Consider the following 56,566-nt stretch of genomic DNA (forward strand, 5'->3'; position numbering starts at 1 on the left):
GACGGCGGTGACGTCCGTTTGGCCGAGGATCTCGTGGAACTCGTGCTGGACGTTCGGGAGAGTGAACGTGAGGCTGGCAACTACGAGCGCGCCGACGACCTTCGAGACGAACTCGCCGCGCTGGGCGTCGAGGTCCAGGACAGTGACGACGGGCCGACGTATCGACTGCCCTGAAAAGTCTGCACTGGCGTCTTTCGTCGCCGATCAGGATCCCAACCGCGCGAGTCTTTCGACACCTCAACGACGATTGGCAAGTCCCTCTCCCTGGTGTGGATCGCCACAGCGTCGAGCAGTCAAATACACCATCGTCCGCAGTACACTTTTCAAAAGTCTCCGAGTAGCCCCCACACATGGACAAGTACATCGGCCTCGACTGGGCCGGAAAGGGGTGGTTCGGCGTCGTCCTGTACGACACTGACTGGGAGACCGACTTCTTCCCGACGATCTGGAGCGTCTGGAAGCGCCATAGCGACGCGACGCGGATCTTCATCGACATCCCGATCGGCCTCCCGTCGAGCGGGCGTCGAGCCTGCGACGTCGAAGCCAAGGGAACCCTCGGCCAGCGGGGCTCCAGCGTCTTCTATACACCTGTCCGGCAGGCGGTCTATCAGCAAAATCTCGCCGCCGCCAAGGAGACCAACGAGGCGGCCGGCTACAGTATCCAGAACCAGGCGTGGGCGATCGTCCCGCGCATTCGGGAGGTCGACGAGTTCATCGACATGAACCCGGGTGCCAGGGATCGCCTCGTCGAGACCCACCCCGAACTCTGTTTCTACGCACTCAACGGTCACAGTACGGTCCCACCGAAGACAACGACCGAGGGAATCGATCGGCGACGGGCACTCCTCGCCGAGGAGTACCCCGCGGCGACGACAATCTACGAGGACAGTTGCGAGCGCTACCTCGAACCCGACTACGCGCCGCTGGCCGGCGGCGAGGACGACGTGCTGGACGCGATGGTCGCAGCACTCGCGGCCCGCCGCCCCGACGACGAGTTGTCCCGACTCCCCACCGATTCGGAACCCCCGCGTGACGCCCGCGGCCTCCCGATGCAGATCGTGTATCCGGGCGACGTGAATCAAACGCGGTTACCTTCGATCGCCGAAAACCACAGCGAGTGATCGTGAACCCGGTCAAGCGAGGGCGGCCGTCCCCACTCACCTGACGATCGTCACTGGAACGGTTACTTTGTCGATGACGCTCTTAGCGACGCTTCCGACGACCTGTTGGCGTTCCTCGGAGAGACCCCGGTGCCCGACGTAGATCGTGTCGGCCTCGGTCTCCCGGGCGCGGTCGGCGATCTCGGCGGCCGGTCGGCCGGTCAGCAGTTCCGTCTGAATGGCGAGGCCGTCCGCCGAATCCTCGACAGTTCGGGCTGCCAGTTGCCGAGCGTCTTCGAGGAGCTGGTTGGCGTGTTCGGTAGCTTTGCTCCCGCCCGGAAGGATGATCTCGCCGTTTTTCAACTCTGGATCGGGCTGAAGGACGTGCAAGATCTCCAGGGTCGCGTCGAATGCGAGTGCGTGTTGGGATGCGAACCGGACAGCTTCGTTGGACTCTTCGGAGCCATCCGTGCCGACGAGATATCGCATATCCGGACGTTGGCTGCCGCTGAAAAAAGTCTATTCCCGCGAATCGGCTGTTTTCGTTGCCGGCACGATGGTAGCGTTCGGCCACATGTGCGTCGCCGTAACGCTATTACCGTCACTCTTGGATACTTTTAACCCGCTCTGCTGAGAGGGTGCTCATGGAATATGAACTTCGAGTACACGCACCGACCGTCCTACACGCATCTCATCGTTGAACTGGAGCACGGAGAGTCGATCATGGCCGAACCCGGGGCCATGGTCGGCCACTCCCCGACGATATCCGTCGAGACAGAATCGAGCGGTGACGGAATTCTGGGCTCGGCAAAGGCGATGCTCGGCGGGGAGTCGGCGTTCGTGAACAACTTCGTCGCCGAGGACGGCCCCGGGCAGATCACCTTCGCACCGCCCTCGCCCGGTGACGTGATGGAACATCAACTCGAGGGGGAGACGCTCTACACTATCGATGGCGCGTTCCTCGCGGCGGAGGGGACCGTCGAGATCGATTCCGAACTCGGCGGCCTCAAATCCATGCTGGGCGAGGCATCGCTCACTCCACTCGCGCTGAAGGGGACCGGGTCGGCGTTCATCGACGCGTACGGCGGTCTCGAGCGGCTCGACCTCAGCCCTGGTGAGTCCTACGTCCTTGACAACGAACATCTCGTCGCCTGGGACGATACGATCGACTTCGAAACGCGGCGCGTCGGTGGCCTCAAGTCGACGCTGCTGAGCGGTGAAGGCGTCGTCTTCGAGTTCAGCGGCCCGGGGACGGCCTGGTACCAGACGCGGGACATGGATGCGCTGGTGTCGATACTCGCCCCGCGGATGCCGAGTGACAGCTGACGGGACCGCTCACACTATGCGTCCTGATCGGGTGCCTCTCCCTGCCACCAGCCCACTGTCGACCGATCGGAGTGGCGCTGGCAGCGTGTAACTGTCTCTCCACGGGGTATCGAATCCTGCCATCCACACGGGCGAACGCTTTTCTATCAGCCTGCCGAGACAGCGGGTATGCGTCTGCTAACTGTCGGGATCGTCTTTTCCGTACTCGGACTCGGCGCGTATCTCGCGGGCCTGTTCGTGGCCTATCCTGGCCGGTCATTCTCGCTGACTGGGGTGATGACCGGCCTGACGTTGCTGGCGATCGATCGCTCAACGGAGGGGGGAGTGTGATCGAGGCGCTTGCCTACGACGGCACCGGCGTCGAGTCCGAGTCGGACATCGACGCGGCGCGGTCGGCTGCTGGCACCACTTGGGTCCACGTCAGCGACGCGACGACCGCTGAGATCGACACTGTCGCCGACGCGTTCGATCTCCACGCGCTGGCAGTCGAAGACGTCACGAACAACGTCCGCGCGAAGGCGGAGGAATTCAGTGCGTACACGTTCGCCTTAGTGAAGACCGCCCGGCTGACTCGCGGCGAGACCACCTTCGAGGAGGAGATCGACGACGAACCGGTCGGTGTCTTCATCGGCGAGGACTGGCTGGTGACCGTCGCAACCGGGAGCGCCGACGTTATCGGGCGGGTACAGACGGCTGTTCGCCAGGGTGACGAGCGATTGCTCGAACGTGGACCGGACTTCACCGCCTATCGGGTCTTGGACGTCATCGTCGACGAGTACTTCGAGATCCTCGAACACCTCGAGACACAGATCGAAGCGATCGAGGACGAGGTCGTCGAATCCCCGGACGCCGACCTGCTCGAATCGATCAATAGCGTCCGGCGTGAACTGCTCTCCTTCAGGAAAGTCGTCTGGCCGGTTCGCGAAACGCTGGCCGTCCTCGCTCGTGGCGATGTCCAGGCGATACAGGGGGACACCGAGAAGTACTACCGCGACGTCTACGATCACCTGATCCAGTTGGTCGATCTCATCGAAACCTACCGCGATCTGGTCGTCGGCACGCGGGACATCTATCTCAACGCACTCAGCCAGTCCACCAACGAGGTGATGAAGGTGTTGACCGTCGTCGCGACGATCTTTATCCCGCTGACGTTCGTCGTCGGCGTCTATGGGATGAACTTCGCCGACAGTCCCTACAACATGCCCGAGCTGTCCTGGCAGTTCGGCTATCCAGCCGTCCTGCTCGGGATGGCCATCGTCGCGGGCCTGATGGTCATGTACTTCCGGCGACAGTCCTATCTCTGAGTTGTCCCGGTGTGGGTACGTCACGCTCAGACGCCCAGTATTAACGGGCCGAGCAACACGCCCATCAGCGAGACGCGCCGTGCGCCAAGGCGTGCCGGAATCAGTCCGATTGCGGTACTCACAACGAAGACAGCGACCCCGATTGGTCCGGCAAAGAGCCCCGAGAGGCCGACCAACACCCCGAGGACGGCAATCGAGAGGCGGGCGTGATTCAATCCCTGGACGGTCCGGAGATACCAGTCCCCGACAACGAGTACGAGTACGAAGCCGATCGCTGCCGCGATCAACACCGCAGCCAGCAGGAGCGGCCAGGCAAGCGGGGAACCGGATCGATCGAGTGCGACCAGGACGCCGGTGCGGGGATTTCCAAACGCGATCAGCGCACAGAGGGCAAACAATGTGTTCGAGGTGTTCACGCCGCTGGTGGTGACGACGAACCCGCGAGTGCCCTGGTTCGTTGGCGTACTCACCAGCGCAAGCGTCGCCGCGACGGCACTGGAGACGCCGGGGAGATAGCCCACAATTGCGCCTGAGACGGTCCCGAGGAAGGCGAGCCCGCCCACCGAGCGTTGTGTCGTCCGGACCGTCGGGTCGTCTTGCGGTGGGATCCCCGACCCGCGCATGGCGTCGAGTAACACCGGCGCGCCGAACAGCCCGGCGAACAGTGGGGCGAGCATACTGCCGACTGGTAAGACACCCGCCGCGGGGACGTCAAGCGTCAGGACGCCGAGAAGTGCGCTGACGGTGAACGAGAGCAGCGCGGCCCGTCTGGCGTGGGTCGTCGGTTCTGTGGCGATCACTGCCGCGGCAATCACCGTCAGGACGACCGGCAGATTCGCAGCGAGTGTGGGATAGATCCGTAACATAGCGAGCGTCACCGGAACCGCGAGCGGCAGTGCAAAGACGACCGCGAGCCCGCTGCCGAGTGCCGACAGCCGGAGCGCTTCGCGCCCACGACCGGCGAGTACCAGTCGGTGGCTCGGGAGCGCGCTTGCGGCCATCGCCGGGTCGGGGACGCCAAGGGCCAGTGCGGGCACGAAATCGAGGAACGTGTGGGTCACGCCCGCAGCGAGCATCGCCGCCCCGACCAGGCGCGGTGGAGCGGGAATGCTTGGGGCGACCGCTGCGAGCAACAGTGCGAAGTTGTTGGCGTGCAAGCCGGGCGTCAGCCCGCTGATCGTCCCGAGACAGATTCCACCGGCGATTGCGCCAACGGCGAGGAGTGTCGCTTCGGGGGCGAACGCGACTCTGACGCCGAGATCGAACACGAAGGCATTGGTTTCGTTGTCAGTCATAAAGTCGCGGCTCGAGCGGCGGGGACCGACCAAATGAAAAACTTCATTAACATAGTGGAAAAGAACATATACACATGGACCGGGACAAATGGGTGATGATCGGATTGTTCCTAACTGGAGTATCCCTCATTGGGGTTGGAGACACAATCATCGTCGACGTGGGCACCTGGATAAATCCAGGAACAGCCCTGTCGATCGCAGGTGGTGCCGTACTGGGGCTAGCTGGGATAATCGCGTTCCGGTGGCAGACAGGATCAGTCTCACGGCGGCGTGCGGGAGCGCTCGTCGGGAGTTTTCTCGTCGTCGGGGTCGGGAGTGTCGTCAGCTCGAGACTGATTGGCGGAGAAATCAACGAAGGATTCCCCCTCGTCTTCGTCATCGTGTTCATATACTGGCTCGATACCCTACAGTCAGAGACGCCAGGTCGGACTGAACGCATGGGCCTCCTGGGTCGGACTGACGAACGTATGCGCTTGTTGGCGTACAAGGCGGCCTACGGAGTGCTTGTCGCACTCATCGTCGTGGCAGGGCTGTGGCTCTGGCTGCGGGAGGTCGGTATCGTCGTCGTGTCGGCTGAGACAATGATCGCCGTCGTCGGCGCGATCGCGCTATTCGGCTGGCTCGGCGCGTATCGCTACCTACAGACGCACAATTGATGGGTGTGAAAGAATGCTCGATACCAAAAGAGTCGGTGTGATCGCCCTGTTCACACTGGCGATTGCACTCTTTGGCGGCGGCTACGCGATGGTGCTCGAATCTGGCGTCGAATATCTCCCGGGCGTCGGCCTGACGATCGCTGGGAGTTTCGTCCTCGGGTTGTCGTGGGTCGTCGAGTTCCGCCGCCGGAGTGGCCAGGTTTCGCGTCGTCGGACGCTGGCGCTCGTCGCTAGCTTCCTCGGCGTGGGTCTCGGGTCGGTCGCAATCACGCCGTTCGTCGGATCGGGTGACGTCGCCAATCTAGCGTTTCTGGTGGTTTTCATCCCCGCTATCGTCTACTGGATCCACAAACGGGAAACCGGGACGAAAGTGACCCGGACCGACGAACGGATGCGATTGCTGACGTACAAGTCGGCCTTCTGGATGCTTGCCATCATCGTCCTGGTGAGTGGGGGGCTCCTGTGGGCCGAACTACTTCTCTCCTACACGGTCTCCGCGAAAACGATACTGACGCTGAACATCGGGATCGGCCTGTTCGGCTGGTATGGCACGTATCTCTACGTCCAATCGCACAACTGAATGACAGAAGCATGGAAAACGATATCGAACTTCGACGGGTCAAGCACGATCTCACCCAGGAGGACCTGGCGGAAGCCCTCGACGTGACTCGCCAGACCATCGGCGCCATCGAACAGGGACGCTACGACCCTCGGCTCGAACTCGCTTTCGACCTCGCGGACTTTTTCGACACGACTGTTGATGAGTTGTTCTGGCGGGAAGACGATGGCGAAAATTGAGTGCCCGGACGCTGCGGTCGACAGGCGAAAGCGACTCGTTAAGTGAATCCACGGTCAATCTAACCGCAATGACCGAAACCGATCTCGAAGACCTGCGTCGCGGTACCGATCTGGTCAAGCGTGGCTTCGCAAAGATGCAGAAAGGTGGCGTCATCATGGATGTCGTCAACCCCGAACAGGCCCGCATCGCCGAGGATGCGGGCGCAGTTGCCGTGATGGCCCTGGAAGCAGTCCCGGCGGACATCCGCAAACGCGGCGGCGTCGCGCGGATGGCCGACCCCGCCGACGTCGAGGAGATCATCGACGAAGTCTCGATTCCGGTGATGGGCAAGTCCCGCATCGGCCACACCAAGGAGGCCCAGATCCTCGAAGCGATCGGCGTCGACATGATCGACGAGAGCGAAGTCCTGACGCCGGCCGACGACGCCTACCACATCGACAAACGGGAGTTCACCAGTCCGTTCGTCTGTGGCGCTCGCAATCTCGGGGAAGCACTGCGCCGGATCGACGAGGGCGCGGCGATGATCCGAACGAAAGGCGAGGCCGGCACTGGCGACGTCAATCAGGCCGTCCACCACCAGCGCACCATCAAGAGCGCGATCCGGAAATTGGACGGGATGAGCCACGAGGAACGGGAAGCCTGGGCGCGAGAGCACGAAGCGCCGGCCGAACTCGTTCACGAGACCGCCGAGATGGGGCGCTTGCCGGTCGTCAACTTCGCCGCCGGCGGGATCGCAACTCCTGCCGACGCGGCGCTGATGATGCACCACGAATGTGACGGCATCTTCGTCGGCTCGGGCATCTTCGGTGCCGAGGATCCCCAGGCCATGGGCGAGGCGATCGTCGAGGCTGTCAACAACTGGGACGATCCCGAGACACTGGCAGCTATCGCGTCGAACATCGGCTCGGGAATGAAAGGCGACGCGAACGCGGACCTGCCCGAAGACGAGCAGATGCAAGGTCGCGGCGTCTGAAGGTCGATAGCTGTTTTTTTGGCTGATTCAGTGAGAAAGGTAGTCCGTTTGTCGCGCGTTACTGTCGCGGATTCCTGGGCGCTTGCTGTTGGGGCGCTGGGGCGCGATTACGGGTTTCGAGCCACCACGCTAGCGCGCCGCCAGCGCCGCCGACGACGACCGGGTAGACGATCGTGCCCACGAGCATCAGGTTGGCGTACTCGCCGATGCCGGCGACCGCATTCTGATTGAACGCCTGGGCGAACACGTAGAATATCTGGCCGAGTTCGAGTTCGTCGATTACGAAGCCGCTGGTTGCGACGACAGTGAGACTGGTGAACAGCCCGAACAGCGTCAGGTACGCGATCGCTGGCGTCGTCCCTTTCGCGAAGGCGTCAGTCAGTGAGCGAACGTAGTTGCTCCGGCGGACGCGAACGAAGCCAACGAGTCCGACGATCAGGGCCGTCACGAGGTACGGGATCGCCGCCGTACTCACGCCTTCGCCGATCGAGAGGCCATGAACTTGGGCAAACACCACGAACGAGGCCAGCAACCGGTCCAGGGTCGAGACCTCGACGAGCTCGGAGACGTCCATGTACACGTAACTCGTCGCGAACAGCCCGATCAGGACGCCGAAGAAGGCGAGTGTGCCGTACGACGTGCCGGCTTTGCGCTCACTCGGCCCGAAGTACCACGAGACGAAGCCGCCAAGACCACCGAACAGGAGCGGGTAGATGAGGCCAGCGAGGACGATCGCAGTCATCATAGAGAATTCTGAACTGCTCGTTGTCGGTACCAGAACCGCGGCGATCAGCATGACCGGCAGATAACCCAACGTGACGGTCGCTCCCGTGAGAACGCCGTCTGTCAGCGATGCGTTCTCATAGAGGTTCGAGTCGGTGATGAGTTTCGCCGTCTGATACAGCAATAGCGGCGCGAGCAGGTAGAGGAACCCGAACGCTGCTTCGCCGGCTTGGAACGTATCAAACGTCGCGTACAGGTACGGAACGATATGGTCTGGCGTCGCGAAGTGCAGATCCATCGTGGTCACCGCACCGATTTCGAGGAGATTGTCGACCAGCCCCTCAGGCATCAGTACCGCGATGCCGATTCCGAGGGCGAACATGACTGCTCCGACGACCGCCCCGGCAATCCCTCCTGACAGCAACGGAAGCACCGTCCGTAACCGGTCGAGATCGAAGCCACCGCCGTAGCCGCCGCCTGGACCACCCGCTGGTGCTGGCTGTCCGGGGCCACCGCCCTGGCCCCCTGGCCGCCCCTGGACCGGTTGGGCTGGAGACTGTCGCTGTCCACCCTGGGGTGGTTGCCCACCCTGTCCCTGGGGAGGCTGGCTGCCTTGTCGGGGCTGGCCGTCCTGCGGTGGCTGTCCGCTCTGTTGTGGGTAACCCTGTCCCTGTTGGGGGCCGCTACCCTGCGGTGGCTGTGTGTCTGTCGGTTGGCCTTGTGTGGGCTGTGTACCTGTTCCCTGCGGTGATGGCCCGCTCTGTCCCGGTTGCCCGGGCTGTTGACGTGGCCCACTTCTAGACGGCTGGCCGTCTGGACCTTTCGACTCTCCCCGATCGGTGGTTCCCGGTGACTGCTGCATTCCCCCAGCCGGGTCTGAGGGCTGCTGGCTCTCTGACTCGTCGTCAGTCTCTGGCCCCGTGTCTGTTCCCGGCGACTTGTTCTGTCCAGTTGGGGGCTGGTTTTCAGGCCTCCCCTGCTGGTCGGGTTCGTTCGGAGTTGTTCGCTCGCTCGGTTCGTTCTCAGCCTCGGATCCGACTGTCAACGTCGCCCCACACGATGGACAAATCCCGGCCGATTCGGGGACTTCGTCCCCGCACTCGTGGCAATACATGTTTCTGACATGACCCACCGGGTTTATAAAGGTGCGTGTTGGATGAGCGGGTTGCTGGGACGGTAAGCGAGTGTGTGGCCAGCGGTGGCCTGATTCGTCAGGTGTTGCGGACTCATGATGGGTCTTCTGATCCGTATCACCCGCGACTCGGTCGGCCCGTCCGCCAGTCTGGGTGGTTATCCGCGAGGGTAATCGTCAAGTCTGTTCGTCTCGGGATTTAGCATATGGAATCCGTTGCGTCCGTTGTGACGCAGGCCCGTGATTTTCTATCTGCGTTGACGAGTACCGAAGCTAAGCTGGCGTGGTCGGCGATTGTTCTGCTCGTCGCGATCCTGCTGGCGGTCGTCGTCGTGCCGCGTGTGCTTGGCCGCGTCTGGTCGCTGTTCACTGACCGATTCGTCCGCGGCAAGGTTGCGGAGGGTGCGGACGTTCTGAGTCAGTACGTTCCGACAACGGCCACCTACCTCCTGGTACGTGGGCTGCAATCTGCCATCCTGTTTGGTGCTACGGTAGCTCTGTTGGTCGTCTGGGGTGGTATGGCCGAAGCCTGGCAGTTGCTCGTGTTGATCAAAGAGTCGATCCCGATGCTGACGCAGTTGCTGCTGACGGTTGGGTTGGCCATCGCGGCATACATCGCCATCGATCAACTCCAACAGGCCGTCGGGAGAATCAGCGAGCAAGCCGATTGGATGACTGATCACCAACAGGAGATCGTCGTCAGGATGGGCCAGCTCACGATTCTCGTGGTCGCTGGCCTGCTGGGACTGACGATCTGGAACATCAACCTCCAGGGATTGCTCGTCGGCGCGGGGTTCCTCGGAATTGTCGTCGGCTTTGCCGCTCGCCAGACGCTGGGATCGATCATCGCCGGATTCGTGTTGATGTTTTCCCGACCGTTTACGATCGGCGATTGGGTCCAGATCGGCGACGAGGAAGGCGTCGTCACGGACATCACGATCGTCAACACGCGCCTCGAGAACTTCGACGGCGAGGTCGTCGTCATCCCGAACGACCGCGTCAGCGACAGAGCAATTGTCAACCGGAGCGAGCGCGGTCTCCTCCGATTGCGCATCGACGTCGGGATCGACTACGAGTCCAGTCCCGAACGCGCAAAGGAAGTCGCCCTGGAGACGATCAAATCGATCGGCGTGATCGCCGATGCACCGCCGCCACAGATCGTGCCAAAGGCGTTTGGCGACTCGGCGATCGTCATGGAGATGCGGTTTTGGATCGATCATCCGACGCCGCCACGAAAGTGGAACGCGGTCGAGAACGTTGTGATGTCGGTCAAATCGGCCTTCGAACGCGAAGACATCAAGATCCCGTTCCCGCAGCGTGAACTCACTGGGCGAGCCGAAACCGGCGGATTCACTGTTCGCGACGCCGAGGCTGGATCGCTGGAGAGCAGTAGCCGATCCACTCACGACTCATAGCGGTACCGACCGAGCTTGGTGGACTGGGCGCGATCACTCGTATAGCTGGGTGCCAGCACCGATCCGTGTCTGGTAGGTCCGAGCGTCGACACCCCATTCGTCGAACGCATCGAGCATGGCCGTCGCGACGGCCCGCTGGTCGCGGTCTCGACAGACTGCGAGGACGCCCGGGCCGGCACCGCTAATCGTCACGCCAGTCGCGCCCGCTGACAGCGCTCGCTCCCGGACGGCGTCGTAGCCGTCGATCAGCTTCGCTCGGGCCGGCGTGACGATACTGTCTTCCATGCCTCGGCCGACGAGATCCGGGTCGTCCTGGGACATTCCCGCGGTGAGCGTTGCCGCGTTCCCGACCGTCTCGACCAATTGGTCGACGGACGTCTCCGTTGGGACGACGCGCCGTGCGTCACGAGTCGAGACGACAATTTCCGGGAGACAGGCGACCAGGGAGATATTTGCGTCGATCTGTGTGACGCCGTCCGGTGTCGCAATGGTGAAGCCGCCCAGAATTGCCGGCGCGACGTTGTCGTCGTGGGCGTCCCCGGAGACGACTGCCTCGCCTTCGGCAGCGATCGGGACCAGTTCTTTGCGGGACTTTCCGCGATCGTAGAGTTCGTTGAGCGCGACCGCCGCCGCGGCCGCACTGGCAGCCGAGGAACCGAGGCCAGAGGCCGGGCGAATCCCTTTGTCAATCTCGATCCGAGCCGGCGCGTCCAGCGCGTCGACGACGGCACCGACGGTATTTTTCTCGGGGTCTTCCGGGATGTACTGGCTCCCGGCACCTGTCACTTCGATCGTCGTCTCGGCGTCGCGTTCGACGCGGACGACATCAGCCGGCGCGGCGAGCGCGATCCCGAAGACATCGAACCCACTCCCAAGGTTCGCGCTCGTGGCTGGTGCCCGCGCCGTCAACATGTCTCGCTGTTGCCGGACTGCTGGCAAAAAGGTAGCGAACTGTCGAGGCTCCTTCGGGTGGCGAAACGTGTCGGCCACCTAATCGAACGCACAACTGATAAGCCCCCGTCCCCGCAATCGCCAACCTGGCCCTCATGGAGTTAGATTTCGCTCGCCTCGTGCTCGTGGCCGGTGACCTTGCTGCCGGGGTCGTGACTGGGTGGCTCGCCGTCTACGCCTGGCGTCACCGTGAGGTCCCCGAAGCGATTCCGTTCGGTGGACTCGCGGCTGTCGTCTGCGTCTGGGCAGTTGCGGACGCCCTGGCGCTGCTCACCACGAGCTCGACGGCCGCAACCGTGCTGACCGTCCTCTCGACCGTGGCTTATTCACACGTCGCCCCGCTCTGGGTGCTGTTTGCGCTGGCGTATACCGGATACGACAACTGGGATCGACCGCACATGCTCGTTACACTCTGGCTTGCACCGCTTGCCTACTCGCTCACTCTGCTCACTGCACCCCTCCACTCGCTGGCCGACGTGGCAGTGACGTTTCAGACTGTCAACAGCATCACGGCACCCGTCAATCCACGGGGAGCACCGTTTTGGCTGTTTACTGCTGTCGCCTATCTGTTGCTCGTTTTCGGGTACTACCGCCTCGTCGAGTTCTCTGTCCGCTCGCGACGCGTGTATCGCCGGCAGACGGCGACGATCGTCGGTGCGAGTCTCTTCCCGCTGATCGCTAATGCGGTCGACGTACTCGGTTTTGGACCTCATCCCGGATTGGATATGACGCCGCTCGCGTTCGCACTAACCGGTGCTTTCGTCGGCTGGGCGCTGTTCGAGTACGACTTCCTGACCGTGGCCCCGCTTGCCAGCGATGTTCTCGTCGAAGAACTACCGGATCCGGTCCTCGTGCTCGATACCGATGATCGAATCATCGATCACAACCAGGCGGCTGTCGCCGCGCTCGGTGTCGAAACACTATCGGGCCAAGCGCTGGACGACGTCGCTCCGGAATTGCTCGACCGACTCGGCACGGATCGGCCCGTCTCGGACCTCGGGCCTGCACGCAGCGACGGTTCATATGCCGTCTTTCGGCCACAGACACAGGCCATTACTGACCGGGCCGGACACCGTCGTGGACGGCTGCTCTTGCTTCGGGACGTGACCGTCCAGCAACGTCGGCTCGACCGCGTCGAGGCCTTGCAGGCGACGACCGAGCAGTTCATCCAGGCTCGCATCGACGATCAGGTGGCTGAAATCGCGGTTTCGTTCGTCGAAGGCGTCCTCGATCAGGAGGTCGCGGCGGTTTTGCTGGCTGAAGACGATTGCCTTCGCCCGGCAGCGCTGTCGACGGAAGTTGCGTCGATTGTCGACGGGCGTCCGCCGGACGTGACGCCCGAAGACGGGGCGTTGTGGGACGCCTACAAGAGCACACGGCCGGGCGTCATCGAAACCGACGGCGCGAGTTGGGGCCCGATCGGCGACTGTGTTGACGGGTCGGGGCCATTACTCGTCATCCCGCTTGACGACGACGGCCTGCTGATCGTCGGTTCGGCGTCAGCCGATGAATACTCGGCCGAGGATCGACAGTTCGCAAACATTCTGGCGGGCGCGACGGCGACGGCGATCGAACGAGTCTCCCGAGAAGAGGAACTCCGGGAGAATCGGCGGATCGTCCGCCAGCGAACCGAACAGCTCGAGTTTCTCAACGGTGTCCTTCGACACAATATCCGCAACGGCATGCAGGTCATCGACAGCAACGCCGATCTGCTGGCCCGATTCGTCGACAGCGACAGTGACGGCCAGCGCCATCTCACTCGGATCCAAGAGCGGTCGGGTGAACTGGCGACGCTGACTGAAACGATCCGCTCGATCACCGATACACTGACCGACGAAACAGACGAGCGTCTCTGGTCAGTCCCGCTCGAACGGACGCTCACGACAGGCCTCGAAGACGTCACAGGCGAGCACGATGTTTCCATCAAGACTGACATCGCGGATGGATCGACGGTCCTGGCGAATGACCTCCTCGCGGACGTCTTCGAGAGTGTTGTCCGCAATGCCATCGAGCACAACGACACCAAGACGACTCACATCGAGATTACGGTCCAGAATGTCGGCGAGTGGGTCCAGGTCTATATCGCTGATAACGGCCCCGGTGTCTCCGATCACCTCAAGGAATCGCTGTTTGAGCGCAACTTCGGCATCAGCGATACCGCCCATGGGTTCGGGCTGTACTTCGTCGCCGTCATGATGGATCTATACGGTGGGGATATCTGGTTCGAAGACAACGATCCGCGGGGCGCAATTGCTGTCCTCGAATTTCAGCGAGGCGACGCGGAACGCGATTTCTGATCGTCTGAGTGTCCCTCTGGGGATCAGATTCGGTCTCACACGGGACGGGCCGACAGGGAAAGGCCTATTCACCAACCAGCACAAGCCGATCCATGATCGGCGTCGTCGGGGGCGGGATCGCCGGACTGGCGGCCGCCCACCGCCTCCAGAAGCAGGATCGAGAGGTTCGCGTTTTCGAGGCGAACACGGACCTCGGTGGTCTCGCAGCGACCTACGAGACCGCCGGCGATCCAATCGAGAAGTTCTATCACCACCTCTCGAAATCCGAGGAGACGATCGTCGAGTGGATCGACGAACTGGGCCTGGAGTCGGATCTGGAATGGCGCTACGGCAGCGACGCCTACTACGTCGACAGCGTCGTCCACCCGATGGACAAGCCCTGGGAGATTCTGGCCTATCCGCACCTCTCGCTGTATGACAAGTTCCGGCTGGGTATGCTCGTGCTGGATGTCGACATCCGTGGCGGCATCCCCAGCTTCGACACCTACGAACGACTGGAGGATTTCGAGGATGTGCCCGTCAAGGAGTTCATCCTCGATCACACCTCGCGGGGCTGTTTCGAGCGATTCTTCAAACCGCTTCTGGAGGCGAAGTTCGGCGACCGCTGGGAGGACGTCAGTGCGGCCTGGCTGCTCGGTCGCGTGAAGTTCCGCGGCGAACGGGACATTCTCAAGGGGGAACTCCTGGGCTACCTCGACGGTGGATTCGGTCGGGTGATCGACGCACTGATCGACTCCGTCGGCCGTGAAAATATCGTGACTGGCGCCCGCGTGACTGATGTGGCGATCGACGGCGCTGGAGTGGAGTCGCTCACTGTCGAGACAGCGGCGGGGGTCCAGACCCACGATGTCGAGGCGGTCGTCGTCGCCACGATGCCGGACGTGCTGGAGCAGTTGACGGGATACACCTGCGAGATCGACTTCCAGGGCACGGTCTGTTCGGTACTCAGTATAGAAGAGTCACTGACGGACACTTACTGGCTCAATATCGCCGACGAGGCTCCTTTCGGTGCACTGATCGAGCACACCAACTACGTCCCGCCCGAGCGGTATGGTGGTGAACACCTGCTGTACGCCGTTAAGTACGTCCAGGACATGGACGACGACCTCTGGCAACAGGACGACGACGGCGTCGAGGAAACCTGGCTTTCCGGGATCGAGGACCTCTTCCCCGAATTCGACCGCGAGTCAGTCAACTGGATCGAGACGGCACGCAACCCGAAGACGGCTCCAATCTACGAGCGAGGCTATCTCGACATGGTGGTGCCCTACGATCTTGGCGACGACGTGGCCGAGGGCGTCTACTACGCGGGGATGGCCTCACAAGCCCAGTATCCGGAACGCTCGCTTAACGGCGCGATCGTCGCCGGCCAGACGTGTGCCGAACGAGTCCAGGAAACACAGTAATTCTCTCCCCATCGAGTGGTGAGCCGACTCCTTGTCACCGCACTCGTCTGGATACTGGATCATCGTGTTCGACTATACACGACAACCAAACCAAGCACCACGAGATAGAGACCGAGTGCGTTACGAACGGGGATCCATCCTGGCGACTGCGCTGTAATTCCGAGCCACATTTCCGCGATTCCGTACCCCAAAAGTGTCACGACAGCAGTTGTCCAACTGATTGGCTTGGCGTTCGGACGCCAGCGTGTGAGTGCCAGCGCTGCTCCGACTGAGACAAGGCTGCTTGTACCGATCGTCTGTGTCATCGACACACCAGGTGTGTGACCGAATGCGATGGCTACCGGGAACAGCACCATGTTGATCGCGACAGACGCAGACACAATGCGTTTCCCACGTTGCCAGCTTTCTTTGAACGATTTGACCGGATGGGGGCTTGACCGATCCGCTGGCTGGCTGGTGGCGGTCACGCCAGAACTGACAACACAGCATAACAAAACGGTTTCGCATTGCAAATATGCCCAATGGGCTCGTCTTCACCCTGGATATTGGCGGTTCCACAGCGGAAACACCACGCCAGGGATTTGCCATCGGCCCTGTCGAGGTCCTCGCTACCGCCGATCACGACTCCGCGCTTGGCGGTCTCGACACAACGTCGTCAGACATATCGATAGCGTGAGAGTGTCCTGGGTGCTCATGCTCTTCGGTATCGAAAGCGGGGCCGATAATCAATAGGTCTCGGCCGCGACATCGAGGCGTTCGAAATTCACGCCTCGTGTGTAGTTGCCAGTTCTTCGCCGAGAACCGCGACGAACGATGGAGTTACAGACGTTTCGTCACGAAACTGATCCGGTCTGACGGGCCGATCGGCGACGCCAGTTGCCCCGCCGTTGCGGTCAATCAGGTACCAATCTCGCTCTCGACGGCATCCGGGTCGACGCCAGGGGCGTCTTCGACATCGACTTCCTCGGGCTCCTCACCGCCGCCGACCACGACTTCGCCGTCGTCGGTCTCGACGTAGACATCGTCGGCGAAGCCTCCGATTGCGTGGGGGTGGTCGGGGTCGTCGAGTTTTTCCGGCGTCGAGGGCGCGTCGGGAAGCCCACTCTCAGGCAGGAACTCGCCCAGTGGATCGTCGATCGTGATCCCGTGAGTCTCGAAGAACTCGGCGTAGCGGTCGTAGTGAGCCTCGACCTCATTGACGGGGAACTCCATCATCTCGGTCCAGCCGTGGTTGTAGAAGTCAAAGTTGGCCTGGGCGTGGGTTATTTCGCGCGCCTCTGCCTCAGGGTAGCCGTCCTCTAGCGCGACGACGTAGGTGTCCATCGTCGCATCGAACAGCGCTTCGAGGCGATCGCGGCGCTCCTCGCGGCGCTCTTCGTCGGCCCAATCTAAGAAGAAGTCGGTGTGAATGTCGACGAGGCGGTCGGCCACCATGTCGCCGACGACCGGTGCTGTCAGGCTTTGCTTTGCCGCCCAGTGTTTGACGCCTTGTTTGATTTTCATATACCTGGCTTTTGGCTAGCCAGACACATCAACGTCCGGGAGTCGATAGCCTGGGATGACACGAATGACGGGCACGATGTCTTTCCATGGAACGATCGACCCGAGATGTCGATCTGGAGCGGGTCCGAACGGACGAGCGGAAACCAGCTAATGCTGCCGATTGTGACGATAGCAATCCACATTAGGCCCCGGTTCCAATATCGAGAGCATGACCACGGCCCACGTAATCCTCGGCGATGGTATCGCGGGCAGTTCCGCCGCGGAGACGATCCGCGAGGCGGATCCCGACGCCGACGTGACCGTCATCACCGAGGAAGGCGAACCCCTCTACAATCGGATCCTGATCAAGGAGTTCGCCAAGGGGAAACTCCCCGAAGATCCCATTGCAATTCACGAAGAAGAGTGGTACGACGACCGTGATATTGAGCTCCACCTCAACACGCAGGTCACGGGTGTCGACACCGACGCCCAGACTGTCGAGGCCAGCGACGGGGAGACCTTCGAATACGACAAGCTCCTCGTGGCGACCGGTGGCACGCCGATCGAACTCCCGATCGAGAACAGCGACGCCGACGGGATTCATCACTTTTGGACCTTCGAAGACGCGCGTCGCATTCGCCAGCACGCCAGCGAGGCCGAGACCGGTGTGGTCGTTGGGGCCGGACTGCTCGGGATCGACCTCGCGGCGATCTGTGGCGCTCAGGGCGTCGACGCCGACTATCTCATGCGGGGCAACCGCTGGTGGCGCTACGCGCTCACGCTCGATGGGGCTGAACTGATTCACGAAGCACTTCGAGATCTGGGCGTGACGCCGGTGTTCGAGAGCGGCATCGAGCGCTTCGAGGTCGACGACGACGGCCACGTCTCCGGGGCAGTCGACTCCAACGGCGAGTTCCACGAGGCCGAGTTCGCGGCCGTCGCGGTCGGGCTTGACTACAACACGGAGTTCCTCCAGGAGTCGCCCGTCGAACTGGACGGCGGGGTCGTCGTCGATGAGCATATGCGAACCAGCGTCGAAAACGTCTATGCGGCCGGCGATCTCACCCGGTACTTCGATGTCATTCTCGACGAGCGCGCCCAGAACGGTTCGTGGGGCAGCGCCAAAGAGCAGGGAGCCGTCGCCGGTGAGAACATGGTCGCTGACGAACCTGCAGAGACGTTCCGGTACGTGCCGACGTACTCGATCACACACTTTGACTTCCCATTTCTTTCCTTTGGGCACCCGACGCTCGGCGACGAGTCCGCCGAATGCACCTACAGCGACGACGAGTGGCGACGACTCACCTTCAAAGACGGGTGTCTGATCGGTGGTGTCCTGATCGGGGATCTCTCGCAGCAGAGTGCCTTCAAACGCATTATCCGCCAGGAACGGCCCGTCGGCGATCAAAGAGACCTTCTGCTTGAACCCGAGGTCGATCTAGACGCCCTGGCCGCCCCCGCGGTCGAACTGTAGGCCAGCTAATCCTCGTCAGTTGTCGTCTCTCGTCACACGTATCGACACCGTTTTGCGCCCCAGTCCGCTGGTAGACGTATGCAGAGCGATTCGGGTGGCGAGATGACTCTCGCCTTCGATCTGGACGCGCTACAGCGACTCGCCCACCCCGACGCTGTTTTCAACGACGCTCGGACGTGGAGCGAGTACGTCGGCATCGTCTCGACGGAGCCAACCTACGTCGTCACCAACTTCGCCCGCAAACACCGGGTTCGCCAGGACTTTTTCTCCGGGCCGCGCGGGCGCAAAGATAGTCTCACCTCGGTCAAAGACCAGTTCGAAACCCCGCGGTACGTCTACGTCGGGTCCGACGAGGACGCCAAGGCACTGGCTACCGAGCAGGGCTGGGAGTACCTCGACGTCGAAGCCGCGGCCGAGGCCGCCGAGTGGGAACTCGGCGACCCCGAACCGCCGGCCCAGGCAGAGAACGAAGAGACGCGAGACGACTGGCCCTAGACGAGTTGCGTGTGACAGGTCCGCAAGCAGCGACAGTTCTCGGGTGGCCTTGCACCCTTCGAGTTGTTTAACCCCGCCGGCGAGCAACGTCCAGCCGATGAGTTCCCCGCGCGTTCCCGGCTCTGGCAACCGTCTCGAACTCCCCTGTGGCGAGTCCGTCGGCCTCTCTGCCCTGGACATGGGAATGCGGGAGTTCGAGTGTGACTGTGGCGACACCCACGCCGTCGTCATGGACGTGCATCCGCCCGGTCGCTTCCTCCCGGAATTTCTCGTCGACGTGCTCAGAGAGACAGTCGAAACGACAGACGAGGCTGAACAGCTGGGAACTATCCACCTCATGGGGATCGTTTTCGAGGAGTTTCCCGACGCCGTCGTGGCCGAAGACGTCGAGGACGACGGTGACATCGGCTGTGGACTCGTCTGGATCACTGACTTTGACTCCCGGCGCCTCCACGAAATCGTCGTCGAACTCGTCGTCGAACTGATGGAACACGCCGTCAGCCACGCCGACGACGAGTCGGCGATCGACGCCTTCGAAACCGAGATGGCTGAGTTCGACGTGGGCGAGTTCGTCGAAGTGTATCGCCAACAGCGGGACTTCGATGGCGAACGGGATTCCCCAGTCTAACCCACTGTGTGACAGTATTGGGCCCGCCCTCGCTTGTGTGACAACCAATTGCGTCTCAGTCTGGCAGTTCGCCGGCACAGCCGTCAGACGCCAGTCTGACGGTGTTTAATGTGGGTTGGGGCCGTGTGTCATACCATGTTGCGCCACGGCGACTTCGAGACCATTTGCGCCGTGATCCGCGAGGCCGATCGCGACGGGCCGCTGACCGCGCGGGAGATCCTCGACCTGCTCGAGGCACACGGCGAATCCTTCGATAGTGCTCACCAGGTGGCGACCGTCCTCGGCCGACACGCCGACACGGGCGAGATCGAAGTCATTCAGGACCGGCCGTACCGCTATCGATTCGACGAGCGGGGTCGGTAAGGCGGTCCCTCTGTTGCTGTCCGGTCGATCGCCGATCGCAACACGTTTTTAGGCCTCATTCGTGGCCGTAGCCGTGCAGCGTCTCCGTGATCGAGTCCGGCTTGCGAACCCTCGTCGAGCCCTTGCCCTCGTCGCCGCGCTCGCGCTCGTCGTCAGGCTGGCCGGGCTTGGTGTTCGTATCGCCCACTGGGATGAGGGACGGGTCGGCTACTGGATTCTCCGGACCGCCGCGAGCGGTCACTGGGAGTACCGCCCGATCATTCACGGCCCGTTCGTCCAGCACGTCACGCGGTGGGTGATCGGTGTCGCCGGCGCATCGGACTTACTCATGCGGCTCCCGGTAGCCGTGCTCGGCAGTCTCCTTCCGCTCTCGGCGTTGCTCTTTCGGACCCGACTGCGGGACGCCGAAACGATCGCCCTCGGCGTCGTTCTGGCCCTCAACCCACTGTTGTTGTACTACTCACGGTTCATGCGCAGCGATCTCCCGCTAGCGCTGTTCGCGTTCGTGACCCTCGGTGCGATCGTGGCCGCGATCGACACCGACCGACGGCGCTACCTCCACCTGGCAGCGGTCGCGTTCGCGCTGGCGCTGACGACCAAAGAGAACGCGATTCTCTACCCCGTCTCCTGGCTGGGTGCGCTGGCGATGCTCAGTGTCGGTACTGCCATTGCTGCTCGCCGGGATGGCGGAAATCCGCTCGATGCCGTCCAAAACCGAACCGTCGCCGTGAAGGACCGTCTCTGGGCGTGGCGCCGGACGCTACCCCTCCTCCCATTGGAAATACTCGCTATCCTCGTGTTCTTTTATGCACCTCGGTCCCCCGATCCGGGCGCTGGACTCTGGAGCGCACTCGTCGATCCGTCGCTTCTCCCGGGCGTCATCTGGAAAGCCACTATTGGGTCGGCGGCCGCTTTCGTCGACCTTTGGCTCGCCCCGGATATGCACGCTCACCCATACGTGCCGTACCTGGCCCACTTCGGGGCCGTCCTTGCTGTGGCGGCCGCGGCGACGGTTCTGTTGGCACTGCTTGCGATCCGCTGGCGATCCAGACCGCTCGTGGGCTTCTGTGGCTGGTGGGCGCTGTCGGCGTTCGTCGGCTACCCCTACGTTGCGGACATCAAAGCGCCATGGCTCGCCGTTCACGTTGTGATAGCGCTGGCAATTCCAGCGGCAATTGGACTCGTGGCCGTCTCCGACCGACTCCAGGCTGCGCGTCTGGACGGCCGAGCTGTCGCCACTGTTGGACTTGCAGCACTGTTGGTCAGTTCGGGTGCGTTCGTCGTCGGCTCCAGTGCTACCCTCACCTATCAGCAACCGCCACATGGACTCAACGTCGTCGCCCAAGGTGGACAGCCGGGTGGTGATCTCCGGCCGATCGTCGATGACCTCCAGACGATCGCGGCAACCAACGAGGGGGCTGACGTGCTATACTACAGTGATCTCGCCGTCGACAACGAGTCACACAACGACCAGCCGCCGGCCGCGAGCAACTGGTACGACCGATTGCCGTTACCGTGGTACACCGAAGCGACCGATGCGACCGTGACCAGCGCGGCCGACGTCGATTCCATGCCGGCCGACCCACCGCCGATCGTGATCGCAAACAGCTCCCATCGGGATGTCCTCGAACCCCGACTCCCGGGATACAGCGTCCGTGAAGAAGCCGTCTTGCTGCGTCCAGGCCCCGTGACGATCGGTGCGTTCGGTTTCGAGTACAACCTCGGCGGGAAAACGTTCGTGTTCTTCGTCGATCGGGACGCACTGGCGGCTGGCAGGTAAGCTCTAAATACGATTTTCGAAATTCACTTGCGAGTATCGTAACCTTTCGCCGGGTTTATTACGACGAACGAACTCCAGATGCACAATGACGGACGACGAAGATCGTACGATCCTGCTGATCGGTAGTGGCCCGATCCAGATCGGACAGGCGGCCGAGTTCGACTATTCGGGGGCACAGGCTTGTCGTGCACTCCAAGAAGAGGGTGCGCGCGTGGTACTGGTCAATTCGAACCCCGCAACCATCATGACCGATCCGGAGATGGCCGACGAGGTCTACCTCGAACCCATCAACACGGAAGCCATCGCCGAGATCATCCGCAAGGAGGAGCCGGATGGGGTAATCGCCGGGCTTGGGGGCCAGACCGGACTGAACGTCACCGCAGAACTCGCCGAGGAGGGTGTCCTCGAAGAACACGACGTGGACGTGATGGGCACGCCACTCGACACGATCTACGCAACGGAGGACCGTGATCAGTTCCGGAAGCGGATGCAAAAAATCGGTGAACCAGTCCCGACCTCGACGACTATCAAGAGCATGGACGAGGTCGAGGAGGCCGTCGACGAGGTGGGTGGCCTCCCGGTCATCATGCGGACGACCTACACGCTCGGCGGGGCCGGATCGGGCGTCATCGACGACATGGACGAGTTGAAAGAGGCCACCCGGAAGGGGCTGCGCCTCTCCCGTGACGACCGCGTGATGATCACCGAGTCCATCGACGGCTGGATCGAACTGGAATATGAGGTGATGCGCGACGCCGATGACTCCTGTATCATCATCTGCAACATGGAGAACTTAGACCCGATGGGGATCCACACCGGGGAGTCGATGGTCGTCACGCCCTCCCAGGTCATTCCGGACGATGGCCACCAGGAGATGCGCGACACGGCGCTGAAGGTAATCCGCGAACTGGAGATCCACGGCGGCTGTAACATCCAGTTCGCCTGGCGTGACGACGGGTCGCCCGGCGGGGAATACCGGGTCGTCGAGGTCAACCCCCGCGTCTCCCGCTCGTCGGCACTGGCGAGCAAGGCGACTGGGTACCCGATCGCCCGCGTGACCGCGAAGGTCGCGATGGGCAAGCGCCTCCACGAGATCGAAAACGAGATCACCGGCGAGACCACCGCCGCCTTCGAGCCAGCGATCGACTATGTCGTCACGAAGATTCCGCGCTGGCCGATTGACAAGTTCACTGACGTCGACTTCGAACTCGGTCCGGCGATGAAGTCCACGGGAGAGGCAATGTCGATCGGGCGAACGTTTCAGGAGTCACTGTTGAAGGCGCTGCGCTCAACAGAGTACGACCCCGCGGTCAACTGGGCCGAGATCGACGACGAGGAACTCGAATCGGAATACCTCGTGCGCCCCTCGCCCGATCGCCCGTATGCGATGTTCGAAGCCTTCGAGCGCGGGTACAGTGTCGAGGCAGTCTCGGAACTCACCGAGATTCGCGAGTGGTACGTACAGCGGTACAAGCGGATCGCCGACGCTGCCGAGGCCGCCCACAACGGCGATCTCGAACTCGCGGCCCAGGAGGGCTTTACGAACCACGAAGTCGCCACGCTGGCCAGCGGCGGGGCCTTCGAGGATACGCACGCCTCCTGGTTGCCTGACCGTTTGCTCGATAAGCGCGGGGTCGTCGAGGCGGACAGCGAGGTCACGCCCCAGACCGACGGCGGGACCGGCACCGTCTCAGTCGAGGACGTCGAGGGGAACGCGCCACCCCGCTCGTTCAAGCAGGTCGACACCTGTGCCGGCGAGTTCGAGGCTTCGACGCCATACTACTATTCGGCCCGCGAGCCCATCTCGGGGCTGGAACGCAACGAAGTGCAGGTCGATCCGGACGTCGAGAGCGTCGTCGTGGTCGGTGGCGGGCCGATCCGGATCGGCCAGGGCGTCGAGTTCGACTACTGTTCGGTCCACGCCGTCCGCGCCTTAGAGGAGATGGGCATCGACGCCCACGTCGTCAACAACAATCCCGAGACGGTCTCGACGGACTACGACACCTCTGACGGACTGTTCTTCGAGCCAATCACCGCAGAGGAAGTCGCCGACGTCATCGAAGAGACCGGGGCTGACGGCGTGATGGTCCAGTTCGGTGGCCAGACCTCTGTCGATATCGGGCATCCTTTGGAGACGGAACTCGACCGCCGCGGGCTGGACTGTGAGATTTTGGGCACCTCGGTCGACGCGATGGACCTCGCGGAGGACCGGGACCGCTTCAACCGGCTGATGGACGAACTGGGCATCGATCAGGCCGAGGGTGGCACGGCCACGAGTGAGGCGGAGGCGCTCGAACTCGCTCGCGATATCGGCTATCCCGTCCTCGTCCGCCCGAGTTACGTTCTGGGTGGGCGCGCAATGGATGTCGTCTACAACGACGAGGACTTGAAGACCTACATCGAAGAAGCTGTCAGGGTCAGCCCGGACAAGCCGATTCTCGTCGACGATTTCCTCGCCGATGCCGTCGAACTCGACGTCGACGCTGTCGCCGACGCTGCCGGCGAGGGTGGGGATGTGCTCATCGGTGGCATCATGGAACACGTCGAGACGGCCGGGGTCCACTCCGGCGATTCGGCGTGTATGATACCGCCACGTAGCGAGGAGATCAAGGATGTCATGCCGCGCATCCGCGAGGTTGCCGAGGAGATCGCTCGCGAACTCGACGCCGAAGGACTGCTCAACGTTCAGTTGGCGGTCCGGGACGGAACGGTCTACGTGCTTGAAGCGAATCCGCGCTCCTCGCGGACGGTCCCGTTCATTTCGAAGACGACAGGCGTCCCGATCGCCAAGATTGCCGCGAAAGTCATGGCCGGGACCGATCTCGACGACCTCGATATCGAGGAGAACCAACCCGAGCAGGTTTCGGTCAAGGAAGTCGTCCTGCCGTTCGATCGCTTGCCAGGATCGGACCCGCGTCTCGGCCCGGAAATGAAGTCCACGGGCGAGGTCATGGGGACTGCTGGCTCCTTCGGGAAAGCCTATCAGAAGGCCCAGCAGGCGGTCGGCAAGGCGATCCCCCTCGACGGCACGGCGATCGTGGACCTCCCCATCCTCGGGTTCGAAGAGCACTTCGAGACGCTGGCTTTCGAGGACTTCGAGGACAATGCGGCGATCGAGCAGGCACTGCGTGACGGCGAGGTCGACCTCGTGATCTCCCGTGATCGGGATGTTCTGGAGGTCTGTGTCGAGGAGACGATTACGTACTTCTCGACGCTGGAAAGTGCCGAGGCCGCCCTCGAAGCGATGGAGTCCGCTGACGAGCCACTGAACGTTCAGGACATCGCCTCACGCCCCAAGGCTGCCCGGAAGTGGGGTGGTGAGTGAGATGAGTAGCGACCGAGCCAAGCAAGCGCTGCGCTCGTTTCTCGGTGATGACGAGCAACTGCTGGAAACCTGGGCCGTCGACGGGGCCACGCGCGGACTGTCGCTGTCAGTTCCGACGCTTGGCGACTCGGAGACGCTCGGGCTGACCGATCAGCGACTCCTCTGGCTCGACGAGGACCTCGAAACCGTGCCACTCGAGAATATTCGCGACCTCGAACCGACGTCGATGCAGCCCTCCGGGGCTGGACTGCTAGCTGGCGTTGGCGGACTGGCTCTGGCACTGGGGTTACTGGTCACACCAATTCTCTGGGTGTTCGTCGACGTGTCGGCCCGGATGGCGCTGGCGCCGATCGTCATTGGCGCGGTGCTGTTTGTCGCCGGCCTGGTCGGGTCGCGGCTGCGGGACGACAGCGACGATCGTCCGGCCCAACACTACCTCCAGATTAGAACGTCCGAGACGACCGTTCAGGTGTTCGCCGACGACTCGGACATCGAGGACATTCGTGAGCGAATTGCAACAGCCACTGACGAGACAGCCACTGACGAGACAGCCACTGACGAGACAGCCACTGACGAGACAGCCACTGACGAGACTTAGGCGACGGTCGCTCGCCGCGTCGAAGCGATCGGCAAACACTTTCCGCCGGCCCTCCCTATTGCAGGTATGAACGACGTGGACCTGACGGCAGAGAAGTACGAGAAACACCGGGAAGCCGGGGAGATTCTCGCTGAAGTTCGTGACGAAGCCGCAGAGCGCGTCGAGGTTGGTGTCAGCCACCTCGAAATCGCTGAGTGGGCCGAAGATCGGATCCGAGAACTCGGCGGGGAGCCGGCCTTTCCGGTCAATATCAGTATCGACGAGGAAGCTGCTCACGCGACGCCCAGCGTCGAGGACGACGAAACCTTTGGTGAAGAACTGATCAATCTCGACATCGGCGTCAGCGTCGATGGCTGGCTGGCTGATACGGCCGTCACTGTCGACCTCGCTGGCCGTGACGAACTCGCCGAGGCATCCGCCGAGGCGCTCGATGCAGCCCTTGACATCGTGCAAGCGGGTGTCGAAACCGGCGAGATCGGTGCCGTCGTCGAGGAGACGATCGAGGGCTACGGATTCAACCCCGTCGTGAACCTTACGGGCCACGGACTCGGCCAGTACGAACAACACACGGAACCGAACATCCCGAATCGTGCAGTCGACCAGAGCGTTACGCTGGAAGCCGGTGACGTGGTCGCCATCGAACCGTTCGCCACCGACGGCCCCGGCAAGGTCCGAGAAGGCAGCGACGAGGAGATCTTCGCGCTCGAACGCGAAGGTAGCATTCGGGACCGGCGGGCCAGACAGGCCTTAGAGCAGATCGCCGAGGAGTTCAAGACCCTGCCCTTTGCCACCCGCTGGCTTGACGTCAAGCGGCCCAAGATGGCCCTCCGGCGGCTCAAACAGCAGGACATCATCCACGGCTATCCCGTCCTCAAGGAAGACGACGGCCACTATGTCAGCCAGAAAGAGCACACGATCATCGTCACCGAGGATGGGTGTGAAGTGACGACGCGAAGTCGGTAATTCGGTGGACGATAGCAGTTTGTTTTTCTCAGCCACCACGACGATTGCCGCGCTGCCGATCACCCGGTCCTTTCAGACTGGGCTTGCTGGAACCAGGAGACTGTCACGTTTGCCAACCGCTGGTGGGCGACCGCGTATGTCGTTCCTGACGGCTGATCGCCCGGCTGGCCGGTGTAGCTACCGAACTGCGTGTGATTCACGCCTGGAATGGTTCGAACCGTCGCATTTGCCGGCAGGTTTCCCGTAGTCTGCGCGTAGGTCCCCCAGTCCAGTACGGTATCCGCTTCCCCAGCGACGCTCAACACGGCCAAATCGGTCTCCTCGATCGACTGGTCACAGTAGGAGCCGAACAGCACGACGCCAGAAACGCGGTCGGGGTTGTGTTTCGCGTAGCGACAGGCCATCGCCCCGCCCAGCGAGTGGCCGCCGACGTACCACTGGTCGACGGCAGACTCCTGCATGACTCCTGTCGCTGCGCCCCGTTCCAGAACGGCCAGATTCAGCGGTAACTTGACGACCACGACCGTGACGTTCGCCTCGGCAACCAGCGGCGCCACCGACGAGAGATATGCATCCGGGTGGACGCGTGCCCCGGGATAGAACACCAGTCCAGTGGCCGACGTTGCGTTTGCGGGCGTGAGGACGTAGTCGCCGCCGACGACTTGGAGGGCGACCTGGTCGTTCTCCTGGACAGCCTGGATGCTCTCGGGACTGCCGTGAAACGGCGTTCCGAAGTACAGCAAAACGCCGACGATCGCCACAAAGACAATCACGAATGACCAGACTGCAAGTCGCTCCCGATTTCGTCTCAGCCAGGTCCGAACGTGTCCCATTGAGCACTACTGGTACCGACACATCCCTAATTGTACCGCCTACGGGTGTCGGTCCGGCTTCGTTCGTTACGGTGGCTCTTTGGACAGCACACTGCTTCGTTCCACATGGGATACTCACTCCTGTCGGACATTCTTCTGTATGGCAACAAGCACAGTTCGACCCAAAAATCGTACCATCCAGGCACGGCCGTTCGGCGAAATTCGGGCGTGTGGGGTGTTCGACCTGCCCGGGTTAGTCGTCAGTCGGCGCAGCTTCTGCCGTCGGCGTGTCGTCCACGCTTGCGTGCTCAGGGCCAAAGTACTTCGTCCAGACGACGAGCAGGCTTGGCAAGACGAGCACGCTCGCGAGGAACGCGTAGATGATCGTCAGGCCGGTAATGATGCCGAACTGCTGGAGCGGTGGCAGGATCGCGAACGCAAGCACGCCAAAGCCACCGACCGTGGTGGCGGCACTGCCCAACAGCGCACCGCCGGTGCCGGTGACAGCGGTCTCCATGGCGTCCCACATCGTCTCGGCGCGTTCGAGTTCCTGGTTGTACCGCTCACTGAGGTGGATGCTGTAGGCGACCCCGAGCCCGACGGTCAGGCTCGTGATCATCCCCGTGAGGATGTTGAACGGGATCCCAAGCAGGTACATTGTGCCCAGGATCCAGCTGACACTCATCACCACCGGGAGCAGTGTAAACGCCCCCAGTGAGGCACTTCCCTCCGTGATACGGTAGGTGAACATCAGGAAGGCGAAGACGGCGACGAGTGTAATGAGCAGACTCTCGATCACCGTCTGGAGGAGCTGATCTTGGACGATTTTGAACAGGATCGTCTGCCCCGTCGCAGTGGCGGTGAGGCCATCGCTATCGACCGTCCCCGCGATGTCTCGCATCTGCGTCGTCACTGCACTGCCTGACGTGCCACCTTCGACGGAGATGACCATTCGGACTGCCTCGTAGGAGCCACTGTCCGTCCGGTGGATTACGCCCGCAGCCGTTTCCGGTGCGGTTGCGAAGAGACTGTCATAGACCGCGTTGATGTTCTGGTCGGGCACGCCGTCACCGTTCGTATCGGCCTGGGTGAACGTGGCGTTGAACGTCTCGTTGTCGGCTGCGACCGATTGCATGACCGACAGCGGACTCTGGATGTCCGGATTCCCATTAGAGAGCACCTGGACGTTCGGCGCCACCGAATCGTTGCCAGCAGCCAGGCGTGCGTCGTGTAATTCGCCGATCGCATCGCTCGTGGCGACGGGTCCTTCGATCAGGATCTGCGCCTGGGAGTCCTGGCGCAAGAAGTTCTGGTTTACGTACTTGAGGTTTTCCTTCGCGGAGTAATCGCCGGGTTTGAACGGCTCCGGGAGGTTTTTCGTCCAGTCCGGTGGATCCTCAGCGAGGAAACTTTCTTGGTCGAAGCTCGTGTCGACTTGCGATCCACCGACGGCCCCGGCCGCACTGAGCAAGACGGCGACGATGATGAGGGCGTATGGTGCCTTGCGAGCCCCCGTCGCACCGATACTGAGCAGCGAACTGAATCGCCCGCCACCGGTTCCAAAGGCGGGCTTTTTGCGGTCGATCCCGCGGCCCTCGAGGAACTCGTCGATCTCCACTTTCAGTGCTGGGATCAAGATTCCAAACACGAGCAGTGCGGCGACGATCCCGACTGAGCTCACGATGCCGAAGTCCTGAATCGGTGGCACCGGACTCGTGAGATTCGAGAGGAAGCCGATGGCTGTTGTCGCCGTCACCCAGACCAGCGCGACGCCAACCCCGGCTAGCCCGACGCCCATTGCGCCACGCACACTACTCGCGGTGTGGTCGTTGTGGCGTTCCTCACGATGACGCATGAAGGTGTGGATCGCGTAGTCGATGCTCAGCCCGATCAACAGCACCGGAACGGCGATGAACATCTGATTGAACGGAATGTTGGCCCAGCCCATGAACCCGAATGTCATGATGAGGACGGCACCGATTCCAACGATCCCGAGGAGGATATCCAGGACGTCCCGGTAGGCGACGATCAGCGCCAGGACGACGAACAACAGCGCGAGTGGCCCGACAATGGCCAGGGAGTCGGTCATCGACCGGTTGATCTCGTCGGAGATTTTGCCAGTCCCGAAGACGATCGCTTCGTCGTTTTCGACGGTCGCTCCCGACACGATCGATTCCATCGCGAGCTGGGAATCCATCAGTCGATCACTGACGGCACCGGCTGAGAGTTCGCCCTCGGACGTCTGGCTGATGATCCACATCGTGGCGTTGGCGTTCGGACTACCGGGTTCATACCCAGTCGGCATGAACGCGAACGCCTGCCCACTTCCGCCGTTTTCGCTCAGAATCTGGCCGAGTACAGCGTCGATTTCGGACTCGTTCATTGACGCGAGTTGCTCACGCTGGGCGGACAGCGACGCGGAACTCGCGTTGTCCAGTCGTGACTGTAGTGTCTGAAGCTCCGCACCGACTGATTTGAGGCGCTGTGCTTTCGACTCAAGACTGCTTGCCCGGTCTTGGAGTGCCGTTCGATTGCGCTGTAGCTGCTGGTATTCCGAACGAAGGACTCCCTGCGTTCCGAGTTTGTAGGCCGCTTGGATTTGCGACTCGTTGGTTGCGGCCCGGAGCTGCTGGACCGACTGATTGAACGTCAGAAAGTGCTCGTCGTCCAGCGCCACTGTCGAGTTCGCGTCGACCTGCTCGAACAGCGTCCGTGCGTCCGACGCGGGCGTGCGCTGGACTGTCTGTAGAGCACGCTTGAGTCCGTCCGCCGTCTCGTTGAGCGTTGTGGCGCGTTGTTTGAGCTGTGCGGTCTGCTCTGCGATGGCTGTTCGCTCGCTCGCGACTGTCGCGTTCAATCGCTCGAACTCGACTGCAGTCGGTCGTAGCTGCTGGCCAATCTCCGCTTGGATGCCAGCCGTTGCGACGATATTGGGGATGCCGACAATCGCGTTTTGCTTGGCCAACGTGCGATTGACTGTCTCGTTGGCACGGAGCTCGGCCTGCATTGCCAGCATCTCCGTCAGTGACTCCTTATCGAGGACGTTCTCGTCCCGGATGATTGCCTGTACCGACGTCGTGTTCGATTCTCCTGAGGAGAAATTCGTATCTATATAATCTAACTTTTCGGACTCTGTTGTCTGGCCCTGAAACTGATCCAGAGACGATGATTGTGATACCTGTGTCGCTCCAGCGCCGACGGCGACCGTCAACACCAGAAGCACCACGATGGCGATCTTGCTGTGTTCGATCACCTGCTCGAACAGCCGGTCAATCAGTCCCACTGTCTGGCCTCCTCGTATTGTCTGCGGTCATTATCTGATCTCGACGCTGACTAAACATTTAGTCAGTATATATGTGGCGGTTTCGGAACCTGGGACGGATTCGTCTGAGTGGGCGCGAAAATACGTTCTTCTGTGGCAACGTCCACACATAGTATCGTTCGGCAGTCACGAACAAATCAACACGTATTCGTCATATACTGGTCTTGTGGGGTCTATGTTCCTCTCATATTGTTCGTCTTGTTTGTCGACCGACTACCGCTCAGTCTTGCGATTGTCTTTATACTCGCGCCACCAGCCAAGGCGGTCCCGGAGCCACAAGATTTACTACCTACTGAACGGTTATTCAGCATATGAGCCGCCAACAGTATGATCCGCGACCGTACATTGCCGCGTTGCTCGGTTCTCTGCTGACAGGGCTTGGGCACGTGTATCTCGGTCGCTGGAAACGCGCAGTCGGCTGGTTTGCTCTTCTCGTCTGGAGCAGCGCTGTGTTCGTCGGTCCACAGACAAGCCAGCCTCTCGCCTCGGGAGGACTGACTGGCTCACTGTCGATGGTCCCGCTGTTTTTGATCAGTATCATGAGTATTGTTGACGTGTTCCTGGTCGCTCGCCGGGATCGGCTGTCTGCAACCACCGATTCGGAACCATCGTTCGAGGCGTGTCCGGACTGCGGACGGGATCTAGATCCTGCTGTAGATTTCTGTCCGTGGTGCGGGGCTGACCGTCCTGCCGAGCGCACTGCTTGAGGAGACAGCGAGTTGGGATATGCGGCTCTGTCATGACTGAGGTGAGCGGAGACGAGACGCGGGCGGCAATCAGGCGGGCTACGTTCCAGGCGCTTCGTCGCCACGGGTACGCAAACCTGTCGATAGCACATATCGCTACCGAGCTTGGAAAGAGCAAATCGCTCCTGTATTCCTACTACGAATCCAAGGACGATGTACTTGTCGCGCTGCTCGATCACACTATTGAGGGGTATGGTAGCGACCCATCTCTCAGTGCGGATACATCGATAGAGGACACACTCAAACAGTTTCTCGAGACGCTTCTTGTCCCACCGGACGTCGACGAAGAGTCAGAACTGATCGCGGTCCTGCTCGAACTCCGTGTGCAGGCAGTCTCGGACATCGCCTACCGTGAGCGGTTCACAATCTTAGACCAGCGCCTTCGAATCACGATTACTGATATGATCGAGCGCGGCATCGAGGCTGGCGAGTTCGCATCTGTCGACGCGACGCGAATAGCGGCCCACGTTGTTCTCATCATAAATGGAATGATGCTCCAGCAAGCAACGACTGCGGCGGACGCCTCAATGCCGACGGGACCCCGACAGATGCTCTACTCGTATCTCGACGAGACACTTGGAACGAACTACGTAGTGGACCGGCGGTAATCTCACCGATGGGGCACGCTTGGGACCGCGCCTGACTCTTTCTCTCCCAACTGTGCTATCGCAGTTGTTGCAGGTGAGAGAGAAGCAGGCAGTCCACACGAGCTACTGGATGTCGTTTTCGTCGAATGGTTGCCCGGAGCGGTCCTCAGTTATGGGGGTTCTGGACCGCCGTTCCGGGACGGCCATTCGTTACGGGGGAGCGTGGTCGATGCGTGGAGCGTGGATGCGGGTTCGGGGAGGGAAACGTCCAGACACAGGGGGTGGGTCGCGACGGGCCGACAGAACCTGGTCCCACTGGAGCTGTGTTGGGCAGTTCAGATGGCTGTTGACTGTGCGATGAGCGCGAGAATCACTTGCTGGCTGTGTTTCCCTCCGTAGATTACTAACTAATTGGTCAGTATCAATCTTTTGATCGCTGTCAGGGGCCCGTGAGTCGGACTGCTATTGATTGCGAAGGGACGAAAGATCATCTAACGCCAGGTCCTCGCTGGGATCGAGTGCTTATCGAGCGGTCAAAACAATTAATTGCGTGATGTCTCTATGTATTCCTAGCATGGAAGATTCTCCGCGAACTCCTGACCCAGACGGTCACGAGGAAATCATGCGCGCAACCTATCGTGCATTGTGTGAGTACGGGTATGCGGATCTTACAATCAAACGGATCGCCAAGGAGTACGGCAAAACCACTGCGGCTATCCACTACCACTATGACACAAAAGACGATCTGCTGTTGGCGTTCCTCGATCACATACTTGGCGAATACGTGAGTGCACTCCACGAAGTACAGGCGACCGATCCCCAGGAACGTCTCGAATTACTTGTCGAGAAATTACTCATGGATCCGCGGGACCACCACGATCTTCTCGTTGCGCTCGCTGAAATGCGTAATCAGACCCTCCACAAGGAATCATTCAGTCTCCGGTTCAAGGAGACTGATCAATATATCAGCTATCTCCTCAAAACGGTCATCGAGCAGGGCATCTCCGACGGAGTCTTTTGCGATGTTGATCCGGCACACGTCGCTCAGACTCTGCTCATGATTGTCAACGGCGCTCGTGCTCGCTCGATCTACTTAGATGAAGACAGCATCGTGGCCGATGCGAGACAAGCCGCTGACGAGTATCTCACGGCACAACTGTTCGTCGAGAGTCCCTCGCACAGTCAGTAGCCTGGTTCAGTCTGCTTTGTCTCTTCGCTTGTCCGGATGTCTCGCGGTCGCGAAAGAAGCACACAGACAGTGATACGCGAACAGTTGCGTTGTTCAACGAACTGCCGGTTGGGTCACCTGGACGCTTGGCTGGTATCGTCTCTTGGGTTGCTTACAACTAGGCCGTAACAGTTATATACTTACTAACCAATTAGTTAGTAATTGCCATGTGGAGAATTCACCTCATATGAGCCTGTCACGAGACAGCGTTCTGAATTCGGTCCAGGCTTGGAATCAGGATGGGCGTCTGTACGTCGCTGTCGGCCTGACTGCGGCCATCCTGTCACTCGTGTTTATTCCATTGTTAGGCCTTGCCGCCGTGTATTGCGGGTACAAACTGTACGCTACCCAGGAACGAACGATACTAGCCTTGCTACTGTCTGGCTTCGGCGGCTTTGGGTTCCTGTGGTGGATCTTTTACCTCAGTACTCTGTGAATAACCTCCCATGGTAGCTGTTTCTTCTCCCGAGCCCGACATCTCTTGGTGTTACGACGCGGTACAGGGTGTTTCCCGAACCTTTGCTCTAACTGTCGACGCCCTGTCAGAGCCGATGTCGTCACAGATCTGCGTGGGGTATCTTCTGTGTCGCGTGGCCGATACTGTCGAAGACGCCAATCACATCCCGCCTGCTACGCAGGCGTCCCTCCTTCGAACGTTCGGTGCTGCGCTTGATCCGGCCAGTGACGAAACGATACTGGCGTTCCGGGACGCCGTTGACGACTGGCTACCCGCATCAGACAATCGCAGCCCCGATTGGACCGTCGTTGCTCGCTCTCCGACAATTTGGGCGACGTTCACTGCTCAGCCAGCATCTGTCCAGCGAGCCATCGTTCCACCAGTCCGGGAAATGGTCGACGGGATGGTGCTGTTCTTGGAACGCTACGCAGCTTCCGGCGGACTGCGTCTCGGCGATCGTGCTGAACTTGAGGAGTATTGCTACTACGCCGCTGGGACCGTCGGCGAGCTCATCACTAACTTACTGACGCGGGACGAAATCGGACAGGCCCGTGCCCGAACGTTGGACGATACCGCCACCGAGTTCGGACTCCTTTTACAGCTAGTGAACGTCGCGAAAGACGTCTACGACGATTATACGGAAGAAAACAACGTCTATTTGCCCGCTGAGTGGCTCGCCGCCGAGGGGATCAAGCAAGATGCGATTCTCCAGGCGACCAACCGAAACGCAGTTGCGCAGGTCGTCGAACGGACTGCTGCCTACGCGTCGACATTTCTCGATGATGCCTTGGAGTACATCGATGCAATGCCACTCACTCACGGTAATACGATCGCCGCGTGGTCGGTGCCCTATCTGTTGAGCGTAGGGACAATTCGAGAGTTGCGTGACCGCCCAGAAGATGCACTTACCGAAGGCGGAGTGAAAATTTCCCGTCAGGAAGTGTTTGCGATCATGGAAGCAGCAAACGGAACTGGGCGCGATTCGATCGCAGATCTTCGCCAAACTATCGCCGAAACGCCGTACCATCTCGCTATCGACTAACAAGCGCACTCATCTCGGACTCGGGCGTGCGTCTCTCTCATGGCTTGTTTGTCACAAAAGCCCAATACGAACGAGCCGCTCCGGGACAACCGAACGCTTTTCAGACGCTTTGGTGTCTCACACCGCGGGCAGAAACGCGTGAATGTAGCGGTCACCCGCCTCGGGTCAATGGTTCGAGCGTTTTTGGGTCTCGTCAGCTGCACACGGCGCTTGGGCCGCTCGTCGGTTCGTGAGACTTCGTCACACGCTCATCACGAACATCTTCGATTTTGAACGACCCCGTGTCATCTGCCTTGACAACCTGTACACGCCGATGCAAGCAATTCAGCTATGCCCGGATCACCGCTAGTCCGTCTCATTCACCGCTAGTCGGACAGCAACGAGGAATCGGTCCCGTAAACCCGTTCGGCAAACAGCAGCGCAACTAGCGCAAAGATACGAATTGCATACGATCCAGCGGCGAATACGGCGTCTTCGAGTGTGGGATATTCGCCTGTTCGAAAGATGATGGCTTTCCTGAGCATCGCTATGACTCCGGTATAGATAACGAGTTGGTCAATCCGTCGCGTGTCGTTCTCTTCGACGTATGCTAGCACCGTGTGGTACACTTCGCCGATGATTAACAGGAGAAATCCAGTATCTATGAAGCCAATGACGACGAGAGTTCGGGTTCGACACGGTCCGAAGAGTTCTCTGGAGGCTCTCGTGCCGGTTCACTCACTCGCAAAACTCGTTCGCACAGAACAGCGGGCGCGAAGGGATTTGAACCACGCGAACACGGTCGCCTCGCTACGCTCGGCGCTGCGTGTTCTCTACTTCAAATCCCTTCGATACAGCTGGCAGAGCTCACTGTCGTTCGCACAGAACAGCGGGCGCGAAGGGATTTGAACCGGAGGCAGACGGTCGCTCACTTTGTTCGCGCTGCGACTTCTGTCAGAGCTTCGGTCTGACAACGTCTTGCTCGCTCCACTCGCAAGACTGCCAGGGCTCAAACCCCTCCGATAGCACATTTGTTGCTCGCGTTTTGCTCGCAGCAAAATGTTACGGGCGCGAAGGGATTTGAACCACGCCCAGACGTGCTCGCTCTGCTCACGGCTCCGCCGTTCGCATCGAGGTCTCCCTCCGGTCGACCTCGCTCTCGCTGCGCGCGACTGGTCTGCTCAAATCCTTCGTGCCGGTTCGCTCGTTTCTCACTACGTTCGAAAACTCGCTGCACGGGCGCGAAGGGATTTGAACCCCTGACCTCTTGGTCCGGAACCAAGTACTCTGTCCACTGAGCTACGCGCCCTCACGTGATTGTTTTCCAGGGGCGAATAAAACGGTTGTGAACCGGCCCGAGACATACGGATTGCTGTGAGTGAGACCCAATCGACCGCACGACTACGTGTGGTTCGAGCGGAAACAGTCACAGCAATCCGTATCAGGGCGTCTCGCTGGTCTCGATCGTGAGATCGCTCGTCGGATAGGCCGTACAGGTGAGACAATACCCCTTCTCCAACTCGTCGTCGCTGAGCGTGTCGTTGTTGGAGTGGCGGATATACTCGTCGGCGTCGCCGTCTTTGACTTGCCCACCACAGGAGAGACACTGTCCCTGCCGGCAGGAATAGGGCAGGTCCCAGTCTTCGTCCTCGCCGGCTTCGAGAATCGTCTCGTTGTTGGCCACTTCGATCGTCTCGCCCTCCTTGGCGAACTCGACTTCGTGGTACTCGATTTCGTCTTCGGCGATCGCGTCGGGATCGAAACCAGTCTCTTCGGCTTCGGTTTCACCTTCTGCGAGTTCACCGTCGGCTCCTTCAGCAGGGAGCGCGGCCCCGCCGCCGCCGATCGCGCGATTCATCGGTTCCGGAAAGTCAGTCTCCGGGACGGCTGCAGCCCGGCGTTCGAGTACCTCCGCGGAGATATCTTCAGTGGGCTCCCAGCCAGTCCCGCTGACGTAGTGCAACAGGACGGCAACGGCCGCAAACCCGGCGCCCAGCGCGACGCCCAGTGTCTGAACCATGTTGTCGCCGGATACGGAACAAAGGTTTAATTAGCTGTTGCTTGTGCCAATCAACCCCGGAAGGCGGTGTATCAAAAACTGTCATTTGTACTATCGTCTATAGCAACTACGACAGTTGACGATATTCTCCGGTCTGATCGCACTGGCAGTCTTCACGGTGTCAATCCACAGGATGACTACTCGTGCTCCGCGAATCTAGCATCGAAACAGCTGTCGATTACGCTGTCGGTACCGGGATTTTCGACACGCGTCGGACTCAAAATATATCAACGACTGGAACGACGGTCCTGACGGAGGATCACACACATATGTCAACACCGATAGCTGGGGTAGGGATGACGAAGTTTGGCGAGATGCCTGACCGAACAGGACGAGATCTATTCGCCGACGCAGGTGAGAGCGCGATCAAGGACGCCGGGATCGATCGCGAGGAGATCGATGCCCTCTACGTGGGCAACTTCATGGGGGAACTCTCGGAACGCCAGGGCCACATGGGCCCACTGATGGCCAAGATGCTCGGCCTGGACGTCCCCGCGACGCGCGTCGAAAGCGCTTGTGCCTCGGGCGGAATGGCCGTCCGACAGGGGATCCACGCCATCCGCGCTGGATCGGCCGATGTCGTCCTCGTCGGCGGCGTCGAACGAATGCACAACATGGGCACGACCGGTGCGACCGGCGGCCTCTCTGTCGCCGCCGACGACCTTTGGGAGATCAAACACGGGATCACCTTCCCGGGCGCCTATGCCCTGATGGCCCAACGGTACTTCGCCACCCACGGCGGCGACCGCGAGGACCTCGCCGAAGTCGCGGTAAAGAACCACGCCAACGCGGCAAACAACCCACTCGCCCAGTATCAGAGTGAAATCACCGTCGAGAAAGTGCTGGACGCCTTCCCGGTCGCCGACCCGCTGGGGCTGTTCGACGCCAGTCCGATCACCGACGGGGCCGCGGCAGCGCTGCTCGTTAGTGAGGACTACGCCGCCGAGCACGATCTGGACGCCGCCGTTTCGATTGCCGGGACTGGACAGGGAACCGACGACCTCGCCTTACAGCACCGTGACTCGTTGACCTGGACGCCCGCAACGGCCGACGCCGCCGAAGAGGCATACACCGACGCCGGGATCGACGCCGAGGACGTCGACTTCCTCGAAGTCCACGACTGCTTCACGATCGCCGAAGTCCTCGCCCTGGAGGGACTCGGTCTGTACGACCCTGGCGAGGCGATCACCGCCGCCAGGGAGGGCGAGACGACTGCCGACGGCGAGCTACCCGTCAATCTCTCGGGCGGCCTGAAAGCAAAGGGCCATCCAGTCGGAGCGACTGGCGTCGCCCAGATCACCGAGATGACGAAGCTCTTCCGCGGCGATCACGTCAACAGCGACGCCGTCGAGAATGCCGAGGTCGGCCTGACGCACAACGCCGGTGGGACAGTCGCGTCTGCTGTGGTTCACGTCCTGGAGGTGGAAGCATGAGCGAGGAAGTCAGAGACGATGGCTACGACGACTTCATGGACGCTCTGGAGGAGGGCGACCCGTACTACATCGAGTGTGCCAACGGCCACGCCTCCCTCCCGCCCCGTAGACTCTGTCCCGAGTGTGCCAGTGACGATCTCGAGGAGGCAGCGCTCCCGGAAACTGGCGAACTCCTGACCTACAACGTCACGCACGTCCCGACGCCGGCCTTCGCGGACGACGTGCCGTTCGTGCTCGGGATCGCCGAGTTTGGGGATGTGCGGCTGACCGGCCAGATTCGGGCCGAAAGCGAAGACGTCGAGGTCGGTGAGAGTGTCTCGATCGGCACCGACGTCAGCGAGACGAACGGCGAGCGATACATCGCCTTCGACCTCGCGTAACGGCTTCGTCGCTGTTTTCTTTTTGCCGCCCGGGTGTTGTCTATGGACGAGCGCATCAGAAGACACGCCGAGATTCTGGTCGACTGGAGTGCACAGATTGAGAGTGGTGACGATATCGTCCTCAGTATCGACGAAGGGGCACACGACCTTGCCGTCGCCGTTGCCGAGGTCCTCGGCTACCGTGGGGCCAATCTCGTAAGCGTCTATCGATCCGACGAGATCCAGCGCGCGTATCTCCGTGCACACGATGGGGAATTCGATGCTGATCCGACATTCGAGAAGTCGCTGTACGAGAACGCGGATCGCGTTCTGCTCCTGAAAGGGTCCCGAAATACCGCCGCGATGGCAGACGTGCCCGACGAGCGCCAGCAAGCCCACGCCAGAGCGCGCCAGGGCATCCGCGAAGCCCGCCTGGCAACCGACTGGGTTTCGACACTCCACCCGACGCGAGCCCTCGCCCAGCAGGCCGGGATGGCGTTCGAGGAATACCGCGAATTCGTCTACGATGCCACCCTGCGGGACTGGGAGTCCCTGGCCGAGGAGATGGGCCGGCTCAAGACGATCCTCGATGACGGGAGCGAGGTCCACATCGACGCCCCCGGAACGGATCTCTCGCTCTCGATCGAGAATCGGACGGCAGTCAATAGCGCAGCTTCGGTGGCCTACGACTCGCACAATCTGCCCAGTGGCGAAGTATTTACCGCCCCTGCCGACGCCGACGGCGAGATTACCTTCGACGTGCCGATGACGGTCCGGGGCGAGCGCCTTCGGGATGTCCGTCTCACCGTCGAAAACGGTGAAGTCGTCGATTTCGAGGCAGCGAGCGGCGAGGAGACGCTGGCCGCGTTGCTCGACACCGACGACGGTGCGCGCCGATTCGGTGAGCTCGGCGTCGGGATGAACTGGGGGATCGACCGCTTCACGGACAATATCCTCTTCGACGAGAAGATGGCCGAGACCGTCCACCTCGCACTGGGCCGGGCCTACGACGCCTGTCTGCCAGAGGGCGAGTCGGGCAACGACAGCGCGATCCACGTCGATCTGATCACTGAGATGAGTGAAGACGCGACGCTGTCGGTCGACGGTGAAGTCATTCAGCGGGACGGCGTCTTCCGGTGGGAAAGCGGGTTCTAATCGTCGTCAGCAGTATACGCGCTGCTTCGATGTTCGATCCGATGAACTTCGGGGGCGGGCGATCCCCGATCAAGCATGCACGCGAGGCGGTACTGACCGACGCGAAGTTTCGAGAACGGGCTCTTACTGAAGACAGTGAAATAGCAGAATCCATCAAGAAACGAGTGGGTCGATCAGTGCAAGATAGAAGGCGCGTATCTTGCACTGACGGTTAGTGTAGATTGAGGTCACAGGATAGGTCAGTACAGGAACATTCTTAAACGATTGGGTTCGAAATTAGCTATTAGACTGATCTGATAATTACTGTATGATTGCTCTCGGCCCGCGGTCTCAGCCAGCGATCATTGGGAAAAAACCGTAAGTACTGCCGCTACGATGTCCCCGCTCTGCCCTACTGCCCCTCGTGCGGGTCGGAAGTGGATGGAGAGGCCCAGTTCTGTCCTGAGTGTGGCGAAGCACTGGGTGAGGGGACACAGACTCAACAAAAGCAGTCACCGCCATCGCAGGCCGGACAACAACCGGCCCAGACACCATCTCAGCAGACCACCCAGTCCGGTCGCTTGAGCTGGAAGGGCTGGGCGTACATCTCAATCGGGTGTTCGGTTATCGCACTCATGCTATTCCCACCCGTCTTCGGGATTGCTGGCATCTTTTCCGGGTATCAGGTGCACAAACGCGGCCGTGAAGGCCAGGGGATTGTCCTGATGATCGTGGCTGGCATTGCGTTGATCGCAGGGATGCTTATCGGCGCCTACGTCTTCACCAGCTGATATTGTGGCTACAGCGGATGGATCGTCGCGCTGGTGTAGCCGGCGGTCATCGGGAGAGAACCCGCCGTCAGATCAAACATTGCCCATAGGGCAATGTTTGATCATGTGCGGAGAAGGTTCGTTGACATCACCCCGCCGCCACATCCATCGTTATCCCGAATACCTAAGTCCGTGTACCGCATTGGTACCAATATGGCACTGAATCGTGAGGCCGAACGAGACATGGCCCGTGACGTCGAAGAAAACGCGGAATTGTACGAAGCGCTGGCTGCGTCGGCCGACGACGAATAGTAATCGCTTTCCTATCCTTCGACTCGAAGGACCGTTTTGAAGTACAAGAGCCACACCAAGAAGAGTCGGTCGTGGCGATACAGCGTGTCGAGTCTGACGTTCTCGATCTCTCTTCTGATTGCGTGTGACCGGAGCACGACGTCGCGAGTGAGTCTTGGTGGCCACTGTCCTGGGGGGATCCCATTGTCCTGCAGGAGTTTTCGGAGTGTGGCGATCGCCGTGCGGTGGTTCGCATCGGGGAAGAAGTGACGCCCGGCGACGGCATGGACCCAGCCAGCACACTGCTCATAGACCGGCGCGTCGGTCGGGAAGTCTCTGAGAATCTGCCGAAGATCGCCGTTTCGGGTGACCCAGATTTTGTGGCGAGCGTCTTGGTGGGTCTGATGGTCGAATAGCTCATACTCTTTGTCGCTCGTCAGAAAATTCGTGTTTCGTTGTTTGAAGTTTTCGGCCCCGATACCGGAGAGGTCCGTGATCCGCGGGGCGTCGGGCTCGCCGCCTTCCCAACCACTCGCCATGATCGCGGCTTAGTAGGGTGTAGGGAAAAAGTTAGCCGACCCGCGGTGCGTAGCCGGCGGTCATCGGGTAATTATCCTATCGGTTCCAGAATATCCGGAACAACTCCCTTCGCCCAGGGATGACAATCTGGACCAAGACAACAACCAAGATAAGGATCGCCAGTGCAAACAGCGCCGCCGGCTCTCCGTTCAGAGCCGCGCCGATCAAGCCTTTGCCATCCGATAGTAGTGTCTCGATCACATCACGCATTGCTGTCGCGGGTGCGCCGCCAGCGAATAGAACAGCAAAGAGAATCACGGGGAGCGGTAATAATTTCACGGCGTGTTCCAGCAAATGACCGGGATAGTCAACATCTACCATGGTTGGTATTATTGGCTAGCAAATAGATGAGCTTTGTCCGACGAAGTTTATTACGGACAGAGTACAGTGAAACGGCTACTGTCTACATCTCAGTAGAGCGCGGTAGTTTTAGTAGATATGGAACGGAACGAACGAGACTACCGTGCTGGATAGATCCTCTATATCTTGCATGCCAACTAGTAGTCGTGTGAGCAGATCATACATTATTTCGCCAGATTAGGCAAGAGCTTCGAGACGATTCGATCCTGGATGTGCGGATCGAGTTTGTCAAACTGCTCTGCGGCTTGGGACGTGAACGCCCAGGTCCAGTTTCCCTCACTTGTCATCGTTTTTCCGGCCCATCATCGCCAGCACCTCGTCTCGTGAGACGAGTTTGGCGCCGTCCGACCGCAACTCGTGTTCGCTCGCCGCGATCTGTTTCCACCCGTCCCGGGAGAACGCCGGATGTTTCACAGCGTCGCGGGCGGCGTACCGGAGGAACTCGCTACGGGAATTGAATCCCTGTTCCTTTCATTCGGTCGGGCGTAATCAATTTCGGCAGTGGATCAGATACTGCGTCTGTTCAGAGCTGAAAAAGTGTGTTCGGCACAGGTGGCCGGCAAAACAATTACGCACGACCGTATCAGGTGGTACCGATGTCGTCGAGAAATGCCTGACTGAGCCGGAGGTTGATCTGTACCGTTTCCGAGTCATCGTCGCCAATCTCGGAGGTCGAATTGGACATATACGTAACTTCACGCTTGGGATGGATATGTCTTCTAGGCTCTTCCCTGATCTAGTGAAATAACTATCTGATTAGTAACATTGTTATGAGTTGCCGTGCAAGATGGAAGGCGCGAGTCTTGCACGACGTGCTGCTCAAATGGCAGGCGAAGAGAATTAGTCGATACAGTGGACGTGACTACCATCTATCCGTGTTACAAACCCTTAATCAGAAAATTGATGGTTATATATAAGTATATCCGAGTTATGTAACTAACTGATGGTTCAGAACACGACCAGGCGGACGTTTCTCAAGAGTATCGGTGCGACAGCAGCGACTGCGGGTGTGGCAGGGACGGCGAGTGCGCAAGAATATCGCACGTCGACCCGGTTCGCGGTGTTCAACATCGAGGAGCTGACGACCGGGCAGGTACAGGAGACGGAATCCAGTTTCTCTGCTGACGATTCGACCGACGAACAGGCTGAGGCGGCCGCACGCGTCATTCAGGAGATCCGTCCCGATGTCATCGCTCTTAAAGAGTTAACGAACAACATCCAGCAAGGAAAAGCGACGGACAAAACGAACGTCCGGGCGTTCATCGACAACTACCTGCGCGAACCCCAGGCGGATCACCTCGACCCGATCGCTTACCCCTACACGCTCCAGCCGAAGAGCAATACCGGCGTCCTTCCGGAAGACGAGGGAGAAACGAACTACGACTTCAACAAGGACGGGGAAGCCGGCTCGCGTCCCGGTGACGCGTTCGGGTTCGGGCTCTATCCCGGCCACTACGCGTTTGCCATCGCGAGCCAGTATCCGATCATCGAGTCGGAGATCCGGACCTTCCGGAAGTTCCGCTGGAAGGACATGCCGGGGAACCTGATGCCGGTTGACGACGGTTCCGAGACCCTCTCGAAGGAAGACGGTGACCTCTGGCTGACTCCGGAAGAGGCCCAGATCTATCGGCTGTCCTCGAAGACGCACATCGACGTGCCGATCCGCATGGACGGGGAGGTCGTCCACGGATTAGTCTCCCATCCGACTCCAGCTGCCTTCGACGGGGCGAACAACTTTAACGAGCGGTGGAACCACGACGAGAACCGGTTCTGGGCCGATTACGTCGCGAGCGCGGACTACATCTACGACGACGACGGCAACGAGGGCGGGCTTGAGGACGGTGCCCCCTACGTGCTGATGGGGGATATGAACACGGGCTTCGGTGGACCGGCGGACACGTTCTTCATCGAAAACGACGACTTCTACACCGAAGAACTCCCCACGAGCGCTGGCGGTAATGCAGTCGGTAATCAGTATGCAACTGCGGAGTTCGGTGGCGGTTCGCTGGTCGACTATGTCCTCCCGTCACCGCATCTTACCTACGAGGGCGGTGCCGTCGTCTGGCCGACCGCGGACGACGAGGGGTCCGGGCTGGCTGAGGCCGCCGAGACTGCATCCGACCACCGGATGGTGTGGGCAGACGCGAATCTCGAACGTCCCGGGCTGATCCGATCGCTGGTGGACCGTCTGTAGCACCCTCCTGCGCTCCGCGATTGTATTATGCTGCCCCACACTTTATCCGTCCACATCTATAATAATTATTGGGGATAGAAACAGGCATTACCCCTTCCGAAACGTCCCTGTACGTGTGTCAAGACTGTGGAACCAGTGTTAAAACTGAACATTCAACTGAGTGTTCCGAATGTGGTGGGAAACTACGAAACACCACGGTCCCGCACGACTAATCACTCAATATCTGGTAACTCTGCAAGCTCAATAGGCGGATAGTTCGGCGAGAGACGGGTGAAAGAAAATGGTGATAGTGGTAGCTTCATCTTCTGTATCAGTCACACCTACTGACAACGTCCGAAGAGTTAGTGAGGACACTGCTGAATACAACGAGCGAGTTTTCCACTCGCGGTCAGTTTGGATCGGCCCCGCTTGATCGGTCAGTACAGACGTAAACGCTTCGGTATGGAGGTTACTGAAATACAGATACGACGGTGATTGGTAGGGACGGACTCATTTGCGATTTATTCCATGACAACAAATAGCATAATACTGTTGGCGCTTCTCGGCACGACTATCACACATTCACCAATAATCAGTGATACAGCCCCAACCAGAGATCGTTGAACAGGCACACGTACTGAGCAGATGATTTACTATCTCAGCCACAAAAGAAGAGCAGCCGTCGTGCTGCATGGATGCTCTGTGCCCTATATCTTGCACGCTCCCTGCTATCAACTTCGAAACATATGGCGCTGTTTCACTGTGTTCAGTAAGAGCCGTCTTCTATATAGATTCAAACCGCTGGAGAGGACAGGACAGGGAAAAGTATCCAGCGAGCTGGCGTCTTCCGCTGGGAAGACGATTGTTAGTCGTCGGCGGTTGTCGCGTCACCGGATGCGTCGGGCACCTCGATCGACGGCGTCGGCAGATCAGGCACTTCTAGGACGCCCCCAGTCGCGGCGCTGGTCGCCAGCGCGGCGAAGCGCTCTAAATTCCCCGTCGCGTTGAGTTGCGGCGGCTCCCATTCAGCAGCACGCTCGCGCAGTTCTTCGTCAGAGACGTCAAGTTCGAGCACACCCTCGTCGACATCGATCCGAATGGTGTCGCCCTCTTCGACGAGCGCGATCGGACCGCCCGCGGCCGCCTCGGGACTGGCGTGGCCGATCGCCGCCCCCCGAGTCCCGCCGGAGAAGCGGCCGTCCGTCAGCAGCGCGACCTCACCCGACAATCGGTGCGAGCCGCTGATCTTCGAGGTCGGTTCGAGCATCTCGGGCATGCCGGGGCCGCCTTTGGGCCCCTCGTAGCGAATGACCACGAAGTCGCCGGGCTCGATCGCACCCTCGTCGTAGGCCGAGAGCATCGCCTGCTGGGACTCGAAGACCCGCGCACGCCCTTCGAATTGGTGCATATCTTCGTCCATCGCGCCGGACTTGACGACTGCGCCCTCGGGTGCGAGATTCCCTCGGAGCACAGACAGTCCACCCTCTTCGTGAACGGGATCGTCTCGCGGTTGGATGACTTCTCCCGGTTCGTCGCCTTCCTCCATGCGTTCGCCGATCGTCTTCCCGTCGACAGTGGGGAGATCAAGATGCAATAGGTCCTCGATGCGGCGATAGAGCGCGGGCAGACCGCCATCCTCGCGTAAGTGTTCCATTCGCCAGGGGCCGGCGGGACTCATGTGTGCGAGGTGGGGGGTCCGCTCGGCGATCTCCTCGAAGTCAGTGAGTGTGATGTCCAGCCCCGCTTCCTGGGCGATGGCGGGGATGTGAAGCATGGTGTTGGTCGAGCCACCGAGTGCAAGGTCGACGGCGACGGCGTTCTCGAAGCTCTCGCGGGTCAGAAAGTCGGAGGGACGCCGGTCCTCGGCGACGAGATCGAGGATCCGCTCGCCGGACTCGCGAGCGATCTCGAACTTACGTTGGTCGGTCGCGCCGTGGGTCGCACACTCGGTCCAGGAGAGGCCCAGCGTTTCGGTGACACAGGCCATCGTGTTCGCGGTGAACATCCCGGCGCACGAACCCTCACCGGGGCAGGCCGAACACTCGAGTTCGTACAATTCGTCGTCGGTCATCTCGCCTTCCTCGTACTGGCTGACGCCCTCGAAGACCGTCACGAGGTCGGCGGGTTCGTCCTCGTACTCGCCGGCGGCCATGTGCCCGCCGGTGACGACGATCGCCGGGATGTCCAGCCGGGCGATCGCCATCAGCATGCCGGGGACGATCTTGTCGCAGGAGGCCAGTGCGACGATCCCGTCGAACTGGTGGGCGTTGGCCATGAGTTCGACGGAGTCGGCGATGACCTCCCGGGAGGGCAGCGACGAACGCATGCCCTCGTGGCCCATCGCGATGCCGTCGTCGACGGCGATGGTGTTGAACTCCAGGGGGGTGCCGCCGGCCTCGCGGACGCCCTCCTTGACGTACTCGGCGAGTTCGTCGAGATGGACGTGCCCGGGGACGATCTCATTCCAGGAGTTGGCGATCCCGATGTGGGGATTGTGGATCTCTTCGTCGCTCAGTCCAGCCGCACGAAACAGCGATCGGTGGGGTGCGCGGTCGGCCCCTTCGGTGACCTCCGCGCTACGAAGCCCCTCCTTCGAGTCGGCCATTGCTACCGTTCTATCGGTGATTGTTCAGGGAGTAGGTTTCGGTTTGCTGGCGGGTCACACGATTCGTCGAGCCCTGCGTCTTGCCGCCGATACCACATCCGATCTTGACTGGATAGTTGGTGAGCACTCTACCACAATTTGTACTCTCCGACCAAGGCAACACATATGAACGAAAAATATTTCTATTCATAGGTTCAAACTCGGTCTTGTGATCGAGACAATTCACCGGTCGGTCGACAGAGCCCAGGGCCACCTCGCAGCCCGGCTTTTGCCGGAGGCTTCTATCGACTCGACAACGGAGGATCTCGACCAGTTCACAGAGCAATCGCCTCGGAACGTCCATCCCGAGGCGGTCGAACCGGCACCGGTTTCCTTCGGCCCGTCAACCGGGCGGTTCCGGACGACCCGGACGCAGTTTCGGTTCCCGTCGCCAGTAACGACTGCTGAGTGTAACGAGACGGTCGTCGGACAGCGATGGAGGCGAGCAGGTGACGGTGATTCCAAGACGGCAGTCGTGATGCTCCATGGTGCCTGGGCGAGTGGGTTCTGGGCCGAACGAGTACTGTCCGGGCCACTGCTTGATGCCGGCGCGGACGTGTTCGTGATAGCTCAGCCCTATCACATGGAGCGCGCCCCTCCAGAATCCGATTATTCGGGCCAACAACTCTTTTCGGGAGACATTCCCCGGACGATCGAGGGAGTTATCCAGGCGACAGCTGACACGCGGGCACTGATCGGCGCGCTTCACGAACAGGGATACGACCACATCGGATTGAGTGGGATCAGTCTCGGTGGGAACGTCGCTGCTCAGACGCTCGCGTTCGTCGATATCGAAAGAGCCGTACTGACGATTCCCGGTGTGGATCTGTTCGAGACGATGTGTGAATCAGCGATGGCGCCTCTCCTTCGAGACAAAGCCATTGCGCATGGGTTTCCCGAGAAGCGTCTCAGACAGGCGTTCGAGGTCATCACGCCGATCGAATTCGACGATCCTGCCACCGACCCGGACGACATTCTGGCACTGTACGGACGGTACGACGAGATCGCACCGCCGGGACCTGTTCGACGATTGGCTGAAACGTGGGGGTTCGGAACGCGATCGTTCGACGTCGGGCATCGAACGATAGCCCTGAACATGCTCTCCCTGCGAACGTCTTCTGCTAGCTGGCTACTGGAGGCACCATGAGTCCGTTCACCGAGGACGACCGCGATCGGATCCGTGAGGCGTTGATCGAAGCTGGCCGAGATCGGTTCAGCCGGTACGGATTCCAGAAGACGACGATCGGGGAACTCACCGACGACGTCGGTATCGCCCAGGGGACGTTCTATCAGTTCTTCGACTCCAAGGCGGAACTGTATCTGGCTGTCATCGAACGCGAGGCCGACCGGGTGTTCGACCCACTCGTCGAGAACACGCTCGGTGCGTACGACGATCCGGAACGCGCTCTCGAGGCGTTTCTTCGCGAGATGCTCGAAGCGATCGAGACGAACGATCTCGCCCGGTCGCTGCTCACCCAGAGTGAATACGCACTGCTCCGCCGGAAACTTCCGGCCGAGGCGATCGAGAAGCGCCGATCGAACAGCGTCGAGCGGTTCCTCACGTACATCGTTCAGTGGCAAGAGCAAGGCATTCTTCCGGAGGAGAACCCGGAAACCATTGCGAACGCGATCAGATCGGTTGCCTTCCTCGCGCTCCATCGCGAGGAGATCGGCGAGGACTACGAGGCTGCCCGGGACGTGTTGATCCGCAGTGTCGCCGCCGGCCTGATCCGGGAGGACCAGCCGTGATCGTTCTCGAAGACTCGATCGAAATCAGTGCGTCGCCGACGGATATGTTCGCCTTCGCGGCGAATCTGGACGAGAATTATCTGCTCATGTCCGACGATCACGTACATTTCGAATCGCTATCGGGGGACCCCGTCACCGAAGGTTCGGTGTTCTGTCAGTACGAGTGGTTCGGCGACCGGCTCATCGGGGGAAAATATCGGGTGAAGACGGTCGTGTCTAACAGTCGGCTTGTGTACGAAGTGACGTTCCCGCGGTCGATTCTTGGGGGCAAACTGTTCTTTTCGATCGAACCGATCGACGCGGGAATCGTGTTGACCGAACGCCTCGAAATCGGGCGATCGATTCCTGTTATCAGCCCGGTCATCGATCGCTGTGTCACAACTGTCCTGGATTCGACGATAGACAGTCTCCGCGATCATCAACGCGACGGGTTGAAAAATATCAAACGGGCACTCGAAACTGATTCGTTCAGTCGGTGATTCTCTCAGGACCTCGACCCCGAGCGAGTGTGTCTCACGGCGCTATCACTCGAACCGATCGCGTTCGATACGAGCTACGCTCTCGCCGTACGCTTCGACTAGCCCTTCGATTGCCGCTCCCAGCGCACGCATACACTCTCGCCGGGAGTGATACGCCAGTTCCTCGGCAACCTCGTCCCAGGAACGACGTTGGAGCGTCTTCGTGACCAACACGCGTTCCTGGCGGGCCGACAAGAGCGATTCTGCCGCGGGATCGACTAAATGCCGGAGCGACAAACGGGCAAACGCGTCGGGCGCAGTGTTGTACAGTCCAGCTCCGTGTGGCGACCCAGCCAGAACACGCCATTCAAGATCGGAGAGGTTGAGTTCGGGTGGCTCAGCGATCGATCGGAGCACGGCCCCCACTACGTCCGGGTCCAGATCCGCGAGTGGGTCTGATAGCATTCCCTCGATGCGGTTGAGGAACCACGTGGTGTGGCGACCAAGCAGTGCCTGTCCTTCCCTCGATGTCGCCTGCAGCATGATCGCCGAGTGCTCGCCACTGCGTTCGTTGCGCGAGGTTGAGAGGTGAACAGCACTGTATCCGTTCTCCTGCCAGAACGCAACCAGTTCCGGCGTCGCACCGTACCCAGTGCCGATCCAGTCCATCTCGTCGCCGAACTCGGTTTCAATCTCGGTCAGCAACCGTGATCCGAGTCCGCGCCCCCGGACAGCGTGATGGGTTGCAATCCGCATAACGCGTTGGCCGACAGGCTCCCCCGCGTCCTCGTCACGGAGTTGGCTCGCCAGTACGTCCGGTAGCATATTCCCCCCGATTCGACCACCTTCGTACATCTCGGCCCGAATATCGGCCGGAAGATCGCCTTCCTGGGAAAGGAGTGCCACCGAGACAACGTGGCCGTCATAGAGGAGTGCCCTGACAGAGACGTTCGGTGCGTCGAGCAGTCGGGCGAAATCGGCCGGCTCTGTCCGGTAGTGGGCAACGACAAGCAAGCCGAATATCTCCCGGAGGAGGTGTTCGTCGTCGAGCAGGGCTGACGGGTCGAGTTGCCGATAGGTCACGGTCCCGGGCGTCGCATCGGCTACCAGTCGGTCAGCCGCGGGTGTCGCATCGAGTAACAGCGCACAGAAGAGCCAGACTTCGATCGGATCGCCAGCGGCGTAGCGGATCGGCTCGTCCATCGTCCGCTCGGTCACTTCGAAGTCGGACTCGGCGAGGCGATCACGAAAGCGCACCTCAAAGCCCCGGCCCGTCCCCTCATACCCTCGGACAGTTGTCGTGAACCCGACAGCCGGCGCGTCTAGACACGTCAACAGCACGTCAACGGAAAGGGCGGCCGCCTCGTCGACGATCAGCACGTCGACACCCCCCGCACGGTTGGCTGCCGCGGTTGGCCGAGCGAAGTGGATCGAGCCGTCGCCGATCCGGATCGGCAAGTCCTCGTCCGTGGACGATCCGGAGTCGCGATCGGCGTCATCTCCTCGTTCTATATCGAGATCGTCACGCAACTCGCGTGCCCGTTCGAGAAGTTCTGTGGCGTTTCGACGCTCGGGAGCCGTCACGAGTACGTCCCGCCCGGCGGCGGCGAGACTTCCAGCGGCGAGCCCGGCGGCACTCGATTTGCCCCGGCCGCGATCGGCCTCGACGACGACCGTCTGCCCCGGTTCTCGGAGCCGTTCGAAGGCTTGTACCGCCTCGACCTGATCGGCTGTCCGACACTGTCGATAGACACTCGCGGGGAACGCATAGTCGTCCGACGGTGATGGCTCTGCCTTCTGGAGTCGAGGTGCTGGATCCGTTAGCCCGTCTCTCTCGACGGTCCCCGCGTCGGCGTCGAAGATCGCGATTCCCGGATGCGCCCGGAGTGTCTCGACGACCCGCCGCCGGAAGTGCCCAGTCACGTCTTCGACCCCGAATGGCGGAACCGCGAGCGACCTGTCAAAGCCGTCACGTCGATCTGGCCACGCGTCCAGGGGTGGCGTCAAGAGGATTCCCAATCCGCCACCTGCGATAGCACCGACGACGTGGGCAAGTACATCGGGATCGAATCGTTCGCTGACGTCGTAGACGATACCGTCACGGGTCTGTCCGAGAAGCGTGTCGCTATGGGTGGGGTCGATCCGCTCACACGCGAGCAGTGCCTCCTGGCTAATCAACGTGATATCCCCACTGTCGAGAGTAGCTTCAGCCACGACGCTCCGCAAAGCACACTCACGCGCGTCCGACTCTCCCGCTACGACGACGAGTCGCCGCTCGTCGGTTCGTTGGGCTTCAGCCCGGAGTCTGCGTCCGATCGAATTCCCCATCGCCGGTGTGTAGACTGGGTGGAACCTTGGGTGTGCCGGACTGTGAATCGCACACATCTCAATCCTGAAGTAACAACGATGGGTCCTGCGTTGTAATGTTATCATTACTGATAACTAACACTCGCTGTTTTATGTAATGGGCTCGAAACGAATTTTGGCGGAAGTGTCATGACAGAACATACGCAACAACCCTCCTCGAACTTGTTAGATTGTGAAACTGTCTTGGACGTCATCAGCCTCCCGGCGCTAGTCCTCAACAGGTCCGGTGACGTTGTCAACTGGAACCGACATATCGAGTCGCTCCTCGGAGTTGCCGGTGAAGATGTTCGTGGAGTTGACAACATTGGCCAAGTGCTGTACGATGATCCGTCAGAGTCGCTCCTCGCAGAGAAGGTTCTTGAATCTCCACGGAACGCAGACAGCGACTTTGCCGGAGTTGGCGTCGTAAACGACGAGTACGTGATGCTCGAAGGCGATAAGACTCCAGTCTACGAAGATACGGCGGAGCTAAGTGGGGACATCTGGTTCATCGCAACCCCGATCTACGAGGACGACGAGCTGATCGGTGTCATTGAGATCGTCCAGGACCTAGAGCACTCGGCACGGTACCGTCAGGAACGTGCCGATTTGTTAGACGCGATCGAACAGACACTCAATGCCTACGAGCGCGGACACCTCGAAGCGCATGTCGACTTCACGGCCACAGAGAGCATTCTCGACGAAGAACTCCTCACGCTCATCGACGTCGTCGATGAAATGGGCACAACGATACAGGAAGTCGTCGACGAGATCGATAACGATATCGAGCAGCTACAGGATTCTGCCGATGGTATCGCCGAGTACTCCCAGGAAATTTCAGACCTGGCGAGCGGGCAGGCCAACGACATGGGTGAGATCGCCACCGAAGTCTCGGATCTCTCGGCGACCGTCGAAGAAATTGCATCGACAGCTGACGAGGTCGAAGATACCAGCACCGAAGCTCAAAGTCTCGCTGAAGAAGGCCGGGACTCCGCTAAGGAGGCTGTACGTGTCATGGAGAATGCTGCCGATTCCGCCGACGACGTGACTGGAGACGTCCACGCTCTCCAGGGCCGCGTCGACGAGATCGACGAGATTGTCGAGGTGATCAACGATATCGCCGATCAGACGAATATGCTTGCGTTGAACGCATCTATCGAAGCCGCTCGGGCAGGCGAAGCCGGTGAGGGCTTTGCTGTCGTTGCAGACGAGGTCAAGAGTCTCGCTGAAGAGTCCCAGACCCACGCCAGTGATATCGAAGAGATGGTCGGAGATATTCAGACCGAAACCGAATCCACTGTCGAAAACCTAGAGCGAACGACAACGCAAGTAAACGAAAGCATCGAGCAAGTCAATCAAGCGATGTCTCGTTTCGAGGCGATCGTCGAAAAAGTGGTTGCGACGGTCGAGGGTATCAGTCAGGTCTCCGATGCGACTGACGATCAGGCCGCGAGTGCGGAAGAAATCGCAGCGATGATCGATGATGCGCTCGGTGAAGCTGAAACAGTCGCTACCGAAGTACAGGAAATTGTCGCTAACACGGAACAACAGGTGACAATGATCGAAGAGGTCGAGTCATCGATGGATCGGCTCACCGGCTCGACACGGTAGTCGGTTCTGTTGGCCTGTGTGCTCGGCTCCCACGGGCAGATGGCTTCGAAAGCGCTTTTACGTCTGCCGGGTCACATTCGAGTACAGCCTGCACGGGGTTGATGATGCTCCTAGCCATCTAGGACTTTCATAGCGTCCGGGAACGTCGGTTCACCGGGCGACGTCGGGCCCGCCGGAACGGCCGGCACGGGTTCGAAACGGCGGGGGAGCGCGAGCCCACGTGCAGGAGGTGATCCAATCATGCCAGTATACGTCGATTTCGATGTTCCCGCGGATCTCGAAGATGACGCCCTCGAGGCGCTCGAGATCGCGCGAGACACAGGCCAAGTAAAGAAAGGAACCAACGAGACGACCAAGGCGATCGAACGCGGCAACGCCGACCTGATTTTCGTCGCCGAAGACGTCCAGCCGGAAGAGATCGTGATGCACCTGCCGGAACTGGCAGACGAAAAATCAGTTCCGTTCATCTTCGTCGGCGCCCAAGACGATCTGGGTCACGCTGCCGGGCTCGAAGTCGGCAGTGCGGCGGCCGCGATCGTCGAGGCTGGCGACGCCAGTGAGGATGTCGACGATATCGCCGACAAGGTTGAGGACCTGCGCTGAGGTGAGTTGACATGAGCGCAGAGGAGTCCGAAGACGACGGATCCACGCCCGCGGAGGTCATCGAGGTCGTGGGCCGGACGGGGATGCACGGCGAGGCCATGCAGGTCAAGTGCCGCATCCGCGAGGGCGAGAACAAGGGTCGTATCATCACCCGCAACGTCCTCGGGCCGGTCCGCGAAGGGGATATCCTCCAGCTTCGGGAGACCGCCCGTGAGGCAGACGCCATTGGAGGGCAATAATGCCACAGACACGCGAATGTGACTACTGCGGCGCCGAGATCGAGCCGGGCACCGGGACGATGTTCGTCCGCACGAACGGGACGACGATCCACTACTGCTCGGCCAAGTGTGAGAAAAACGCCGACCTCGGCCGGGAAGCCCGAGACCTTTCCTGGACAGAAGCCGGCAGCGAGACCGCCGGCGAAGCAGTCGAAGCGGAGCCAGAAACGGAACCGGAGACAACGGACGAAGCGTCCGAGGATGCCGCTGCTGAGGACGAAGACGAGAGTGCAGCGGAGGCTGACGAGGAGTCCGAAGACGAGGCCGTCGAAGAAGCCGCTGACGATGCTGAGGAAAGTGAAGCGGAGGCTGACGCATGAGCCATCACGACGAACGAACCTTCGTCATGGCAAAGCCCGATGCTGTCCAGCGCGGACTCGTGGGCGAAATCATCACGCGTCTCGAAGATCGCGGCCTGAAGCTCGCCGGGGCGAAGTTCATGCAGATCGACGAAGACCTCGCCGGCGAGCACTACGCCGAACACACCGAGAAGCCGTTCTTCGACGACCTGGTCGCGTTCATCACGTCTGGACCGGTCATGGCGATGGTCTGGGAAGGTGCCGACGCGACCCGACAAGTTCGCCAGATGATGGGCGCGACCGATCCCGCCGAGGCCGCGCCCGGCACGATCCGTGGTGATTACGGGCTCGACTTGAGCCAGAACATCATCCACGGCTCGGATCACGAGGATCCGGGTGCCAACGAGCGAGAGATCGAGCTGTTCTTCGACGACGAAGAACTCCTCGAATACGAGCGCAGCGACGAACCCTGGGTCTACGAGGACGTCGGCGATCACTGAATCGCCGTCACCCGATTTCTCATCCAGGTATCAGCGACACGTCACTTCTCGGTAGTTGTTTGTTCAAGGCGGTCGAACTGCCAGTCATGGGTGACACCACTGCCGACCTGATTTCGTATGCTGGCTGGGACGACTGCATCAAACTGCACAACGAGCACGTCGAATTGATCGCGCCGACGGCGGTCGGCCCACGCATCGTCTCCTTCGGGTTTCTCGACGGCCCCAACGAGTTCCACCAGATCGAAGCCGATCTCGGTGCGGGCGGTGGTGACGAATACCGGTTTTACGGGGGCCATCGACTCTGGTATGCCCCGGAGGTCAGCGAACGGACGTTGACGCCCGATAACGAGCCAGTCGAGTACGAACTCGGTGACGGGACCGTCACGCTTCGCCAACCAACCGAGCCAGACACCCACATCCGGAAGGCACTGACCGTCGAGATGGCCGACGACGAACCGGCAGTCACCGTGACTCACCGCGTCACGAACGACGGGGTGTGGCCGATCGAACTCGCCCCCTGGGGGATCACCGTCATGGCGGGCGGCGGGACCGGCTTTCTCCCGGCCGCACGGGCCGGGACCCAGGATCGACTGCCGGATCGCTCGCTGACCTTCTGGCCGTACACGAGTCTGGGCGACGATCGACTATCGCTACGTGAGGGTCACCTCCGGGTCCAGCAGGATCCGGACGGTGAGGGCGCGTGCAAGGTCGGCTCGACGGGCGTCGACGAGTGGATCGCGTACGTCAACGACGGCCGCGCCTTCGTCAAGTCCATCGAGTACGAGCCGGACGGTGCGTATCCCGACCGTGGGTGTGCACTCGAACTGTATACCGACGCGGACATGGAAGAAATCGAAACCCTCGGCCCTCTGCGGACCGTCGATCCAGGCGAGACAGTCGAACACGTCGAGTCCTGGCGGCTGTACGACGACGTCCCGGACCCCGACGAGGCGGCGGCGCTTCAGGACTATCCGTTCAGCTAGACCCTATTGTGTCGAGTGCTGTCGTCTTTCGCTCTCACTCGTCGCTTTCGTTCGGGACTGAACCGACCCGGATCGTCATCACAGGGACGGGTGCCGTCCGGATGACCCGTTCGGCGACGCTTCCGAGCAAGAGTCGATCGAGTCCACCACGTCCGTGGGTGCCCATGACAATGATGTCGATGTCGTGACTCGCTGCGTAGTCGACGACTTCCTCGCTCGGGACGCCTTCCGTCATCGACCCTTCGACCGCGACGTCACCGGTACTGTCCCGTACCTGGTTGAGTGCCCGTTCGCCCTCCTCACGTAACATCCCCGAGACAGCCTCCCAGGAGGTTTCCATGGGCATCCGACTCATCGTGGCCGTGTCGAGGACGTGCAAAGCGTGGATTGCCGCCCTATGATGGCGGGCCAACCCAGCAGTGTGCTCGATGACCTGTCCCATCCCCTCGGAGCCATCAGTCGGCAGGAGGATTCTATCGTACATGGACGTATGTTAACGTTTGTCGACAACCCGTTTAATAGTTCGTGTCCCCACCCGCGCAGGAATCCTCGAAAATGACGTCGGTTACATCGGCGACACCGGCCCGTCGAACAACGGCACGAACGATATCTTCCGCGCCGGTGAGATTGTCCGAATCGCCGTCGAGAACGAGCAGGCGAGCGTCACGGCCGGGTTCGATCACGCCGCAGTTCAGATCGGCCATCTCCGCCCCGGCAACGGTCGCCATGCGAAGGACCTCCCTCGCTGAGACGTCGTACAGTTTGGCTGCGAACTCCATCTCCCGGAACATCGACGGGCTGTTGAGCATCACGTTGTCCGTTCCCAGCGCGACGGTTGTCCGGTCGAGTAACTCGCGGGCGGGTGCCGTCCCGACGCCGGTGACGAGATTCGACCGGGGACAGAGCACGACTGGTGTCTCCTCATCGTCGAGGCGCTCGTAGTGGAGGTCTTCGAGGTGGACCATGTGGACCAGAAAGTCCGGATCGAGGTCCAGTGCGGGATTGACGTCGGCACTGTCGCGTTCACCGGCGTGAATGCCAAAGAGTTTTTCCGCGTTTGCAGTCGCCGTCCGTTCGGCACCGAACTCACCGTCTCGGGCACCGCTGGCCCCGAATCCGTCGGCCGCCTCCATTGCCTCGACTGTCTCGCGACCGAGGATGACACTCTCGATGTCCCGCCCGTCCAGCGCCGCTTCGATGGCCTCGACACCGTCGATGCCCCCCTCTCGAAATTCGATGAACGCGCCGGTACCGGCCTGTTCCATGAATCGGAGCGAGC

54 protein-coding genes, 1 tRNA gene and 4 pseudogenes (2 of these 59 only partly in view) are annotated in these 56,566 nt (G+C 60.7%); 39 read left to right on the forward strand and 20 right to left on the reverse strand.

Annotated features, from left to right (window positions below):
- Positions 1-174, forward strand: partial view of a cysteine--tRNA ligase gene (cysS, locus tag HZR20_RS10960; RefSeq protein ID WP_181686741.1) — the end only. The gene continues 1,317 nt to the left of window position 1, outside the view; only the last 174 of its 1,491 coding nucleotides appear in the window; its start codon lies beyond the left edge, outside the window; the stop codon is at positions 172-174.
- 176 nt (positions 175-350) lie between these two features.
- Positions 351-1,121, forward strand: a complete 771-nt coding sequence (locus HZR20_RS10965; RefSeq protein WP_181686742.1) for a DUF429 domain-containing protein — start codon at positions 351-353, stop codon at positions 1,119-1,121.
- A gap of 36 nt (positions 1,122-1,157) precedes the next feature.
- Here HZR20_RS10965 and HZR20_RS10970 read toward each other — a convergent pair whose 3' ends face one another.
- Entirely contained in the window at positions 1,158-1,589 is a 432-nt protein-coding gene (locus HZR20_RS10970) for a universal stress protein (protein ID WP_181686744.1), read from the reverse strand.
- Between the two features lie 162 nt (positions 1,590-1,751).
- Between HZR20_RS10970 and HZR20_RS10975 the strand changes: the two genes are divergently transcribed.
- From HZR20_RS10975 to corA, 3 genes are all read left to right on the forward strand, one after another.
- Complete coding sequence (locus HZR20_RS10975) at positions 1,752-2,426, forward strand: TIGR00266 family protein (protein WP_181686746.1); 675 nt, start codon at positions 1,752-1,754, stop codon at positions 2,424-2,426.
- A gap of 168 nt (positions 2,427-2,594) precedes the next feature.
- Positions 2,595-2,756, forward strand: a complete 162-nt coding sequence (locus HZR20_RS10980) for a hypothetical protein (protein WP_181686747.1) — start codon at positions 2,595-2,597, stop codon at positions 2,754-2,756.
- Positions 2,753-3,730 carry a magnesium/cobalt transporter CorA gene (corA, locus tag HZR20_RS10985; RefSeq protein ID WP_181686749.1) on the forward strand — a complete coding sequence of 326 codons (978 nt, stop codon included), beginning with the start codon at positions 2,753-2,755 and terminating at the stop codon, positions 3,728-3,730. The genes HZR20_RS10980 and corA overlap by 4 nt, the downstream gene beginning before the upstream one ends.
- A gap of 26 nt (positions 3,731-3,756) precedes the next feature.
- Here the strand turns inward: corA and HZR20_RS10990 are convergent, their stop codons facing one another.
- A complete protein-coding gene (locus HZR20_RS10990; RefSeq protein WP_374057595.1) occupies positions 3,757-4,998 on the reverse strand; it encodes a tripartite tricarboxylate transporter permease in 1,242 nt (413 codons plus the stop codon).
- Positions 4,999-5,099: 101 nt separating this feature from the next.
- Between HZR20_RS10990 and HZR20_RS10995 the strand changes: the two genes are divergently transcribed.
- The 4 genes from HZR20_RS10995 (at position 5,100) to pdxS (ending at position 7,453) form a co-directional block, all read left to right on the forward strand.
- A complete protein-coding gene (locus tag HZR20_RS10995) occupies positions 5,100-5,681 on the forward strand; it encodes a hypothetical protein (protein ID WP_181686754.1) in 582 nt (193 codons plus the stop codon).
- A 13-nt stretch (positions 5,682-5,694) separates the two neighbouring features.
- Positions 5,695-6,261 (forward strand): hypothetical protein, encoded by a 567-nt coding sequence (locus HZR20_RS11000; RefSeq protein ID WP_181686755.1) that lies wholly within the window; start codon positions 5,695-5,697, stop codon positions 6,259-6,261.
- An 11-nt stretch (positions 6,262-6,272) separates the two neighbouring features.
- Complete coding sequence (locus tag HZR20_RS11005; RefSeq protein ID WP_181686757.1) at positions 6,273-6,479, forward strand: helix-turn-helix transcriptional regulator; 207 nt, start codon at positions 6,273-6,275, stop codon at positions 6,477-6,479.
- Between the two features lie 68 nt (positions 6,480-6,547).
- Positions 6,548-7,453, forward strand: coding sequence for a pyridoxal 5'-phosphate synthase lyase subunit PdxS (pdxS, locus tag HZR20_RS11010; RefSeq protein WP_181686758.1), 906 nt, complete (start codon positions 6,548-6,550; stop codon positions 7,451-7,453).
- A 58-nt stretch (positions 7,454-7,511) separates the two neighbouring features.
- Here the strand turns inward: pdxS and HZR20_RS11015 are convergent, their stop codons facing one another.
- The gene (locus HZR20_RS11015) at positions 7,512-9,290 is read right to left on the reverse strand and encodes a zinc-ribbon domain-containing protein (protein WP_181686760.1); all 1,779 of its coding nucleotides are present in this window, start codon (positions 9,288-9,290) and stop codon (positions 7,512-7,514) included.
- A 224-nt stretch (positions 9,291-9,514) separates the two neighbouring features.
- Here HZR20_RS11015 and HZR20_RS11020 point away from each other — a divergent pair, with 224 nt between their 5' ends.
- Entirely contained in the window at positions 9,515-10,723 is a 1,209-nt protein-coding gene (locus tag HZR20_RS11020; RefSeq protein ID WP_181686762.1) for a mechanosensitive ion channel family protein, read from the forward strand.
- Positions 10,724-10,756: 33 nt separating this feature from the next.
- Here HZR20_RS11020 and HZR20_RS11025 read toward each other — a convergent pair whose 3' ends face one another.
- Positions 10,757-11,635, reverse strand: a complete 879-nt coding sequence (locus HZR20_RS11025; protein WP_181686763.1) for a homoserine kinase — start codon at positions 11,633-11,635, stop codon at positions 10,757-10,759.
- 134 nt (positions 11,636-11,769) lie between these two features.
- Between HZR20_RS11025 and HZR20_RS11030 the strand changes: the two genes are divergently transcribed.
- Both HZR20_RS11030 and HZR20_RS11035 read left to right on the forward strand, forming a co-directional pair.
- Positions 11,770-13,971: a sensor histidine kinase gene (locus HZR20_RS11030; protein ID WP_181686765.1), complete on the forward strand. Its 2,202-nt coding sequence runs from the start codon at positions 11,770-11,772 to the stop codon at positions 13,969-13,971.
- Positions 13,972-14,063: 92 nt separating this feature from the next.
- Positions 14,064-15,377: an NAD(P)/FAD-dependent oxidoreductase gene (locus HZR20_RS11035; protein WP_181686766.1), complete on the forward strand. Its 1,314-nt coding sequence runs from the start codon at positions 14,064-14,066 to the stop codon at positions 15,375-15,377.
- A 59-nt stretch (positions 15,378-15,436) separates the two neighbouring features.
- Here the strand turns inward: HZR20_RS11035 and HZR20_RS11040 are convergent, their stop codons facing one another.
- Together HZR20_RS11040 and HZR20_RS11045 are read right to left on the reverse strand one after the other, a co-directional pair.
- Positions 15,437-15,844 (reverse strand): hypothetical protein, encoded by a 408-nt coding sequence (locus HZR20_RS11040; RefSeq protein WP_181686767.1) that lies wholly within the window; start codon positions 15,842-15,844, stop codon positions 15,437-15,439.
- Positions 15,845-16,274: 430 nt separating this feature from the next.
- Entirely contained in the window at positions 16,275-16,880 is a 606-nt protein-coding gene (locus HZR20_RS11045; RefSeq protein ID WP_181686768.1) for a DUF6149 family protein, read from the reverse strand.
- 208 nt (positions 16,881-17,088) lie between these two features.
- Here HZR20_RS11045 and HZR20_RS11050 point away from each other — a divergent pair, with 208 nt between their 5' ends.
- The 8 genes from HZR20_RS11050 (at position 17,089) to map (ending at position 26,485) form a co-directional block, all read left to right on the forward strand.
- Positions 17,089-18,333, forward strand: a complete 1,245-nt coding sequence (locus HZR20_RS11050; RefSeq protein ID WP_181686770.1) for an NAD(P)/FAD-dependent oxidoreductase — start codon at positions 17,089-17,091, stop codon at positions 18,331-18,333.
- A 78-nt stretch (positions 18,334-18,411) separates the two neighbouring features.
- Entirely contained in the window at positions 18,412-18,828 is a 417-nt protein-coding gene (locus HZR20_RS11055) for a DUF7124 domain-containing protein (RefSeq protein WP_181686771.1), read from the forward strand.
- A 97-nt stretch (positions 18,829-18,925) separates the two neighbouring features.
- Positions 18,926-19,456, forward strand: a complete 531-nt coding sequence (locus HZR20_RS11060) for a DUF5815 family protein (RefSeq protein ID WP_181686773.1) — start codon at positions 18,926-18,928, stop codon at positions 19,454-19,456.
- 108 nt (positions 19,457-19,564) lie between these two features.
- Positions 19,565-19,819, forward strand: coding sequence for a hypothetical protein (locus HZR20_RS11065; protein ID WP_181686775.1), 255 nt, complete (start codon positions 19,565-19,567; stop codon positions 19,817-19,819).
- A 73-nt stretch (positions 19,820-19,892) separates the two neighbouring features.
- A complete protein-coding gene (locus HZR20_RS11070; protein WP_181686777.1) occupies positions 19,893-21,599 on the forward strand; it encodes a flippase activity-associated protein Agl23 in 1,707 nt (568 codons plus the stop codon).
- A gap of 85 nt (positions 21,600-21,684) precedes the next feature.
- Complete coding sequence (gene carB / locus HZR20_RS11075) at positions 21,685-24,924, forward strand: carbamoyl-phosphate synthase large subunit (protein WP_181686783.1); 3,240 nt, start codon at positions 21,685-21,687, stop codon at positions 24,922-24,924.
- Between the two features lies 1 nt (position 24,925).
- Positions 24,926-25,522 carry a DUF6232 family protein gene (locus tag HZR20_RS11080; RefSeq protein ID WP_181686860.1) on the forward strand — a complete coding sequence of 199 codons (597 nt, stop codon included), beginning with the start codon at positions 24,926-24,928 and terminating at the stop codon, positions 25,520-25,522.
- A 66-nt stretch (positions 25,523-25,588) separates the two neighbouring features.
- Positions 25,589-26,485, forward strand: coding sequence for a type II methionyl aminopeptidase (gene map / locus HZR20_RS11085; protein ID WP_181686785.1), 897 nt, complete (start codon positions 25,589-25,591; stop codon positions 26,483-26,485).
- Positions 26,486-26,544: 59 nt separating this feature from the next.
- Here the strand turns inward: map and HZR20_RS11090 are convergent, their stop codons facing one another.
- Complete coding sequence (locus tag HZR20_RS11090; protein ID WP_309484928.1) at positions 26,545-27,246, reverse strand: alpha/beta fold hydrolase; 702 nt, start codon at positions 27,244-27,246, stop codon at positions 26,545-26,547.
- Positions 27,247-27,550: 304 nt separating this feature from the next.
- Positions 27,551-30,580, reverse strand: coding sequence for an MMPL family transporter (locus HZR20_RS11095; protein ID WP_181686789.1), 3,030 nt, complete (start codon positions 30,578-30,580; stop codon positions 27,551-27,553).
- A 350-nt stretch (positions 30,581-30,930) separates the two neighbouring features.
- Here HZR20_RS11095 and HZR20_RS11100 point away from each other — a divergent pair, with 350 nt between their 5' ends.
- The 4 genes from HZR20_RS11100 to HZR20_RS11115 all read left to right on the forward strand — a co-directional run bounded on the left by HZR20_RS11100 (position 30,931) and on the right by HZR20_RS11115 (position 34,679).
- Complete coding sequence (locus HZR20_RS11100; protein ID WP_181686791.1) at positions 30,931-31,326, forward strand: zinc ribbon domain-containing protein; 396 nt, start codon at positions 30,931-30,933, stop codon at positions 31,324-31,326.
- 32 nt (positions 31,327-31,358) lie between these two features.
- Entirely contained in the window at positions 31,359-31,973 is a 615-nt protein-coding gene (locus HZR20_RS11105; protein ID WP_181686793.1) for a TetR/AcrR family transcriptional regulator, read from the forward strand.
- Positions 31,974-32,526: 553 nt separating this feature from the next.
- The gene (locus HZR20_RS11110) at positions 32,527-33,141 is read left to right on the forward strand and encodes a TetR/AcrR family transcriptional regulator (protein ID WP_181686795.1); all 615 of its coding nucleotides are present in this window, start codon (positions 32,527-32,529) and stop codon (positions 33,139-33,141) included.
- 485 nt (positions 33,142-33,626) lie between these two features.
- Positions 33,627-34,679: a phytoene/squalene synthase family protein gene (locus tag HZR20_RS11115; RefSeq protein ID WP_181686797.1), complete on the forward strand. Its 1,053-nt coding sequence runs from the start codon at positions 33,627-33,629 to the stop codon at positions 34,677-34,679.
- 365 nt (positions 34,680-35,044) lie between these two features.
- Here HZR20_RS11115 and HZR20_RS11120 read toward each other — a convergent pair.
- The 3 genes and pseudogenes from HZR20_RS11120 to HZR20_RS11130 form a co-directional block, all read right to left on the reverse strand.
- Positions 35,045-35,338: pseudogene (locus HZR20_RS11120) on the reverse strand (phosphate-starvation-inducible PsiE family protein); the annotation flags it as partial.
- Between the two features lie 556 nt (positions 35,339-35,894).
- Positions 35,895-35,967 (reverse strand) — tRNA-Arg (locus HZR20_RS11125).
- Between the two features lie 132 nt (positions 35,968-36,099).
- Positions 36,100-36,678 (reverse strand): 2Fe-2S iron-sulfur cluster-binding protein, encoded by a 579-nt coding sequence (locus tag HZR20_RS11130; protein ID WP_181686798.1) that lies wholly within the window; start codon positions 36,676-36,678, stop codon positions 36,100-36,102.
- A 308-nt stretch (positions 36,679-36,986) separates the two neighbouring features.
- On the opposite strand from HZR20_RS11130, the gene HZR20_RS11135 reads away from it, so the two are divergent.
- Genes HZR20_RS11135 through HZR20_RS11145 form a run of 3 tightly spaced genes read left to right on the forward strand, consistent with a single transcriptional unit; the run spans position 36,987 to position 39,664 of the window.
- Positions 36,987-38,150 (forward strand): thiolase domain-containing protein, encoded by a 1,164-nt coding sequence (locus HZR20_RS11135; protein WP_181686800.1) that lies wholly within the window; start codon positions 36,987-36,989, stop codon positions 38,148-38,150.
- A complete protein-coding gene (locus HZR20_RS11140; protein ID WP_181686802.1) occupies positions 38,147-38,530 on the forward strand; it encodes a Zn-ribbon domain-containing OB-fold protein in 384 nt (127 codons plus the stop codon). Before HZR20_RS11135 ends, HZR20_RS11140 begins: the two co-directional genes overlap by 4 nt.
- A gap of 42 nt (positions 38,531-38,572) precedes the next feature.
- A complete protein-coding gene (locus tag HZR20_RS11145) occupies positions 38,573-39,664 on the forward strand; it encodes an aminopeptidase (RefSeq protein ID WP_181686804.1) in 1,092 nt (363 codons plus the stop codon).
- On the opposite strand, the pseudogene HZR20_RS14820 reads toward HZR20_RS11145, so the two are convergent.
- A pseudogene (locus HZR20_RS14820) lies at positions 39,661-39,783 on the reverse strand (type II toxin-antitoxin system RelE family toxin); the annotation flags it as partial. The gene HZR20_RS11145 and the pseudogene HZR20_RS14820 overlap by 4 nt on opposite strands.
- Before the next feature lie 225 nt (positions 39,784-40,008).
- Between HZR20_RS14820 and HZR20_RS11150 the strand changes: the two are divergent.
- On the forward strand, positions 40,009-40,434 hold the full coding sequence (locus HZR20_RS11150) for a zinc ribbon domain-containing protein (protein ID WP_258560430.1): 426 nt from the start codon (positions 40,009-40,011) through the stop codon (positions 40,432-40,434).
- A 302-nt stretch (positions 40,435-40,736) separates the two neighbouring features.
- Here the strand turns inward: HZR20_RS11150 and HZR20_RS11155 are convergent, their stop codons facing one another.
- From HZR20_RS11155 to HZR20_RS11165, 4 genes and pseudogenes are all read right to left on the reverse strand, one after another.
- A complete protein-coding gene (locus HZR20_RS11155; RefSeq protein ID WP_181686807.1) occupies positions 40,737-41,243 on the reverse strand; it encodes a hypothetical protein in 507 nt (168 codons plus the stop codon).
- A 76-nt stretch (positions 41,244-41,319) separates the two neighbouring features.
- A complete protein-coding gene (locus HZR20_RS11160; protein ID WP_181686808.1) occupies positions 41,320-41,604 on the reverse strand; it encodes a hypothetical protein in 285 nt (94 codons plus the stop codon).
- Positions 41,605-41,828: 224 nt separating this feature from the next.
- Positions 41,829-41,930, reverse strand: a pseudogene (locus HZR20_RS14825) (type II toxin-antitoxin system RelE family toxin); the annotation flags it as partial.
- Positions 41,920-42,114 (reverse strand): annotated as a pseudogene (locus HZR20_RS11165) (CopG family transcriptional regulator); the annotation flags it as partial. The pseudogenes HZR20_RS11165 and HZR20_RS14825, both read right to left, overlap by 11 nt.
- Positions 42,115-42,586: 472 nt before the next feature.
- On the opposite strand from HZR20_RS11165, the gene HZR20_RS11170 reads away from it, so the two are divergent.
- Entirely contained in the window at positions 42,587-43,837 is a 1,251-nt protein-coding gene (locus tag HZR20_RS11170; RefSeq protein ID WP_181686810.1) for an endonuclease/exonuclease/phosphatase family protein, read from the forward strand.
- 68 nt (positions 43,838-43,905) lie between these two features.
- Positions 43,906-44,049 carry a rubrerythrin-like domain-containing protein gene (locus HZR20_RS11175; RefSeq protein ID WP_220132756.1) on the forward strand — a complete coding sequence of 48 codons (144 nt, stop codon included), beginning with the start codon at positions 43,906-43,908 and terminating at the stop codon, positions 44,047-44,049.
- A gap of 632 nt (positions 44,050-44,681) precedes the next feature.
- Here the strand turns inward: HZR20_RS11175 and ilvD are convergent.
- Positions 44,682-46,421 (reverse strand): dihydroxy-acid dehydratase, encoded by a 1,740-nt coding sequence (gene ilvD / locus HZR20_RS11180; RefSeq protein WP_181686812.1) that lies wholly within the window; start codon positions 46,419-46,421, stop codon positions 44,682-44,684.
- A gap of 208 nt (positions 46,422-46,629) precedes the next feature.
- Between ilvD and HZR20_RS11185 the strand changes: the two genes are divergently transcribed.
- From HZR20_RS11185 to HZR20_RS11195, 3 genes are read left to right on the forward strand one after another with little or no spacing between them, the layout of a single operon-like run.
- Positions 46,630-47,607, forward strand: coding sequence for an alpha/beta fold hydrolase (locus HZR20_RS11185; RefSeq protein WP_181686814.1), 978 nt, complete (start codon positions 46,630-46,632; stop codon positions 47,605-47,607).
- Positions 47,604-48,209: a TetR/AcrR family transcriptional regulator gene (locus HZR20_RS11190; RefSeq protein WP_181686816.1), complete on the forward strand. Its 606-nt coding sequence runs from the start codon at positions 47,604-47,606 to the stop codon at positions 48,207-48,209. The genes HZR20_RS11185 and HZR20_RS11190 overlap by 4 nt, the downstream gene beginning before the upstream one ends.
- Complete coding sequence (locus HZR20_RS11195) at positions 48,206-48,688, forward strand: SRPBCC family protein (protein WP_181686818.1); 483 nt, start codon at positions 48,206-48,208, stop codon at positions 48,686-48,688. The genes HZR20_RS11190 and HZR20_RS11195 overlap by 4 nt, the downstream gene beginning before the upstream one ends.
- Before the next feature lie 45 nt (positions 48,689-48,733).
- Here HZR20_RS11195 and tmcA read toward each other — a convergent pair whose 3' ends face one another.
- Positions 48,734-50,995 carry a tRNA(Met) cytidine acetyltransferase TmcA gene (gene tmcA / locus HZR20_RS11200; protein WP_181686819.1) on the reverse strand — a complete coding sequence of 754 codons (2,262 nt, stop codon included), beginning with the start codon at positions 50,993-50,995 and terminating at the stop codon, positions 48,734-48,736.
- Positions 50,996-51,163: 168 nt separating this feature from the next.
- Here tmcA and HZR20_RS11205 point away from each other — a divergent pair, with 168 nt between their 5' ends.
- The 6 genes from HZR20_RS11205 (at position 51,164) to HZR20_RS11230 (ending at position 55,287) form a co-directional block, all read left to right on the forward strand.
- Complete coding sequence (locus HZR20_RS11205) at positions 51,164-52,624, forward strand: methyl-accepting chemotaxis protein (protein ID WP_181686821.1); 1,461 nt, start codon at positions 51,164-51,166, stop codon at positions 52,622-52,624.
- 240 nt (positions 52,625-52,864) lie between these two features.
- On the forward strand, positions 52,865-53,227 hold the full coding sequence (gene rpl7ae / locus HZR20_RS11210) for a 50S ribosomal protein L7Ae (protein WP_181686823.1): 363 nt from the start codon (positions 52,865-52,867) through the stop codon (positions 53,225-53,227).
- 11 nt (positions 53,228-53,238) lie between these two features.
- Positions 53,239-53,466, forward strand: coding sequence for a 30S ribosomal protein S28e (locus tag HZR20_RS11215; protein WP_135662860.1), 228 nt, complete (start codon positions 53,239-53,241; stop codon positions 53,464-53,466).
- Positions 53,466-53,825, forward strand: coding sequence for a 50S ribosomal protein L24e (locus tag HZR20_RS11220; RefSeq protein ID WP_181686825.1), 360 nt, complete (start codon positions 53,466-53,468; stop codon positions 53,823-53,825). The genes HZR20_RS11215 and HZR20_RS11220 overlap by 1 nt, the downstream gene beginning before the upstream one ends.
- The gene (gene ndk / locus HZR20_RS11225; protein WP_181686827.1) at positions 53,822-54,304 is read left to right on the forward strand and encodes a nucleoside-diphosphate kinase; all 483 of its coding nucleotides are present in this window, start codon (positions 53,822-53,824) and stop codon (positions 54,302-54,304) included. Before HZR20_RS11220 ends, ndk begins: the two co-directional genes overlap by 4 nt.
- 86 nt (positions 54,305-54,390) lie before the next feature.
- The gene (locus HZR20_RS11230; RefSeq protein WP_181686828.1) at positions 54,391-55,287 is read left to right on the forward strand and encodes a hypothetical protein; all 897 of its coding nucleotides are present in this window, start codon (positions 54,391-54,393) and stop codon (positions 55,285-55,287) included.
- Positions 55,288-55,321: 34 nt separating this feature from the next.
- On the opposite strand, the gene HZR20_RS11235 is transcribed toward HZR20_RS11230, so the two are convergent.
- A complete protein-coding gene (locus HZR20_RS11235) occupies positions 55,322-55,771 on the reverse strand; it encodes a universal stress protein (RefSeq protein WP_181686829.1) in 450 nt (149 codons plus the stop codon).
- A 31-nt stretch (positions 55,772-55,802) separates the two neighbouring features.
- A protein-coding gene (locus HZR20_RS11240) for an amidohydrolase family protein (RefSeq protein ID WP_181686832.1) crosses the window boundary here: on the reverse strand, positions 55,803-56,566 show its 3' portion. It continues 283 nt past the right edge of the window; only the last 764 of its 1,047 coding nucleotides appear in the window; its start codon lies off the right edge, out of view; it ends in the stop codon at positions 55,803-55,805.

It is taken from the genome of Halorhabdus salina (genome assembly GCF_013839425.1).
Taxonomy (GTDB): domain Archaea; phylum Halobacteriota; class Halobacteria; order Halobacteriales; family Haloarculaceae; genus Halorhabdus; species Halorhabdus salina.

Coding starts and splice junctions, on each gene's coding strand:
- HZR20_RS11215 (WP_135662860.1), top strand. CDS start 53,239: ATGAGCGCAGAGGAGTCCGAAGACGACGGATCCACGCCCGCGGAGGTC.
- tmcA (WP_181686819.1), bottom strand. CDS start 50,995: ATGGGGAATTCGATCGGACGCAGACTCCGGGCTGAAGCCCAACGAACC.
- HZR20_RS11080 (WP_181686860.1), top strand. CDS start 24,926: ATGAGTAGCGACCGAGCCAAGCAAGCGCTGCGCTCGTTTCTCGGTGAT.
- carB (WP_181686783.1), top strand. CDS start 21,685: ATGACGGACGACGAAGATCGTACGATCCTGCTGATCGGTAGTGGCCCG.
- HZR20_RS11045 (WP_181686768.1), bottom strand. CDS start 16,880: ATGAAAATCAAACAAGGCGTCAAACACTGGGCGGCAAAGCAAAGCCTG.
- pdxS (WP_181686758.1), top strand. CDS start 6,548: ATGACCGAAACCGATCTCGAAGACCTGCGTCGCGGTACCGATCTGGTC.
- HZR20_RS11015 (WP_181686760.1), bottom strand. CDS start 9,290: ATGTATTGCCACGAGTGCGGGGACGAAGTCCCCGAATCGGCCGGGATT.
- HZR20_RS11235 (WP_181686829.1), bottom strand. CDS start 55,771: ATGTACGATAGAATCCTCCTGCCGACTGATGGCTCCGAGGGGATGGGA.
- HZR20_RS11005 (WP_181686757.1), top strand. CDS start 6,273: ATGGAAAACGATATCGAACTTCGACGGGTCAAGCACGATCTCACCCAG.
- HZR20_RS11055 (WP_181686771.1), top strand. CDS start 18,412: ATGCAGAGCGATTCGGGTGGCGAGATGACTCTCGCCTTCGATCTGGAC.
- HZR20_RS10995 (WP_181686754.1), top strand. CDS start 5,100: ATGGACCGGGACAAATGGGTGATGATCGGATTGTTCCTAACTGGAGTA.
- map (WP_181686785.1), top strand. CDS start 25,589: ATGAACGACGTGGACCTGACGGCAGAGAAGTACGAGAAACACCGGGAA.
- HZR20_RS11190 (WP_181686816.1), top strand. CDS start 47,604: ATGAGTCCGTTCACCGAGGACGACCGCGATCGGATCCGTGAGGCGTTG.
- HZR20_RS10965 (WP_181686742.1), top strand. CDS start 351: ATGGACAAGTACATCGGCCTCGACTGGGCCGGAAAGGGGTGGTTCGGC.
- HZR20_RS11030 (WP_181686765.1), top strand. CDS start 11,770: ATGGAGTTAGATTTCGCTCGCCTCGTGCTCGTGGCCGGTGACCTTGCT.
- HZR20_RS10980 (WP_181686747.1), top strand. CDS start 2,595: ATGCGTCTGCTAACTGTCGGGATCGTCTTTTCCGTACTCGGACTCGGC.
- HZR20_RS11140 (WP_181686802.1), top strand. CDS start 38,147: ATGAGCGAGGAAGTCAGAGACGATGGCTACGACGACTTCATGGACGCT.
- HZR20_RS11000 (WP_181686755.1), top strand. CDS start 5,695: ATGCTCGATACCAAAAGAGTCGGTGTGATCGCCCTGTTCACACTGGCG.
- HZR20_RS10975 (WP_181686746.1), top strand. CDS start 1,752: ATGAACTTCGAGTACACGCACCGACCGTCCTACACGCATCTCATCGTT.
- ilvD (WP_181686812.1), bottom strand. CDS start 46,421: ATGGCCGACTCGAAGGAGGGGCTTCGTAGCGCGGAGGTCACCGAAGGG.
- HZR20_RS11220 (WP_181686825.1), top strand. CDS start 53,466: ATGCCACAGACACGCGAATGTGACTACTGCGGCGCCGAGATCGAGCCG.
- HZR20_RS11110 (WP_181686795.1), top strand. CDS start 32,527: ATGGAAGATTCTCCGCGAACTCCTGACCCAGACGGTCACGAGGAAATC.
- HZR20_RS11060 (WP_181686773.1), top strand. CDS start 18,926: ATGAGTTCCCCGCGCGTTCCCGGCTCTGGCAACCGTCTCGAACTCCCC.
- HZR20_RS11025 (WP_181686763.1), bottom strand. CDS start 11,635: ATGTTGACGGCGCGGGCACCAGCCACGAGCGCGAACCTTGGGAGTGGG.
- HZR20_RS11170 (WP_181686810.1), top strand. CDS start 42,587: ATGGTTCAGAACACGACCAGGCGGACGTTTCTCAAGAGTATCGGTGCG.
- HZR20_RS11115 (WP_181686797.1), top strand. CDS start 33,627: ATGGTAGCTGTTTCTTCTCCCGAGCCCGACATCTCTTGGTGTTACGAC.
- HZR20_RS11020 (WP_181686762.1), top strand. CDS start 9,515: ATGGAATCCGTTGCGTCCGTTGTGACGCAGGCCCGTGATTTTCTATCT.
- HZR20_RS11100 (WP_181686791.1), top strand. CDS start 30,931: ATGAGCCGCCAACAGTATGATCCGCGACCGTACATTGCCGCGTTGCTC.
- HZR20_RS11230 (WP_181686828.1), top strand. CDS start 54,391: ATGGGTGACACCACTGCCGACCTGATTTCGTATGCTGGCTGGGACGAC.
- HZR20_RS11155 (WP_181686807.1), bottom strand. CDS start 41,243: ATGGCGAGTGGTTGGGAAGGCGGCGAGCCCGACGCCCCGCGGATCACG.
- rpl7ae (WP_181686823.1), top strand. CDS start 52,865: ATGCCAGTATACGTCGATTTCGATGTTCCCGCGGATCTCGAAGATGAC.
- HZR20_RS11130 (WP_181686798.1), bottom strand. CDS start 36,678: ATGGTTCAGACACTGGGCGTCGCGCTGGGCGCCGGGTTTGCGGCCGTT.
- HZR20_RS11050 (WP_181686770.1), top strand. CDS start 17,089: ATGACCACGGCCCACGTAATCCTCGGCGATGGTATCGCGGGCAGTTCC.
- HZR20_RS11065 (WP_181686775.1), top strand. CDS start 19,565: ATGTGGGTTGGGGCCGTGTGTCATACCATGTTGCGCCACGGCGACTTC.
- HZR20_RS11135 (WP_181686800.1), top strand. CDS start 36,987: ATGTCAACACCGATAGCTGGGGTAGGGATGACGAAGTTTGGCGAGATG.
- HZR20_RS11160 (WP_181686808.1), bottom strand. CDS start 41,604: ATGGTAGATGTTGACTATCCCGGTCATTTGCTGGAACACGCCGTGAAA.
- HZR20_RS10970 (WP_181686744.1), bottom strand. CDS start 1,589: ATGCGATATCTCGTCGGCACGGATGGCTCCGAAGAGTCCAACGAAGCT.
- HZR20_RS11035 (WP_181686766.1), top strand. CDS start 14,064: ATGATCGGCGTCGTCGGGGGCGGGATCGCCGGACTGGCGGCCGCCCAC.
- ndk (WP_181686827.1), top strand. CDS start 53,822: ATGAGCCATCACGACGAACGAACCTTCGTCATGGCAAAGCCCGATGCT.
- HZR20_RS11145 (WP_181686804.1), top strand. CDS start 38,573: ATGGACGAGCGCATCAGAAGACACGCCGAGATTCTGGTCGACTGGAGT.
- HZR20_RS11205 (WP_181686821.1), top strand. CDS start 51,164: ATGACAGAACATACGCAACAACCCTCCTCGAACTTGTTAGATTGTGAA.
- HZR20_RS11105 (WP_181686793.1), top strand. CDS start 31,359: ATGACTGAGGTGAGCGGAGACGAGACGCGGGCGGCAATCAGGCGGGCT.